Genomic DNA, 57,671 nt, shown 5'->3' with positions numbered 1-57,671 from the left:
TATCCGCTTCGTCCAGCAGCGTCTTGATGTCTTCAACAGACTTCGACTGCTTCAAAAACTTACAGAACATATCGTCGCGTAGCTGACGCGAAATGTTTTCCAGAGCTCGGAGGTGATCGCCAGGACGATCCGGAGGAGAAACCAGCAGGAAAAACAAATGTACCGATTCGCCATCAAGGCTGTTGAAATCAACGCCTTCGGTGCTGACGCCAACCGTCCCAACCAACTTCTCAACGCTGGGATGCTTCGTATGAGGGACAGCGATACCACGGCCGATGCCGGTGCTGCCGAGTTCTTCACGCTTCAAGATGGCCTTGATGATACTCTCGGCGCTGTCTTCCATGATGTCGCCAGACGCCACGAGACTTGCCGCTAGTTCACGAATAACGGCCTCTTTGTCCTTCGACTCCAATTCCGGCTTGATTGCCTTCACGCTGATAAAATCGGCAAACTTCATTAGCTAGGTTCCTTTTCATGGTGGACCGGGCCGGTAACAAGTCGCTGCAAAGACTCGGTGCCAGATGTCCAGCGTAGTTTCGCCAGTATGGTCGCTGTTCTATCCCTCGAAGTTCGTTTCTGCATCGGTGGCGGGCTGTCCCTTACCACGGTGCGCCTTCAGCTTTTCTTTGTGCTTGCGGAGTTGCTGTTCCATCTTGTGGATGGTGCTATCCAAAGCTGCCAAGAGACTTTCCGCTTTGTCCGTTGCCACAAAGTCTTCCGTCTTCTCGGCCGTGACACGCAATTCAACCTCAGGCTTTTCGGTATGCTCCAGGTCGATCGTCACTTCCACCGCAGTGATTCGCTCGAACAATCGATTCAGCTTAGAAACTTTCTCAGTGATCGTTTCTTGTGAGGCAGGACTCAATTGACCGTGGCGTGTTGAAATGTTGACTTGCACGTATGAAATCTCCTGACGGGACGATCCGGCTCAGTGGGGCTAAAAGCTCGACACATCGATTAGCTAACCAGACGCGACTACGGAGAGGTAGTCCCCGTTTCATCATGGATGCTATAGCGGAAACCTCCCAGTTTACAAGCAAGCGATCAGGCTGACAAATGGAGCCACCACCCGTTTCCGACCAATTTTTAGACGTTTTTCATAAGACGAGTAGTGCTAAATGGCATTCTCCGACCATCCGTTCGTCACGATCGGTCCCCCCGAGAAGGCGATAGAACGACTCAATTAAAGACAGTTCGCCGCTAATATTAGGACAACGGTGGCTTGTCGCTTCCTGGGATATGGCTGAGCGAGGGAGCAAACCGCCAGCGGCAGTAGCAAGAAAATGGCCATTTGCCCGGTGACTTTTCCCCTGATGCGACCGTATTTACCGCTTTAAGAGCTGAAAACGGGTCCAGGTCTGCACGATCGGCTCGGGATGCCGGAGCAAAGTTTCCAATTGCTGGCGAGTTTCGTCGGTTAGCTGATCATCTGAGAAACCACAGATTAGTCGATAAACCAGGGGGCCATGCTCGAGGTTCTGCTGCGAAAAGAGACGCTTCACATCTCCCGCCAAGATGGAATCCTGTGCCAGCAATGCCTGAACATCCAACAAGTGCCGCTCAAGCGTATGCTGATCTGCAATCTGGGCCCAGGCGCCGTTCCAGGCCTCGGCATTCCCCAATTGGGCGAGGGTCATCGCCGCATCGAGACGCTTTCCTGGGATTTCGGAAGACAGCATGTCTTTCAGATCGCGAATTGGTTCAGTTGAGCTGGAAATGGCCTCGGCGAGTGTCGAAACCGAAGCGGCATGCTGCATTTCATTGAGAACGCTCTTTTCGCCACCTCGAACTCCATGATTCATATGGGCAATGATCATTTGCCCGTGCTTCAGCGGAATGGGACCACGACAACCGGGTATGGTCAATTCGGCTTCTCCCGAGATTCCTTCGAAGTGAACTTCCTGATTGCTTGTGTTGTCGGCGAAGTCGAGTCCGCGAGAAACAACCGCTCTGGTGGATAACGCCAGTTGAACAGGATCGAGTGAACTGGTGATCTTTACCTGTTGACCAGCAACAGACAACACAAACTCCTGGCCGGATTCCAGATTGACGACGAGGGTGCCATAACGCAGTCTAGCCCCACCATCCTTACTCACAGATAACTCAGAGAGTTGGTGTGCTTCGAGTTGCAGCCCCTCACGAATCAGCCGAACGTGCCCGCCAGGGCTCACGACAATTCGGCCAATGCTGAATGGCTTGAATTCCGCTGACTGCCAAACTCCGCCCTGAGACTCCTGATGAAACACCCCCTTGGCCTCTTCGACATTCCATGCCACGGCATCTGCCGCGTTCGGATCAACGGGAATTGGCATATGAAACGCCGTGGTGGCGACTTCCGGGAGCAGGGCAGGGACGGCTTCTTTTGACGAAGTTGTCTCGATGGGCGACATCGACTCGGCCGCGGAAACAAGTGCGATCTGATCCTTCGGAATCTCAGGAATATCCTTGGGCTCTGAAGCAACTTGCGATTTATCTTGCCAGTGCTGGGCAATCATGGACTCAACCTTGTCACGATTCATGGTGACATAGGTTACCAAGACTAAAACACTGGCAGCCAATGCGAATAAGCGAAACGCGCCGCCAAGCCAGCCTGACTTAGCCGGTGCCGGCTCTGCGGAAACACTCTTTTCAACCAGGGGCGAACTTGGTGGCACGGATTGATAAGCCAATGCTGGAAGCTCGATGGCGAGCTCGTCGCTTGCCGCTGAGATTGCCCCGATTGGCCCTGGCATGATCGCAAATAGACGCTGACGAAGGGCTGGCTCTGTCGGGGTTGGCGTTGAAAGCCACTGGGAAATGATCTCGTGGCATGATGCCACTTCCGCCAGAAGGCGATCGGAAGCGAAGCACTCGTTCTCGAGCTTGACCACTTCTTCGCCTGGCAACGTGTAGTCGAGGTACCGCGATACTTTTTCCAGACAAACCGTTCCACGAGCTTCAATCCCGAGCGGGACAATTTCGCGCCGCGCGGTTCGATCTTTCAAGTGGCGCAATAACTGGGCCACGAACGGGCTTTGTTCGATCTTCTGAGAGATGAGTTCCGCTTGCTGCTCATTCAACAATCCATGTTCGTGAGCTAGCAGCGTTCGCAATGTCAGGCGCATCCGTTCCCCTGGACTTGGCTGGGCGTGCTCGTGGTGTCGCTAACTTTCGCGTTAGATAACATCCCGGCGAATAGTAACTGGCCGACAACCATTTACCCAATAGCGTTTTACGTAGTGACGGCGCCAGCAAGCTCAACGAAATCAGATCTTTTTTTTCATCCGGTTTCTTTTGACAAACATCGTTTCGAAGCGTATCTCTTAACATCAACATCTTCTTCCCCATTTCTATGGGCAGTTCAGCGGCTCAAACGCATGGCTGAACATGGCTAGCGGTCTAGTGCTAGCGATTAGTCGGGTTCTATAGCGAACCGGTTTCTGAAAAGTAACTTTGCTTCTAAAAACTTGCTATCAAGACCGCTAGCAGCTGTCGATGAATGCTAACGGCCACACGGTTGTGGCCACGTGCGGCACGGTAGCCGCGCGACGCAGGAAGCCAGAGTGTGGAACGGAAGCCAGCAACTCCGCATTGTTTGGCAGCTTTGAGGTTCGTCACCTCGACGGGTCCGAAGCAAAGTCGTGGAGCATTTTGTCATGAAGACGTTTCTATTAGTTCCTGGTGCCTTGGCAGGATTGCTAAGTGCCAGCGCGTTGTTCGCCCAATCCCCTGGCGACATCTATCAATCATCGGCATATCGCCCTGGTGCGACCTACTATGCCGAGCCGAGTGCGCCCGCCAAGTTGTGGTCGCAACCAACCTCGAATGTGAGCTACAAACCCGAAGCTAGTCTCGAACCTGTTCAGGGAGACAAGGCTTACATGGATGCCCTCGAAGGCAAGCCAGAAGACCTGGGACCACCATCGATGCCCGGCATGAGCCTGTCGACTGGTGATTGTGACTCAGGCAACTGCTACAGTGGCGATGTCTACGCGGATTGCTGCATGCCTTGCAGCCGCTGGTTCGCTTACGGTGGCGCACTGATCATGAACCGTGACCTCGAGAAAGAGGTTTGGTTGAGCTATGACGATGCAGACATCGGCCGCCAGGTAATGGGTACGCACGATGCCGGAATGGACTGGTCAGGCGGCTATGAAGTTCGCATTGGTAAGTACACCGGTTGCGGTACCTGGGCTTGGGAAGGTGTGTTCTGGGCAATTCGTGATACGACCGAATTCCAAGTGGACAACACTCAAGTCACCGGCAACTTGAACACCGTTCTGGAAGACGCATTCCAAGGTCTTTCATACGACAGCGGTGGCGGTCTCTCGAACATCGAAGATTACTTCAACAATGCCGTGAATCACCGGCTGCGTCGTTCGTCGGACTTCTACAATGTTGAACTGAACCTCTTCCAAGATCCAACCATGTTCTCTTGCAACACCGGTTGCAGCAGCTTCTCGGTTGGTGTCCTGGGTGGTGTTCGCTACTTCCGATTTTCCGAAGCAATGTCCTTCTCGGCTGACACGGTTGACAACAGCTATACCGGCCAGGCTGACGAAGTTTACTACGATATCAACGTCTCGAATGACCTGATCGGTCCACAGATCGGTTTCATTGGCAACTGGACTCACGGCTGCTGGAACGTTCACCTTGGATCCAAGCTTGGTATCTACGGTAACATTGTTTCGCAGGATTCCGAACTGTACGGTGCCAATGGCTACGCGGTTGTCGACAACGCCGCCAGCCCGAACGACGGTCAAGCATTTGACCTGAGCAGCTCGCGAGGTCGTGTCACCTTCCTGGGTGAAATCGATCTGGGTGTCGACTATCGAATGTTCAACTGCCTGACGTTCACCGGTGGTTACCGAGCCCTTGCCGTTAGCGGTGTTGGCCTGGCAGCCGATCAGATTCCACAAAACTTTGAAGACTTCGCCGTCATCAACGATGTGCAAGCTTCGAGCGACGTGATCCTTCACGGTGCTTACCTCGGCGGCGAGTTCGTCTGGTAAGACACAACGTTCACGACCTGTTTTGCCAAACAGAAAAAAGCCGTTCCCTCGGGAACGGCTTTTTTTAGTTCTTGGTCTGGCTTGTCAGCTTCCTCGGTCGGGGGCGACGAGATCTGCTGCTAAGACTTTGTGCGATGCTTAGGTCGCGGCCTTTTGCAGGCTTTGATTGTACAGTTCAACCAGCGTGACCGACGGGTTGGCCAGCTTCAGAACCGGAGCGAACTCTTCATAGTCGGCATCGACCTTTTCCATGGTCTCGGCGATGGTCGGACCACCCTTCATGACTTTCTCGTAGGCCGACTGGAAACGTTCCAGTTCTTTCCACGATTCGTCGGCGGTTGCCGGCAACAATGCCGAAAGAGCGACGGCCACGCGGCCTGGGTCTTTCTCTGGCGAGGCCAGGTAATCTTCGAGATCGAGGTGCGATTCAATCAACTCGGCGAATGCTTCTGGCAAGCTCCAACCGCGTGCGATCACACCACCTGCTTCGGCATGCGTCCAACCGAAGGTTTCTCGTTCCAGATCAGAAATACGTGCCTGGCCTTCGCTTCGGCCTTCAATCAGTGTGCGGTACTTGTCGCCGAGTTCTTTCGCCAGCAGCGGCACGGCCATGTCTTGGAGCAGGGCGGCGGCGAACAGATCTTCCGCATCTTTCAAACCCAAATGCTTGCCAACAGCTCGGGCAAACAAACCGCGGCGGAGAGAATCTTGCCACAAGCTCTTAAGATCAAATGGCCCACTCTTCGGGTTGGGCATCAGGCTAAAGACGGCACTCCAAAGTGCAAAATTCTTAATCGTGCGGATTCCAACGAGCGTAATAGCAAGTTTGACGTTGGAAATTTCTCGTGAGAAACCGAAATAGGACGAGTTTACGAATCGCAATACCTGTCCGGTGAGCCCAGGATCTGCCTCGATCGGTACCGCAAATTCGGCAGGGCCGTTTTCGGGATCTTGAGCGAGTTCCAACAAACGAATGGCACTTTGCGGCAAAGCTGGCAATTGGGCTCCGGCCAGCAGGTCTTTCAGAGAAGTATTTTGAGTCATCTTGATTCTCATCCCGTCAATTCTGGAAGCGAAAAGTTCCCCCGGTCGCTCTGTTTTGAACGCAGACCGCACGTGAAATAAATAGGTCACACCACACCTTGGGGCAACTTTCGAATCCCGAAGATTAAGCTTTCACGGAAATCCGCCCGTAGCGCGGACGCATCGCGTTTCCATAAAGCAACATCTGGGCATGAATCCATGAGGCAAGAACGCCACAAAATGATCGCCCTAGGATGCCCTACAACTGCCGCAAACACCTTCTAGAAAAGGAATTAGGGCAAACCAGAAGCGATTCAGGCGGTGGTGGCACATTCCCTGCAAAACATGAAAAGGACGACTTCTCGCTTTTCATGATTTTGCAGAAACGAACTTCCCGTGATTCGCATACTTCTCTGGACTTTTCTGGTGCTCGGAGCAATCTGGATTGCAACGTCCATGGTATTGCCAACTCCTGGCCCCGCTTCCCAGAGGGAAGTCACGGTCGTCTGGCGGCGAACTGACCAGGGATGGCTACGAGCCGAGAGTTGGCTCGTAGAAAAAGACTATCTCTATCAGGAGCCGAAACCCCCGCTGTATCCGATGACTCTCCTGCCAATCATCGTCACGCTGAGCGTCGGAGCACTGATACTTGGGCAGCCAAAAGGCTGAAGCAGGAATTCAGAACAACGATTATTCTTCTTCCGTTTCGTCACCTGCATCGGTGTTCATCTCGATCTCGGCGCGAAGCTCGTCAATCTTCATCGCCAGCCGCGTTAGATCAGGAATGTTGTCGACGTTCATCTTCTTGAAGACGTTGTGTCGACGCGCCTCGACCGTTCGGAGGCTTACGTCCAGACGATTGGCGATCACCTTGTTGGCTTTGCCGATCATCATTAGCTTCATCACATCGCGTTCGCCGGCGTTCAGCTTTTCATAGTTCTCTTTCGCTTCGGCCGATTCCTTCGATTCCTGTCGCCAACGGGCATCCAAGGCAATTGCTTCATTGACTGCGTCGATGATTTCCTGCTGCTGGCAAGGCTTTTCCAGGAACGTAATCGCACCGTTACGCATTGCTTTTACAGCAATTTGCATATTGGCATGCGCCGAAATGAGGATAACCGGAATACGTTCCCCCATCTCGACCAATTGTTCTTGCAGCTCTAATCCACTGAGCCCCAACATTCGCATATCGGTTACGACGCAACCGGGACGGCTGGCATCGAACGATTGCAGATATTGTTCAGCGGATGCATACGTTTCGACTTGAAGGCCGAGGGAACGAATGAGCATCCCAATCGATTCACGTGCCGCTGGGTCATCGTCAATGACAAACACGGTCGGATTCGTCGGCATAGCCAGTTACCTGTTGTAGGGAAGTTGGAAGCGTGAAGAAAAAGATCGTACCGCGCGCAGAGCCGGATTCAACCCAAATCTTGCCCCCATGCGACTCGACAATTGTGCGGCTAATGGATAGGCCCATTCCCATTCCCTTTTCCTTGGTCGATTGGAAAGCCTCGAACACGTCAAAGCCAGGAGGGAGTCCTACACCGTAGTCGCGTACCGAAACCTGAACCATCGGCTCTTGTTTCGTTTCCACAAGGCTTGCCTTAATTTCAATAATGCGTTCGGCATTGTTGTCGTCAATCGCATCGATCGCATTGGTAATTAAGTTGATCAAGACTTGTTCTATTTGAATTCTATCGACAAATACACTCGGCGTCGAAGGATCTATCTCGAGAGAAATCTCGATCGCCTTTTCTTCCAACAGCGGCGTCAAGAGTGCGATTGAATCGCTCAGCAGATCTTTGATTTCGGCCGATTCTGCTTTGGGTGCGGTACGGCTGACGAAATTTCGCAGCCGGCGAATGATCTCGGCGGCACGTCGTGCCTGTTGGCCAATTCGTGAAACACACTGCTGAAGGCTCGGTTTATCAACCCCTTCATGCGACTTGAGGAGATTCTCGCACGTCCCTGCATAGTTAGAAATTGCGTAAAGAGGTTGATTCACCTCATGCGCGAGCCCCGCGACAAGCTCACCCATCGCGGTCAGTCGTAAGAAGTGAGCGAGCTCCGCGTTATGTCGTCGGATTTCTTCCTCGGCATTGACTTTCTCGGTGATGTCATGAACGACCCCAACCACGTGTGAATTCTGACTCTCTGACACCTGAACAGGTGAAATCGAGATCTCGACCCAGCGAAAATCGTCCTTTTCGGCATGGATCCGGATGGTATCTCGTGCCGGCTGTCGCGAATGAATTCCAGCGACAATCAGACGCAAACGGGCATCGTATCGCGAATCACATCGAATCACACTCAGCCCAACTTGCTCTACTCGCTGACGATCGCAACCAACGATCTCAAGAAATGCCTGGTTGCAGTCGACGACCTTAATCTCGCCCTGCGAGAGTTGAACAATAAAGATCCCGTCCCCGGCCGAAGCAATCGCGCGGTCACGAATGCGCATTTCCGTTTCGGCCGCTTTACGCAGGGTAATGTCTTGAAATACGTATTGCGTCGCATTTTGACCATAATAATCGACCGACGTCGTCATCAACTCGACATCGAGAAGCGTCCCGTCAACGCGCCGCAAGACGTATTCGTTCAACTGCGTTGGCGAACGCGCATCAGCCTCTTGGCCATTCGTTCCCACCAACGCTGCGTTGTCTGGAATGTTAAGTGTTTCGATTGACTTCCCGACCACTTCGGAAGTCGAACTAGCTCGCAGACACTTTTGAGCCATTCCATTGGCGAGAACGATTTTCCCTTCGCATGCGACCACGATGGATGTCGGAGAGTGATCGATCAGCGCGCGATAACGCTGCTCGCTATTGCGCAGCGCTTCCTCCGCTTCCATCTTTTCGCGCTGCAGTCGCCACTCCCGAACCGACCGCTTGGCCAGACGGGGTAGCTCTGCAAAGCCAGATTCCGACTTGACGACATAATCGATGGCACCACGTTTCAATACATCGACGGCCGTTTGCTCATCACCCTGGCTCGTGATGATCATGACCGGATAGCGGCCGACTTTCCCTTGCGGCTCGATCAGGTCGGCACCCAAACCATCGGGTAACGAGAGGTCGACAATTACCAGGTCGGGCACGGTTTGCTCGATGCTCTCGCGTGCGTCTTTCAGTGAGAAATGCGTCGAGAGCTCAAAGTCATCTATCTCAGAACGAAAGCCACGCATGATGAGACGCGCATGTGCGGGATCGTCTTCAACAATCATCAAACGCAACTTACCGACCATGGCTTCTTCGCAGAAAATTTGAGGATGTGCCCAGCCTGACGAATTCGTGGAAGGCGATGGACGCTGAACGTGCTTTCAACTAGAAGCCCTATGATTCAATTCTGTCCAATAGGCTCCAACAGAACGCATCAAATTGACGAACTGCAAGTATTCAATTGGTTTTACCAAATAGCTGTTAGCAAACCTATCCGTCGCTTCTCGGACATCGGAATCCGCGTCCGAAGTGGTGAGAATGACGACTGGGATCTGTTTCAGCGCTGGATCTTGCTTAATTCGGCCCAGTACTGTTAGACCGTCAAATTTTGGGATTCTTAAATCAAGTAATACCAAGTGCGGCAGTTGGGTCTTGTGTTCGAACTTGCCGGTATGAAATAGATAAGCAAGAGCAGCTTCACCATCGGAAACGTGATCGACATCGAGCGACTGACTGAACTCGCTGAGTGTCCTCATCATCAGTTTCGCATGGGCCGGATTGTCTTCGACCAAGAGAACGCGACTGATATTGCTGACCATCCTATGCCCCCGTTGATTAAATCGCGATCAGCATCCTAGGCAAGCTTCGATCACAATTGATCGGTATTCTCTTTCAGCGTCTTTACGTACTGCTCACCATCTTGAGGTCTACTGTTGCGGCGTTCAATTAGTATGGTCCCGAAGGTCAGCAAAATCAACGAGATAAAGATCCATGCCAAGTCGCATAACGCCGTGAGTGCCGCAGGCACTGCGAGGAACGGTGTGCAAACTGCGCCAATCACACTTCCGAGAATGAAACCGACGAATGCCCCAGGCCAAAAATACTCTCGAACCCAACCAATCAAGACACCAACCACGGCACCGGTCAGGACCATCGCCGCGCTCCAGGTAATCCATTGCTCGGTGGCAACCGCCGAACCATAGACGTCGTGCGTTTGAAATGATTGCACGATCGGCATGGCGATACGAGCCAGAATCGCCGAGAACGCGACCAGCAGCATCAGAAAGATCAGTGGAAAGGATTGACCCTTTAACATGCGTGCGTCCGTCTAGTACTCACTGACTCGTAACTGGCCGTCAGCCCGATGTCCCATCTGGTGATAGGGGACTGGCCCGATCGTTTCCGAGATAAAACGCACGCTTCCATCGCCCATCGCCGTGTTTACGCCACCGGGATGGTAGCTTCCGATCCCGCCCACGAAAAGCGTTGGATCATTGGGAATCACTCCGAACACATTCGCTTGAAATAGCGGTACGTTCTTCCCCTCGAAATCCATGAAATCGGCTTCCGTCATATTCTTTGCTTGCGCATCCTGCTCGCCTTCTTTTTCTTTTGCTTCAGCATCACTACCAGGATCAGGGGGCAAAGCTGTGACATTGTCAAATGCTTCTCCAGGCTGCATCTCGAGCGTATTCAACCACTCTGGGTCAGCATAGACGTTCGGCAAGGCGATCCCTGGACCACTTTTAGGAGGCGTCCCTGTATTACGAAGTGTCGCTCTCGTACCGCTTAACCAACCAAGATTACTGGTCGGTGCAATATCCGCTTCAGCGAGAAACAGCGTGAAGGCCACGCCGTCACTGAAGTCGGCCGCCGCAAGAGGTTTGTTCAAGATGAAGGCGCCGGTGTTCGATTCGCTTATTGGCAGTTCACAATGATTGTGAATCCCGACATAGTGAGAAGCACCAACTCGATTATTCACCCGATTCACGGGGCTCGAAGGGCACTCCAGCATCTCCAGGCTCAAACTTCTCGGACCATTTTGTGCCTTGTCATAAACGCCCTTGCTGAAGTCGATATGATCGTAGGTCGTGGTGTCTCCCAGATAGGGCAGGGTGGCCGAAATCCAATTGTGATGGTATCCCTTCGGAATATTCTTGATGGGACTCGTATCGTTGATGGAACCGGCTGGGAAATGCTGATTGGCAGACTCGTAGTTGTGTAGAGCCAGAACCAACTGACCAAGGTGATTCATACATTGCATCCGCCGCGCTGCTTCGCGTGCCTGTTGCACGGCGGGAAGCAGCAAGGCAATCAAGACGCCAATGATGGCAATAACCACCAACAATTCGACCAACGTAAATCCGCGGAAAGTTCTCGCGTTCATTAGTTTTGCTCCGACGCTGGGAGTGAAATGGTCCATGTTCTTCGATCGCGAATGGTCGCTGCGGGCTCGTCACCAAGCTCGACGACGATTTCCACATTGCGAAGATTCGGATCGGTATTTGATTCGATTTCAATGACGACCTTGGCCGACTGTCGCAGTCCGCTGTCCGCTTTGTTCAGTTGCCATGTTTCACCGTCATATTGCGGCTGAGATTCTAACCGGGACTTTGCCAAGTCGACCGCCGACTCAAACAATAGATCCACTTGAGGCTGACTCGCGTTCCTGGCCGAATGTCGTGACTGCGACGTGACTCGCACAAGCGAGGCGGTGGCGATTAGCACGGCTCCTACCATGGCCACTAAAACAAACACGCTGACAAAACCGCGAGGCCTGCATGATCGCTGCTGTTTCATGGTCGCCTCCCGATGGTTTGCTCGATTACATACTCTTCGGAAGATGGCATACCTTGGTTCGCTTCTATCAATACACGAACCTGATCAGCATCACTCAGAGAGAACGTGACGCGGGACTTTGGCAGTCGGTACCCTTCCCGCTGGACTTGATCCGCGACCGGGGCTTTTTGTGTTCGTTCGACAAGTCCCTTCTTGATCGTGTATGAGACCGAAGAGTCTCTTAGCGAAATGACGAGCGTTTGGTCATCCGGCAGTTCCACTTCGTCAGCATCTCGCACATCTTGACGAAGCTGCGTTTCCAATCGCGTCACCCCTTTTTCCAGATCAAGCCAGTCCTGGGCCTGGCGGGCATTCATTTGGCTCTGATGCAAAAGCTTGATTGCTAAAGTCACGACAATTCCGCCAATGACGATGATCACTAGCGTTTCGATCAGACTGGTTCCCTTCCGACGTCGCGATCTCATGGCTGCTCCTCCACGGCTTCCTCAGGCGTCTGCTCGAATCGCCAGGCAACCAGCGAATACTCAGGCAGATGTGGAGAGTGGGGATTCCACGTAAGGACAATCTGTTTTCCGGCTGCCGGTTTTGAAACCGCTTTGAGCTCAACCTCGATTGTGTCTTGAGGCAAACCTTGTTGCTGCTCTAGCTGATGAGCCCAGCCAGTAATCGACTCTTCTGAAATCTCTGCCTCATCGGCGGCAACCACGCGTTGGGCAAGATTAGCCAACGTTTGCTCCGCGACTAGCTTTTGCTTGGAAAGTCCAATCCGAGCCGACTGGACCACCTGAATCGACAGCACCACCGACAACATCGCCGCTAGAACTGAAAGCGCAACGACGCATTCAACTACGGAAAGTCCAGATTGGCTGACATTTCGATGCATGATTAGTTGACCGGCGAGTAAATGGACAAGTTAGTCACCAGATTAATGATGGGAAGAAAAATCCCAATCGCGGCAAACAATACCGGCAGTGCGGCCAGCAAGACGAGAATCGGTAACGCTATTTTCATAGCTGGTGCCATGCGTTGCAAATGACGCCGACGCTTGCCAATCGATATCTCTTTGAGCGCCCATGCCAAGTTGCCGGCATCTTGTGCTGAACTGGCCAAAGCCGCTTCACCGCGATTCAAAATCCCTTCCTTACGAAGCAATTCAATCCAGTCTGCACCGGCCTGTTGCTGTCGGCAAACATGTCGAGCTACCTTGCGAATGCGTCCGGCGGGAAACCTCGCTTGCACGACTTCCAAGGCACTTTGCACTGGCAAATCAGCAGCAACGACCACCGACAACACATTCAAAAACCGGCACTCGTTCAGGGGACCGTGAACCCAGCGCAGGCCCCATGGAAGCTCGCTGAACACGCCACATTGCACCATCACCATTAGCACAAACAGCAAAAAGGCAATGGGGATAATGACATACAAACACCAAATAATGATATCCGACGACCATTCACTCCAAGCCCACAGCGCCGGAAACCCGCTGGCGCCTAAATCGAAATCATCGATGATCATCGCCAACACAGGCTTAATCTTGATTTCGGTAAACGTCAGCAAGGCCAATTGAAAGAAGCCAACCATCACGACCGTAATCAGTCCACCGAGGAACAGGTCGAGATTGCCGTAGTTGGTCGTATCGTCGCGAACAAATCCTTTGGCATGTTTATTGATCGCGTCGACACTTCCCATGGTCCGTCCTAACTCGAGCATCATGACCGTTTCTGCCGGAAGAAATACGCGAGCAATACGGGCTGCATCCACTAGGGACATGCCTGCCCCAATCGCCTTGGCGAACCGATCGGCCTTACGTTCCTGGAGCCCGGTCGCTTCTTGCCGATACGCAACAGCGCTGGCAACCGGTGGAATCCCTTTTTCCATTCCGGCAATCACAATCGAAACCAGGCTACGATTCTCCATGACACGGTAACGCTGCATACCAATGCCGAAGAGAACAAAACAAACAACCGGAATCAGAACGACAGCGACAAAACCTGAAACACCGATCCACCAACCGACACCGCCAATACAAATCATCATCCAAGCCGTCAGCCGCAGCGAACGACGCAGAACGGATGACTCTTCGTGGGTTGTGCTGTCCCACTGGTTCGACAGAACGAGCAGCACGACGCCCAAGAGGACGGCCATCCAGAGATTCTGTAAGTGGTAAAGAAGATCCATGATCTCAGGTCAATGCTTGAATCAAGTCAATCAAAGGAGATACCAATACGACGAGTCGAACCGCCGCCCAAAACAAAGCCGCCAACACAAGAATAGTGATCACCGGCGGCCCAATCTTGCGAATTAATTCTCGCCGGAGGGCAAGTCTTTCTTTCAAAAGTCGCTCGGCGCTCTCCAATGCCTCTGAAAGTGAATTGTTGGACTCTCCCCAACGTATCAAGGGAAGAATCGAAGAAGGAATATCGGACGAAACCTGCCAGACTTCTCCCAGCCGCTTACCTTGCTCCATTTGCTCGGCCCAGACGGGCACCAGTTCCGCGTAGCGACGACTGGCAACCGCGTCTTCCAACAGACGCAATGCGGTCGGGGTCGGAATGTTCTGCGCGACCAACAGTCGAAGCTTGATGATTAAGTCAAGCGATTCGTACCACCAAAAAATCTTGCCAACTACCGGCACACTACGTCTTAACAACGCGGTCTGGGCAGGCGTCAGGAATGCAGGGATCAGGAAGATCCCGACGCCACCTAACAGAAAGAAACTGGTCCACGAAATCGTCGGAGCCCGGAAGATCTCTGGATCAAATGACAAATCGAGTTCAAAGTCTTCGTAGATGGAGAGGAACTGCGTTTGAATCATCGGCATGATGAACACGTTGAGAAGGTCAACGACCAGCAGCGTAACGGCGGCTAACAGAATGGGATACGAAAGCGCGGCCCAAAGATCACGCCAATACTCTTTCCGCCAGTTCTCTTCTTCTAGTAACTCGTAAAGCGTCTCGCCAAGTCGATGCGACTGAATGCCGGCCACCAAGACGCTCTGATGGTACTTGGGGAGTCGCACGAAACTGAGGTCATGGTCGACCAATGGGTTTCCACCGGCGCGAATCTCTTTCGCTAACTGCCGGAAAGCTTGCTTAAGCTTCCGCTGAGAGACCTCCTCGGCAAAGGCTTCTAGCCCTTCGTCCAACGGCATACCAGTTTTCGACAACTCGCCGATGCAGCGAAGAAGTTCAGCCGATTCGTCCGCGTTGAGTGAGATGGTGCCTGGCTTAATTTCCGACTCTACGTTCGAATCTTCCACCGTCTCCGCGCTGGTTTCCAGCGGGTGATCTAACCCGGAATCATGATTGGAAGAACCGAAGGGTGGCTGCATGAACGAAACGCGGAAACAACGGGGCTAAGCGGGAAGGACTAACACGTGACGCAAAATCCCAATCCAGGGAATAAAAAGCATCAACGCATAAAGAACAACGACAAAGCCGCCAATCATCAATGTGGCATAAATGGGAAGCTGGTTTTGAATCCACAGGCTCTGCCTGCGAGCCTTGGCATAGTAACGCTCGCCGGTGAGAGCCAGGCTATCTGCTAGAGCATCTGGCTCGAGCTGCGATGTCAAAAGCCACTTACTCAGTGGATTCAATTCGGGTGGTGCTGTTTTCAGGTCACCCATTTCAATACGCTCTGCCCACTGGCGACCACTCGCCGTCATACGACGATTGCAAGTCGCTTCGGTCGCCAATCGAACTGCTTCAGGAAGCGGACAATGATGACGAATCAACAATGCCATCAAGTCGAATACCATCGCCCACTGACAATTTCGAGCGGCTTTCTTCGCCCCAGGAAGCAGCCAAGTCACCAAGCCATCTCCCAAGAAGAGAAATGACGGCCAGACCTGAAGCAGTGCGATGCAGAACAACATCAATCCCCCCAAGGGAATCAACGCCGCGAAAAGTGGTTTCAGAGCGGCGAAGAAATCAATCGAGCGGACAATGAAAGATGTCTCGGGGAGGAATGAATCGATACACACCTCGCGCATCATCCGTAGCTGCTCCATCCCAACGGTCATCCCAAAGATGCCTGCCAGGATCAACAGAATCGCCGGATAGACGGAAGCCGTGAGGTAAGAGATTCGCATCTTTTGGACACGTCTGGCGGTTGCGGCGATATCCTCCAACGCCGAAGTCAATCGTCCGCTGCGAATCCCAGCTGTCACGACCGCACGATACATGGGCGGAAAACCGGTCCCCAATTCATCAATCGCGTCCTCTAGCGACTGGCCTTTGGAGAGACGCTCCGAGAGATCCTCGCCCAATCGGCGAAGACGCCCTGTCAGATCCTTGCTCATACGTCCCAGATGAGGATCTAATGGCAATTCGACACGCGATAAAGATATTATCTCGGCGTTGAGAGCGAGAATATCTTCCAAACGGTATGATGGACGTGTCGAAGCCACACACAGTCTTTCCAGGGACGTATAAAGAAAAGCCAACGCAGCCTCATTCTAACCACGAATCCCCCTCGACGGAAGAAAACTGACACCTTGTCCACTCTCAATTTTCCTGTGATCTTGCTGATATCGGGCGTATTGCTTGGCTGTAATCGATCCCCACAAGCCACAACTCCGCCCGAATCGCAGGCGATCAAATCGGTGTCCCTTGATTCCCCATCGGACACCGAATCGCCTGACTCGGTCCCCCTGTCGTTGCCGCCAGCGGTCTACCAAGACTCTGATGGCTCCGTCATTCTGTCACCAATTGCGGCCAAACTGACTGGAGAAGGTCTTGATCTCAATGAATGGGATCAAATCGTTGGCTTCAAGAATCGCGACCAACGAGTCCTTTGGCAGATCCACCTTTCCGCACCGGGAACCTACTCGGTTGAAGTCGATGCGATTTGCACAGGTCCCACGCAAGAAGCCCGCATGCGGGCATATGTCGGAGACAATCGCTTTTCAGAGGAGAATATTGAGCTGAGCGATAACGATCAAACACTGGCAACAACGAGCCTGGGAGAAATTACGCTCGACGCACCCGAAGTCTATCGGGTCGAGATAGAGATGGTCGGTCTTCCACTGATTGGGAAGTTCGCTGTCAACGAGATTCGCCTCGTTCCGCTGGGAGAAAACCCTTCGTCCCTGCCAAAGTTCAAGACCGATGATGGGCTAACCGAAGGTAACTAGCGGTTCAGAGCGATCGCTATTTCTGTTTTCGCTGCTGCTGCAGGATCGATACGATAAAAAACATGATTCGCCTCTCGTAAAAAGTTCTGTTCCTACGTTTATTCTAGGCAGAACGCATCCACGTTCTCTGTGGTTTGCCGAATGTCGACGAAAGCGGGTCTCTACTTAATCCATCGGCTAACGTAGATGTGGTTGATTGGGTAAAACAGAAAGAATTCCGCACTCTGATCTCTTTCCCAATGCAGCCATGAATCGGAACGCCTCTGAAAAGACCCACGATTCGCCGCACTTGGCGATATCCCGAGCGGGATTGCATCTGGCATTTGGATATCGCAAAATTTCTCAACGTTCATTGCACTTTTCTCATTGTGTTGAACCTCGTACCGGTTAACCTCTAAGGTTTCCTCACTCATCATGCCCCCGCAACTATTCACAGGCAGCCCCAATGCTTGAAACGGCAATTGTTCTCGGTTCGTTCGTCTTTTTTACGGCACTGGTGGGTTTCGTCACTTGGTTGCTTACTCGGAAGGACGACCACGGATCTTCGGCAGGCTATTTTCTCGCTGGCCGAACGCTGACAGGGGGTTACATCGCCGGTTCTCTCATGCTGACCAACCTATCGACCGAACAATTGGTCGGTTTGAACGGGGCCGCATTCAAAGACGGTATCTGCGTGATGGCGTGGGAAGTCCTCGCCGGTGCATCCTTGGTGGTGATGGCGCTTTACTTTCTGCCGCGTTACCTCAAGAGCGGAATCGCGACCGTTCCAGAATTCCTCGAAGAACGCTTTGGCGACTCAACGCGGGCGATTACCTCGCTCATTTTTATTGTCGCCTATGCCGGTATCTTGCTCCCGATCATCCTGTACACCGGGGCGACCGGACTGACGGGAATTCTGGACGTGAAGGGTATCCTTGGTCTCGAAAGCCCCGATGTCGCGGCCAACGCGCCGGCCGATGCGATGGGGACAGCAGACTACGCAATCCTCTGGGGTGCGGTGTGGATGATCGGCATCATCGGTTCGCTTTATGCCATTTTCGGTGGGCTCCGAACGGTTGCCGTCTCTGATACGCTCAACGGCTTCGGCTTGCTAGTCGGCGGCTTCCTGATCCTGTTCTTCGGACTTAACGCAATCAATAGCGAAAGCATCTTTAGCGCGGTCGAAGAGATGTACGTGGCCAATCCGGAGAAATTCAACTCACTCGGCGGCGCTGACTCATCGGTCCCCGTTTCCACGCTCTTCACCGGCGTTTTGCTGTTAAACCTGTTTTACTGGTGTACGAACCAGCAAATCATTCAACGAACTTTTGGTGCCAGCAGCTTAAAAGAAGGCCAGAAGGGCGTTCTCCTGGCAGGTGTCTTGAAGATCCTTGCTCCGCTGATTCTCGTCATCCCTGGTTTGATTGCTTATCACCTCTACGGAAGCACGATTGCGAACGACAAAGCTTATGGCACGTTGGTAAGCAACGTCCTGCCCACCTGGCTGGCCGGCTTCTTTGCGGCGGTGATGGTTGGAGCCATTCTTAGCTCGTTTAACTCGGCTCTCAATAGTACAGCAACCCTGTTCAGCCTGGGTGTGTACAAACAGATGCTGCACCCGACTGCGACTGATGAACGCGTTATTCAAGCGGGCAAAGTGTTCGGAACGATCCTGGCAATCGTGTCGATGACGATCGCCCCGCTGCTTGTCGGACAGGATAGCATTTTTGGTTACCTCCAAAAGATGAACGGGCTGTACTTCATCCCGATCTTCTCGGTGGTACTCGTCGGTATGCTCTCGAAGCGAGCTCCTAAGATCGCCGCGGATGCTGCTTTGATCTTCGGTTTTATTGCAATTGCCGTGTTCTACTTTGTCGTTCAGCCGATGACCAAGGGCGCGGACCTCGACCTGAATCAACCGTTCTACGACTTCCACTTCCTGGGGCTTATGTTTGCCTTGCTGGTTGGCTTCCAACTGTTGATGGCACAAATCGCTCCTCGGGAGACACCCTACGAACAAAAAGATGCCGGTGCCGTCGACATGACCAGCTGGCCATTGGCGAAACCCCTGGGTATTGGTCTGATCGTGATCGTGTTTGGCATCTATGCCTTCTTCGCAAGCGTCAACACGATCTTCCCGGTTACCCCGGCGGAGTCAGCTGAGGTAAGCGCCGCTCAGGTTGACTAACCGCCGCTAAGCATCCACCCAAGAGGGCTTAGGTCAGACGATCTGGCAGGACGTCTCGGCTTAGGCCCTCTTATTTTTTTGCGCCAAGGTGCCCAATGCATAAAAGCACCTGCAGGGGCGAAGCAGGAATGGCGTCTAAGGTAGCCCACGCTCCGACTGGGCAATCATGACTTCGAGACACTCTTTCAGGTGAGATCGGGCACGGTGCAAGCGACTTCGCACCGTCCCCACCGGCAGGTCGAGCACCTCGGCAATACGGTCGTAGTCCATTCCTTCCAATTCTCGCAGCACCAGGACGTCGCGATGTTCTTCCGAGAGTTTCTCGAGTGCTGTGTGAACCTGACGAATGTTTTCCTGCTGCTCCATCCGATGCCCAGGGCCTTCGCTGCGATCGACCGGCTCGTTACCGACATCTTCGCGTACCTGATCGATCGAGTGGACCTTCTTTCGACGACGACGATGGCTGATCGCAATGTTAAAGGAAATGCGATAAAGCCAAGTGTAGAACGCGCTGTTTCCCTGAAACGTTCCCAGCTTGAGATAGGCCTGCACAAACGACTCTTGAACGACATCTTCAGCATCTTCCTTCGAGCCGAGAATGTGCACCATCGTATTGAACAATCGCTGCTGGTAACAGCGCACAATCTCCTCGTAGGCGGACGTATCGCCTTGGAGAATGCGCTGGATCAGGAGCGAGTCGTCAGACACGAACGATGTAGCCGGGGTGGTATGAGTCGAGGAGCAATGGAACTTAGAAGATCCCCCGAGGAGCAACTCTTTACCGCGCGTCTACGCTCGTCGGAGAATGGGAAAGAACAGTTCTATCGTAGCTGAAACGGCCCCTCTTTTCGAGGATACGGCAGCCCGTAATCTTACTCGGAGTCGCGATGGACGGTTTCAGGGGAGAAAGCCGGCAGACAAACGGCGATATATTCCGCCCCATCCGGATGGGGGCTACTGTAGCGAACCCATTCTCCTTTTTTCGTAATTATTGCCTGACCCGACGTGACCACTTGGACACCTTCTTTCGACTCGACGGTCAGCTCTCCTTTAAGCACCACCGTGTATTCATCGAACTCCGGCGTTTGCCCAGGCTCAACCCAGCCGCTTGGGCTGACCATGCGAGCAATACTCGCCGCATCGGTCTTAGAATTCACGCGGCCGACGAACTCCTGAATGACCTTGGGTTTGTTCCCGGCGGCTTCAATGACGGCAGGGGCGGGAATATGAATGGGCATGTTTGGGGCACCCTTTTAATGCGTACTTTTGATGTCGATCTCCGGCGCCCCAAAAACGGGAAGGGGCTCAAGATCCTACATTAAGCGACGCTTCTCGCGGCCAGGCAAGTGGCTGCTTTCGGAGGCGGGCAAAAATGAATAGGCCGATCGCCAATACAAAGATGACCACGCTCACATTCTGGGAAATCGTCAGCCCTGTTCCGCCAATGGCGTACTCATCGGTCCGGATCACTTCCAACAGAAAACGGGCAATCGAATAGAGTCCCAGGGTCAGCGCCATCACTTCTCCATCTGCCTTACGAAATGGATAGTAAGCCAATACCAACAGGCACAGAATGAGCCCGTTCAGGCTGCTATAGATCTGCGTGGGATGGATGGGCAACGAGGCCTTGGGCATCTCATCAACATGCAGCGCCACGTCCCCTTTGCCAGCCAAGGTGATTTCGAGCGTTCCCTTGCGCGGCCCTTCCTTCATCCACGAAGCCAGGAACCGATTCTTCAACAGATCCAACGGCTTGTACTCTTTGCTCTTGAGCGGGTAGCCGTCGATGCTTTCAACCACGTCTCCCACTTCAAACTTGCCGGTCTTGCTGGCCGCTGAGTTCGGCAGCACATTCGCGACAATGACCTGGCCTTCTTCGTTCTCGACAAACAGCAACCCGTAGAACGCCCCATTCTCCATGTGCCGAACATAGGGCGGTGTGTACTGGGGTGGGATGCCCTGGGGAAACTGAACCGCCAGGGGAAGCGTGCAAAGACCACCGTAGCAGCAGCCGTTCATAAAGCAGCCGAGTCGACCGAAAAACATCCCGATCATCAAACTCGGTGCAATCAAGTCCGCCAGAGCCAATGCATTGATTTGACGCAAGTAACTGAATCCGGCAAAGGCGACTGCGGCGCCGATGAGCGAACCGTAAACGACGATTCCCCCTTCGGTCACTTTGAATATCTCTTGAGCCGTTGCTTGCCAATCACCGGGATGATAGAAGTTCTCCCAGTATTGAATGACGAAGAACACACGTGCCCCAACGACACCACAGATGATCATGACCATCGCCAGGGAGAAGATAACTTCCGGGTTCAGCCCCATTCGCTGCGCGCGATACGCAGCTAAGCCTACCGCGGAGACAATTGCAAACACGAGGAGCACCCCGTAGCCGCGCACAGGAAATCCGATTTGGTCTCCTTCCGTGACGCGCAGCATCGGCAACACAAAGATGATTGCGGCCGCAACCACCGCAAACAGTGGCAGATGCCCCATCAGATCCTGTGTGAAGGTCGGCTTCCTGGAAAGCAGGAAGATCCACACGGCGACGATGAGTCCCCATAAGATCAACAACCATCCCCAGCCTACCACCGGCAGGCCGAACAGGTCGTCCGGAACAGGAATGAGGAACAGGGTACGCTGCACGATGGATACTTGGGGGTTGGAGAATCTAACTTGAGACGGGGAAAGATACCAACACGTTGTCGATTAACCGAGTCGTTCCCACTTTAGCAGCCACCAGGATAACGACATCCCCCTCGATTGTCTCCACTGATTCCAGGGTATGGGGGCTGGCAATTGAAACGTAATCGATTTCACGAAAGCCGGCCTCGCGAAGGGCATGCTCTATTCTATCCCTTAGCAACTGGGCGTCGGTCTCACCGCCTACGATTTGCTGAACGGCATCGTGTAAACTTCGCGAAATACTCAGCGCAATTTCACGCTCTTCGGACGACAGGTACCGGTTGCGTGAACTCATCGCCAGCCCGTCACTTTCGCGAATGATGGGGCAGCGGACAATTTCGATCGGCACAATCAAATCGCGTACCATCTCTTCAATGACGCGAACCTGCTGATAGTCCTTCTGGCCAAAGAACGCCGCGTCGGCAGGTGCCACCTGAAAGAGCTTGAGCACGATGGTCGCGACCCCGTCGAAATGAATTGGGCGGAACGTCCCTTCGAGCGGTAGAGCAATCTCTGGAGCTTTCACCTCAGTGGTACTGCCCGGCGGGTACATCGCATCGACTTCCGGGACTAATACCCAAACGGGATCAAACTCCGAGAGCAGCTTCAGGTCGGCTTCCAGTGTTCGCGGATACTTCGCAAAGTCTTCGCCAGGTGCAAACTGAGTGGGATTCACAAAGATCGTGACGACGGTCAGATCGCACGATTTCTGAGACTCGGCAACGAGGCTCAAGTGTCCTTGATGCAAGGCGCCCATTGTCGGGACCAGGCCGACACGCTTACCGTCGGCCTGGGCCTTGCGGATTTCCGTGCGGAGCAGTGCCGGATCGTGAAAAACGTGAGGGGCTTGGGGCATACGTATTGCTTTCCACTACGAGAGATTTTGACCAGCGGCATGCTCTTACAGGAAATTGGATGTAACATAAGCGGGGATGCTTCCACTCTCGTGAAAGGGAAGATGATGCTGGGAGACATACCTTCCTACCTGCTTCTCGGCCGTCAAATCGAGTTCTTGCTGCTCATTATCATCTATGGGGTCGTGCTCGGACTAGGCATCCCAATTATCAAGTATTGGGATCAATGGCTACCTGGTGGAAAACTAGCCGCACTCATCTTCGCGTCGATCCTTCTGATACCGGGCTTTGCAGTACTCGTCGTGTTGGCAATGGGGGTCTTTTGCCTGGTCTGGGAGATGGTGGACAACCTCCGATTTTTCTTCGTTCCCCGCTGTCACAAATGCGGTGAAAAGCTTGTCAGCCGCAAAGCCAAGCAGTGCCTACACTGCGGTGCCGATTGGCACAACGAAACGGCCTGAATCGTTATGTGAAGCCCACAAAAAAAGGCTGCGCAAGATGCACAGCCTTTCTTGTGTTTCGGACCTCACCTTGGCATTAAACCAAGCTGGCTTCACGCATCTTCGAGGCCTGACCGGCTTGGCCGAAGGCAACCATACGGTCGATGCAGACCTGCTTCATAGCTTCGCGAGCCGGGGTCAGGTACTTACGAGGATCGAATTCGGCTGGGTTCTCGGAGAGAACCTTACGGATGGCACCCGTGATGGCCATGCGGTTGTCGGTATCGACGTTGATCTTACGAACACCGTGCTTGATACCCTTTTGGATTTCTTCAACCGGCACGCCGTAGGTTTGCTTCATGGCACCGCCGTACTTGTTGATGATGTCTTGCAGTTCCTGTGGAACGCTGGAGCTACCGTGCATCACCAGGTGGCAGTTAGGCAGACGCTTGTGGATCTCTTCGATACGATCCATGGCCAGCACGTCGCCGGTTGGGGCCTTGGTGAACTTGTAAGCACCGTGGCTGGTACCGATGGCAACGGCCAAGGCGTCGACGCCCGTTTCAGCAACAAAGCGTTCGGCTTCTTCTGGGTCGGTTAGCAGCTGGTCGTGGCTCAGTTCGCCTTCAGCACCGTGGCCGTCTTCGGCTTCACCGGTACCCGTTTCGAGCGAACCCAGGCAACCCAGTTCGCCTTCGACGCTAACGTTCTTGGCGTGCGCCATTTCGACGACCTTCTTGGTGACCGCAACATTGTAGTCGTAGTCGGCCGGGGTCTTGCCGTCTTCCTTCAGCGAACCATCCATCATCACCGAGGTGAAACCGTTTTCGATGGCGCTCATACAGGTTTCAGGGCTGTTGCCGTGGTCCTGGTGCATAACAATTGGAATCTCTGGATAGAGTTCCGAAGCGGCCAGCATCAGGTGACGGAGGTAGTTGTCTTGCGAGTAGCTACGTGCACCACGCGAAGCCTGAACGATCACTGGGGAATCCGTTTCCTTGGCGGCTTCCATGATCGACTGGATCTGTTCCATGTTGTTGACATTGAAGGCAGCCACGCCGTAAGAATTTTCGGCTGCGTGATCCAGCAGCACCCGTAGGGGAATCAAAGCCATAAGATCTCTCCCGAGTTAAAGCATTAACACGGCTGCGTGAGGATTCCAAAAGCCCCTAGGGCAGCCCGACTATTCGATTCAAAGTCGTTATTATCAGAGAGTTTGCGGCGTGGGGTCAATCCCCTGTAGAAGGCTATTCCGCAGTGTCAAAATGGGAGGGAAGCAGACCTTCCGTAGAGTCATCATTAAGGGGCAAATTTTCCTTGACCGTCGTTTGCGGTTGAAAAAGATCATCGAATTGTGAGCCCGCCAAGCGGATTAAAAGCAGTTGTCGGCGAGGTGAACCACCGTTTTCACGCTCGAAAAACGATTTGCCCACCCCCTTCACATCCTTTGTTCCACTCAAGATCAGCGTCTGTCCGGCCTCGAGCATGGCAATGAATTCCACTTGCTCGAACACCTTCGTTTCCTTCCGCGTCTCGAAGCGGAACATGCCTTGTCCGGCTTCCACGCGCTGTCGTGGCTGTCCGTGATGAATCTCAGGCGTCACGACAATCTGCACGCGGCCATCGTTCTGAGGGAACGTTTTCAGAATGAACTTACACTCGGCGTTGTAGTAGGTCTCGCCACGAAGCGAGCCGCTAACTGTCTCCAGAAGGGATATCTCTTCCTGAGCAGGCACCATGACGTACTCGCTTCGCTTACCGCGTGGGAACCGACGATAGTTGATGGCAACCTTTTCGTCCCCAGTCACGCGGACCATATCCCCGCCAGTTGCCCCTTTCTTTCCTTCGTTCTCACTCAGGATCTTCCGCAACGGAGCCGGCAAGTGGAAGTCAACGATCCCGACGCGGAAACCATTGGCTACTAGCTCGCGACGTTTATCCAATGGGATGGCTTGCTCGTCTATCTCTTGCCAGATGTCACCGAGCTCTTGCTGATCGACACTGCTGAGCGACAACCGGGCGATCTCAAGTGAAACCGTATCAGCCGCCATTGGGGCGGTCGGCAATTCGCTCGGCGGTACGTCTTCTTCAGCATGCCAGAGCGCGCGACAGCCGCTTGCGAACAACGTCGCAAATATCAGAACGGCGGCGATCCTTCGAGCATCCATGCCAGAAGCGTATTCATCATAGGTGTGAAACAGCGAGCCCTGAGCGCATATCGCTGGGCAGGCAGATACTAGAGAAACCGTCAACTCACCGCAAGCGATGTTAGTGACGTGCTAGCAATGGGTAGCGGAGTGAACGCGGAGTAGCCCAACCCCGATGTGACTCGGGCTACTCACGCTGTTTTACTCTGCTTCCGGCAGCGGGACCTGGGCTGGGTTCTTCAGATACGAAATCAAATCGATAAACTGCTCATCGGTAAGCAGTCCACCTGGCTGGTTCGGCTCGGCGCCCAACTGCAGATCCGGCATCGGCGAGAGAGCCGTTTTCTTTTGGGCTTCGATCCCATCCTTCTCGACGGTGACGCGATCGGTCGGCGTTTGCAGCGTCAGCGTGCGATCGGTTTGCTCGGCGACGATCCCACTGAGTACCCGCCCATCCTCCATTTGCAGAACCGTCATGCGGTAGTCGGCACTAACGATCGCGCTCGGGTCGATGATGTTCTGCAGCAGGTAATCAAGATTGCTGCGGTTGCTACCGGTCAGGTCTGGTCCGATATTGCTTCCCTCACCATACAATCGATGGCACTTGGCACACAAACCTTCGAACACAACGCGACCTTGGCTCATGTTGGCGTGCGAAAGGGTCTCTTCGGTGAGCCGACCTTTCCAGTAAGCCATCGCTTTCTGCTTCTCTTCACTCGACTCGCGAACTTCGCCCCACACCTCGTTGATGCGTTTCGACAGGGCTTCATCCCCTAGGTTCCGCATCTGACGGACATGAAACGCCGTAACGTCCGACTTGCGAATACGATTCTTTTCCATGGCATCCAACAGCACGTTGGCTGATGTCGAGCGAGACAGAAGTATCGCCAGCACCTCGGGTCGCTGCGGCTCGCGAAAACGGCGGTAATTATCGACCAGCAGCTTGGCGGCCTCCGGATCGTCGAACAACGCCAGCCCTCGAGCAGCAACGACATTCAAATTAGAAGTGGTGACCAGCTTCTCGCAGATCTCACGCAAATCGTCCGGCTTGGCTTCGATCAGCGAGGCCAATGCCGACCGGCGAACCTGCATGTCGGTATCGCCGCTCATTGCCAACTTGCGCAGCTCGTCGAGAGCTCTTCCGTCACCGAACAAGGCTCCTAGCTCGCGCAGCTTTTGCTGTATCGGCTGACTGTCGGCTTTGCTCAGGCTGGCTACCAAAGCATCCCAGTCTTTCGGCTTAGAAGCTTTCGACCAACCACGAAGCGCCTCACTCATTCCTGTGAGTACGGAATCGGCTTTGGCCGCATCAAAGCCTTTCGTCACACTAACCAATTGATTCGCCGGAACCGGATTTTTCTCAATATCTTCTGACAGACGGCGTGCGATCAACTTCGTTGTGGTAGGCCACTTCGACGCTGACGCAACGATCACCAGGTCGTCCGGCTTTTGATCGCCAACCGGCATGAGTCCATACCAGGTCATCAGCGGTAGATTGTGATCGTCGGCGTACTCTTCATGCTGAACCAGCATTACCGACACTGCGCTTCGCATACTGATGGGAAGACGATTCAACGTCGATGCGAGGGTCAGCAGAACGAGTCCCGATGGGTCCTCTCTGGCCATTTCTGTAAGTTTAGGAAGAAGTTCCTCTGCTTCGGCTCGAACCTTCTTAGACTCATCGTGAGGCACGGGCCCCAGGATTCCATCAAGCGGCCACTGCTCGGTTAGCAGGCGAATTGCCCAGGCTCGAATGTGTTCGTTCTTATCATCCAGCAGCTTTACGAGCAGCTCTTCGTCCGTGCCACCAATCACGTGCAACGTCCATAGACATCGCAAACGGTTCCGATCGTGCTTTTCCTGCGACGTGAGTGCTTGCTCAGGCGTTTCTTCCAGCACCATCTGTTTCAATAGCCCAGCCAAAGGCCCCATGTCTTCGCCTGCCAGGTACTTCTGTTGCAATACAAGACGGGCCATTCGCGGAGCCCAATTGTTATCGAGCTGCTGCACCATCGGATTCAAGAAGTAAGACTCGCCAGATGGTGGCCGGGGCACCCTATTGGCACCCTCGTAAGAAACGCGATAAATGCGCCCGCTCGTGCGATGCACGCCGGTGTGATCGTGGCATTCCCCGGTATCGCTCCAGTCAATCATGTAGACGCTTCCATCCGGGGCCGTGCTTAATTCCATGCCACGGAAGAAAGGATCGCCGCTGATCAGGATGTCCTTGCCATGCTTGCCAACGTAGCCACTGCCTTCGCGTTCCAGGATTTCCTGATTAACCCGCACGCCGTGCATGTTGACGGTAAACAGATTACCGCGAAACGACTCGGGCCAATTCGTTCCCTGGTAAATCATCATTCCCACATGGGCATGGCCACCACCGAACTCGTTAGCAGCGCCGGCCCGCGAGTCTTGCCAGCGACCGGTTGTATCGAAGTGCCAATGATCGGCATGGTGATCGATTAGCTCGTAGACGTGTGGATTCTTATCCAGCGTAAAGGCCTGCTTGAAGTGAGCTCCTGGGATCGTATGCCACAGGTGACCGTTCACGGTATTGATGAAGAACATTTCGCCATGCTCATCCCAATCGTGCCCCCAAGGATTGGTCGTACCGCAAGTCAAGACTTCTACATGTTTCGTTTGGGGATGGTATCGCCAGATACCACCGTCCATCGGTTGCCGACGATCGTCCGGCGTACCAGGCACACCGATCAACCCGGGACATGAGTGACCGCAGCGACCATAAAGCCAGCCATCGGGACCGAAGCGAAGACCATTGGCGAAGTTGTGATAGTTGTCCTTCGCCACCGTGAAACCATCGAGCACCACTTCCGCTGGACCGTCCGGCTTGCCATCGTTATCGGCGTCGGGAATGAACAACACTTGCGGTGGGCACATAAGCCACACCCCGCCAAGGCCTACCTCGACGCTGGTTAACAGCTGCACGTTATCGACAAATACGTTTCGCTTATCCAACTTGCCATCGCGGTCGGTGTCCTCGAAAAACAGAACCCGGTCTCGCAGGCTACGGTCGAACTTCATGCTGGGCTGATCGTAGGTATAGTTTTCAGCCACCCACAGACGCCCCTGGGTATCCCAGGTCATGGCAATCGGATTTTGCACGTCGGGCTCAGCGAAAACGACCTCAACTTGAAAGCCCTCAGGGGCTTCGAAGCTGTCGGCGGCCTCGTTGGGCGGCATCGGTTGTGCTTCCTTATCCCGCTCCGAGTTATGAATCTCGGGAAAATCAGCCAGAACCGGAGCGGCAAATAGAAGCAGAATGAGCAAACTTCGCATAGAACAAGCTGGGGGGTAGGGGGGACGCAATGGAGAAAAATGAGAATTGATCTAAGGGACTGGTCAAGAGAAATTCTACTTTACTCGAAGGAACTCAGGGCCTGCAAACTTAGGGGTAAATTCCCGCGTCAGGGATCCCCTGAAAGCCATAAAGCTTCTCGTCAGCAGGACATATATTTGTTACCATCCGAGTTTCCCTGGAAACATCTCCGCCTGACTGGGCGGCTGACGAATACGCAATTGCGAACCATCACGAATACTCACCAACGGAAGTCGGCATGACTATCGACGCTTACGCCTATCCCCCGTGCGGCACCAACAAGAAGATCAAGTTCTATTGCCCGGACATGGTCGCCGATATCGAAAAGATCGAACGCATGCTGCAAGGAGAGCAGCGGGTAGCGTGTCTCGACTTCGTTCGCAAGATGCTGGAAAAGCATCCTGACCACTCGGTGCCGTTGTTCTACAACGCCATCTTGAATCTTCAGCTCTCCGATGAACACAAAGCGGAAGAAGCGGTCAATCTTTTCCTGGAAAAGCATCCTGATAACCCTGCAGCCCATGCCTTGAAGGCCACACTGGAAGCTTCGCTGGGAAAAGGGGACGAAGCGATCGACGAGCTTCAAACGGCCCTCGAAAAAACTGAAGAGCGTCTGCACCCATCGCTGTACGATGCGTTCGGAGCAGTCGGCCAGATGCTTTTGATGACCGGTAAGGTCCTGGGCGCTCGCAGCCACTTCACGCTCCAGTCGAACCTGGCCCCCGACGACGACAACATGCCGATGCAGATGCTGATGCGTCTGAATAATTCCCCAGAGATTCCGATCTTCCTGAAGCAAGATCTATCGCTGGCCGAATGTCCGGCTGACTTCCCACGCAAGGAAGAGTTCAACAAAGCCTTGCAAGATGCCGCCCAAGGATTGTGGCGAAAGGGGCTGCATCAATTCGAGGAGCTCCGCGCCGGTGCCCCTCGTAACCCGGCCATCCTGGAAAACATCGCGGCATTGCAGTTCAGTCTCGGCCAGGACGATGTCGCAGCTAAAACTCTGCACACCTACGCCGTTGCCGAACAGCGTAGCGACTTTGAAGCCGCTACCGAAGCGGAAGCTCTTGCCAAGGCACTCTCGGATCAGGATGAAGAGCAGATCGACGTTGTCAACGCGTCGATGCCCATTCACGAGATGGAACCGCTTCTGGAAAAGCTGCGGGTCGACGAACGCTGCGAACATCTGCCAATCGATCTATCGCAGCTTGGCACCGAAGAATCCCCACCACCACGAGCCGCTTACCTGCTGTTGGACAAGCCGCGTGCGGCATCCGGCGTTGATCTCACGCTGGAAAACGTTTCAAGCGTCCTGGGTGAACTGCTGGTGTTCGGCAAGGAAACGGATCGCCCGGCCCGAACCGAGTTCACCTCCGCCAAGGGACCGCTCTTTGACGAAGCCATCAGCACGCTCAAAGAAATTTGCGGGGACGCAGTCGATCCAACGGTCAGCGAAGACGTTCAAGGCCGCATCTTTGCTCTACAAGACCTGATGAACTGGCAGTGGCGTCTGCCGGATGACACTCCCAACGAAGTCCGCAATCGGTTGATGACTGAAAAGCGTCAGGAAGTCATTCTGGAGAAGTGGGTCAACTTCCCGCTACTCACGCTCAGCGGCAAAACTCCGCTGGAGGCCTCGAAGGATACCGAACTCCGTTTGCCTCTGGCTGCCGAAGTGTTGACTTTGGAGATGGTTGGACAGCAGGAAAAGTGGAAGTTTGACTTCTGCCAACTGCGAGAAAAGCTGAGCCTACCTGGTGCTGGCACGCTGCCTGCCGAGAATCTCGATGTGCTCAACTTGCCGATCACGCGTCTGCATCGCTTGCCGGTTTCCGAGCTTTCGGATGAGGATTTGATTCAAGGGTACGGCCGCAGCGTGATTCGCGGACTGAACAAGGCCGTTGAAATTCTGGCCAACGAATTGCTGGTTCGGGAGTCGCTCAAAGATCAGATCGACCGTTCGCAGCTTTACGGCGAACTGGCACGGACAGCCACCGACAGCGACGAAGCTCTTTCGTTCCTGAAGAAAGCTCAGGAAGAAGCGGCTCAGCAGGGTCGATCCCCTGGCCTGTGGATGGTGGCCGAGCTTTCGATGCGATTTGAACGTCGCGAAATGCAGGAAGCTCAAGTCCTGATGCAAACCTTGATGTCCAAGTACGCCCAGGAACCGCAAACCGCCCAGGCCCTGTTTGGCGTCCTGCAACGCTTCGGATTGATTACGCCGGACGGTCGCATGGCAGGCATGCCAGCGGGTCCTCCACCGCCACCAAGTGGACCGGAAGCAGGGGGCGGCCTTTGGACTCCCGGTGCCCCAGCCGGTCCTCCGCCTCAAGCCGCACCTCCGCAAGGCGCCCCGCCAGCCGCCGGTGGCGAAGAGAAGAAGTCCGGTCTCTGGTTGCCAGGGATGGACTAAACCATGGCAATCGCCGACGACGACCAACGATTCATGCGTCGAGCGTTAGATCTCGCCGAGCAGGGGCGCGGCTTCGTAGAGCCCAACCCCATGGTCGGCTGCGTGATCGTTCAGGACAGTCAAATCATCGGCGAAGGCTTTCATGAAAAGTTTGGCGGCCCGCACGCTGAGGTCAACGCGATTGCCAGCGCAGGCGGTGCTTCGCTTGAAGGGTGCACCGTCTACGTAACCCTGGAGCCATGCTGCCATCACGGCAAGACACCACCATGCACCGACGCTTTGCTTAGGATCAAACCTGCCCGCGTCGTGGTCGCCATGCAAGATCCTTTCCCGAAAGTGCAGGGGGGTGGCATCCAGGGCCTTGCCAGTCGTGGAATTCAAGTTTGCGTTGGTGCCTGCGGCGAAGAGGCGGCTCGCCTGAATGCTCCCTTCATCAAAGTCCATGAAAAAGGCAAGCCGTGGGTGATCGCTAAGTGGGCCATGACGCTCGATGGCAAGCTGGCCACGGCCAGTGGCAGCAGCAAGTGGATCAGCGGAGAAGCGGCTCGAGCCGAAGTGCACCGTATCCGTGGCCTATGCGATGGCGTGATGGTCGGTAGTGGTACGGTGAAGCTTGATGATCCTTTGCTGACAACTCGCCCGCCTGGGCCGCGGACGGCAGCCCGAATTGTTTTCGATAGTCAGGCCACGCTCTCTCCCACCAGCCAATTGATCGAGTCGATTGGCGAATCTCCCGTGATGGTTGCCGTTGCCGAATCGGCTCGTTCGGAACGCCTCGAACGTCTGGATCATGCAGGCTGCGATCTGATCGTTTGCCCAGGGAGCGACCACGCCGAGCGAATGGAGTATTTCCTTGGCCAATTGGCTTCCCGTGGCATGACCAACGTGCTGGTCGAAGGGGGCAGTCAACTGCTTGGCCTACTATGGGATACCCAGCAAATTGACGAAGTCTACGCGTTCATCGCCCCGAAGATCGCAGGTGGCAGCGAAGCGATCAGTCCGATTGGTGGTCGAGGCGTATTGAACATGGAAGAGGCCACCAGCTTGGTGCGGACAGATCTTCGCTCGTACCAGGAAACGATCTGCCTGCACGGGTTTACTGACTTTTCGCTCTAATCCTGGGGATTCAATTTTCCTGGCTTGATAATCGGCTGCTGCAAACGAGAGCCGTCACTGACCAGTTTCCCAGCTCGAATATCGGCCTCGGTGAACTTGGCAAAGAGGATGTGCCCCTTGCTGCCTCGCAGCCAATCGTAAGAAATATAGATCGACCCATCAGGTGCCTGAAAACCATCCGGGTAAGAAACGCCTGCTCGTTCATCAAGCATTAAGCCTCCTTCCCAGGTTTGTCCCTCGTCGTCGGAGAGCCACGCTGTTAGATGACTGCGACCGGTATTCGTGTCGATGGTCTTGCCGTGCTTTACCAACAGCCAGCTACCTGAGGCAAGTTCCCGCAGATGAAATCGAGCCGGAGGGTGCTTTATCTGAGGTGGAAATTCAGGTTCAGACCAAGTAGCACCCATGTCGCTAGAAGTCGTAAGCATCGCACCACGGCGCGTTCTGGCTAGCATCCAGAGCGAACCATCTTTCCGCTCAATCGCGCGATGCTCGAGCCAGTCAGGCTCGGGAAACTTGACGTTACCGCGTCGCGTCCACGTCTCTCCCTGATCGGTCGAGACCAAGATGTTGGCACCGCGAATGGGATCGAGTTCGTGAAAGACGCCAGCCGCGAAGGGGCCGATTCCCTGGCTTTGCAGCAATTGGGCGAATAAGAGCCATTCTCCCTTGGAGTTCACCATGGGCTTGTTCAACATGGAACCATGCCAAATTTGCCGTGGCTTAGTCCAGACTAGCTGCTGGGCCTCGGGATCATCGCAGCGAGTACACCACAGTCCGCCACGTCCGTCGAAGTGATTCATCGTTTGATCGAAGAAGAGCCACAACCTTCCCAGCGGGTCTGTCCATAAATTGCCGACAATCACGCTCCGTGGAATCGGCAGATGACCTTTGCGGCTATCGACGACGAGAACTGGTTCACTCCATGTGCGACCATCGTCGTCGCTCTTGGCGACCAACATGTAAGCCTTCGGACCGTCTTCGCCACCAATCCATGCCGCGAACAAACGACCTTTGCGTGTCCGCTCGATACCGATGGTCATTCCGTAGCTCAAGTTACGGACATGGTACTCTGCCGATGGGTTGGTATTCAGCTGAGGTGGCAATAGCGCGAGATCCGCCACCTTTCGCAGGGTTGCGAGTTCATACTGGCGAGCTTCCTCGGGCGAAGCTTTACCAAGCTCGGCAATCTCATCCGCAGGCAAACGACAAGGAAAGAATATCACACAGAGCAAGACCAACAGCGCATATTCACGCGGCATAATTCACCGATGCATACCATGAGGTGGGATCGAAGCAGAAAGCGATGTGACGCGGGAAGTTAATCAGAATAGTTCATGAATCACTTCGCCACCTTTGACCAGCGCCAATGGCTGATCCTGGTCGGTAACATATTCATCATGCGGATTCATGCCCAATACATGGCAGAAGGTCTGGAAAAGATCCTGGACTTCAACCGGTCGATCGGTGACGTGAACACCTTCCTTATCGGTCTCGCCGATGACTTGTCCCATCTGCACGCCGCCGCCAGACAGGCAGGTAATCCAACCGTCGGAGTAATGCTCGCGACCGCCGTCTGGCTTGAATTTTGGAGTTCGCCCGAACTCGCCCATCCAAACGACCAAGGTATCTTCCAACATGCCGCGTTGTTCAAGATCTCGCAGAAGCATTGCATAGCCCTGGTCAACGCCGTTGGCTAATTTGGGGTTCTCATCCCAACCCTTCTTGTGCGTGTCCCAACCTTGATCGCTGACGTTACCCGTGCTGAAGACTTCGATAAAGCTAACGCCTGTTTCCACGAGACGACGGGCTAACAAGCAAGCCTGGCCGAACTCGTTGCGACCGTAGGCATCTCGCATACTCTCTGATTCATTATCGAGACGAAACGCTTCGAGCTTTGGACTGAGCACAAAACGCTGTGTTTGGTCATAAATCTCTTGCTTCTCAACCACGCGTTGGGCACCGCCGCTCATCGCGAACTGTTCATCGAGACGAGCCGACAAATCTAAACGGCGACGCAAGCGTTCTTCCGGCACCGTCGTCAAAACGTCTTCAGGAAGCGTGCCTGCCTGCTCGATTTTGAACGACTCGTAGCGAGGTCCTAGCACGCCGCTATTGATGTCACGCGTAGTGATTCGCGGCTTGCCAATTCGCACGAATGCTGGCAGGTCATAGGTTGGGTCGAAGCGTTCGCGAGCGACGACACTACCCCACGTCGGATACTGAATCGAAGGATTGATCGGGTAGCCACTCCGCACCAACTTGATGGCGCGAAAGTGATCGCGTTCGCTGCTCTTCATGCTGCGAATCAGCGCGATCTTGTGCATCATCTTGGCCGTCTCCGGCATATACTCGGCGATGTGCACGCCAGGCAGGGACGTCGGAATCGACGTGGCAGGCCCCTGGTACTTTGATCCTATCTTGGGATTGAACGTCTCGAACTGGCTCGGCCCGCCGTCCATCCATAGCAGGATCATCGACTTACCAGTCTTACGCAATTCGTCTGCTCGGGCGATCATCATATCGCGCCACGAAAGCGTCAACGTCCCGGCTGCGGCACCGGTCATGAGTTGCTTGAGGAACCCTCGACGATGCGAAACATGATCTCGTCCGGTTGCCAGATTCCAGAAAGGGCGAATCATTGCGTGTTCCTCTGTATCGTTATCTATCGAGACTCAACGAGTGGACGGCGCCTAGCTGCCGTTCGCTGATCTTACTTGCGTGTGGTGAACTCGGCCGTGTTCAAGAGGGCCCATAGAAGGTCCTCGAAAGCTTCGTTTCGCGAAGCCCCTTCTTGAACAAACTCGTAAGCAATGTCCAACTCTTTGTCGGCTGGGGCACGACCCAGCACGTTGACATAGAGCCGCTGAATGGCCTGACGATCGTCGGGAGTTTCATTGAGCAGCTTGGCCAGCTTCGTCTTTTGATCTTCGCCTGCTTTCACTTGGTCTTGAAGCTGACGATTATTCATCAGGAACATGGCCTGCTGCATCGTTTGCGGACGGAACTGCTTGCCCAGGGATGGATCGTAGCCGAATACGTCGTTCACGATGTCCTTCGTACTTTTAGGCGGAGGCGGGAAACGCATTTCAGCGGTTGGCTTCATCTGCTCTCCTTTCACATTGGGAAGCTCGATGGCCGTTTCCAAGTTCTTGAAGACCACATCGCCGCGCATCTTACGAAGTTCAGCCGAGGCAAGCTGGCCGACGACCTTATCGGAAGAGTCGAGTTGACGCTGATACGCTTTGGTATTGAGGATTAACCGGAACAATGGCTTGGCGTCATATTCGTTCGCGATAAAGTGACCCGCGACGGCATCATGGACCGATGGCAAACTTGGGAAGCCTGCTTCTTCTGAGATCTCGTCGACCGGATCACAGAATGGCTGATCCATCAGTCGTTCCCAGGTGCGATTTACATAGGCTTTGGCGAACAGGGAGTTATCGGGGCTCACAACCCAGTTCGCTAACGTGACTCGGCGGTCGACATCGCTCACGCCTTTCTCCAACTGGTCACCAGCGAAGACGGCAGGCATCATCGTCTTGTTGGTATCTGGCATCTTGTGCTCGCCAGCTTCCTTACTACCAACCTCGATTTCGCCACTATCGTTCCAGGGCAGCTTGGCGTTGGTGCGAACAAAGAACGCCGCCATTTGATGGAAACGTTCCTGGGGAATGTCGACGAACGGGTGGTCGTGGCATTCGGCACATTGAATTTGCGTACCGAGGAAAATACGCGTCGTTTCGCCAGCGAGACGGGATGTACTTGCCTGGTGGAACCCGACGAAGAATGCCGGTGGGTTATTCCCTACCTTCCCGGTTGCGGTCAGGATGCGGTAGGTGATCTCGTCCCAGCCAACGCCCTCGTTCATTTGCTGGGCCATCCAATCCTGGAAGATTTGATAATCCAGGAACGTAAGTTCGGGCTGAGGGATTCGATAACTGAAGACGTCGCTCCAGTACGCTCCCCAGTTAGTACCGAACTCGGGGCTTTCCAGCAAGCGATCAATCAGCAAAGACCGCTTCGCAGGGTTCGTATCGGCGAGAAAGTCTTTGCGTTCCTGCTCAGTTGGAATACGTCCAATCACATCAATGGTGATACGGCGCAAGAATGTCTCGTCGTCGACCGTGTCAGTCGTTTCGGTTAAGTGCGCCTCGCGATCAATCAACTGGTCGAGTTCTTCCGACGTCAACAAACGGGCATCGATATCTTTGGCTCGAACAAATGCTGGAGCGACTTGCTGTTTCGGCTCTTCCTTTTTCGCTGGCTTGGCTTCTGGTTTCTTCGCCGTCAGCTTCTTCCCCACGGCATCGAGTTTGGCTATCTCGTTGGAGGGAACAAAGAGTATCGCGTCGACAATTACGATGCCCTGAGCATCTTTGTCCGAGATCGCGACGACTGCTTCTTTGTCCGTGTCGAAATTGAATTCACCCAGCGGGTGAAACAGTGCTGGCCCCTTCGGGGCTTGCCGTTGATTGACCTTTAACTTGGCATCACCATCGGCATGTTGGATCTCGACCGGAGCGGAAGCAGCACGGTTGCTATTGGCGTTGTACGCCAGGTAGACGCCGTACTTTCCTGAGGTGGGTAGCTTTTGGCGGAAGGTAATCGTCTTGCTGACGGTGGCTTCCTCTCGGCCAGGGACTCCACTGTGCACATAGCCTTCACCAATGTACGGCTTGCTGTGCACCGAAGGCTGCCAAGGGCCCATCAACTGAGCGGCCGTATTATCAAGCAAAATGCCAGGCAGCGGCTTCGTGTCGAGTGAGTCCGCAGCGCATAGAAACGCCGGTGCAAGCAGAAGCAGGGTGATACTCGCGATGCGCATCCGGAAACCGTGTGGTGGCAGCCGCATAGGTTCACTTTCCCATCAACAGAGGTGTGAAGGCATGCGTCCCCGAAGGTAGGGAGACAGGAAGGAACCATTGAGTGTAAGAAAAAAACAAAAGTAAGGTCAATCTAAAAGTGATAGAGATTCTTTAGCATTCACTGTAAGGGGGCATCAGGACCCTTTATCTGGTTGATCATTTGTACTCATGGCGAATTACAACGACTTTAACGGCAAAAGCCCAGAGCCATGGCCCATGACTCCGGGCTTCCGTCGGGGATTGCTCCCCATCGTTCTTCACCATTCGTTTGGCGTAAAAAAGCCAAGCCTTGAGGGAAAGCATTCTAGGAATGTCTCCCCCAAGGCGTTGGCCCAACAACCACTTCGCAAATCCATCTCAGGTGTGGTTAATTCTTACGTCCATGCGATTCGTTCCTCCGCTGAACGTCGGACTTCCTGATTACTCAACATCGACTTCAGCATCGATGCCGTTTCCGGGAGCATCATCATTCACCTCGATGTCTACGCCCGGTGCTTTGATGTCAGCCTCGATGGCCGGACGACTGTCGTCGACCGGGCGGCGATCATCGATCTGGTTCGCCTGGCCATCGAAGTTTCGGTTTGCTTGCTGTGGCCAGTTGCTCTGATCGAATCCTTTTGCCTTTTCCAACGTCTCTGGATTGGCATTAAGAACCAACTGATTGGAGTCTTCCTGAGCGTTGTGCTTCAGACGAAAGTTCGTCCAAGCTACGGCATACAACTTATCGCTGACGCCCGCGAGTCCACCCACTGAAAGAGCCGCGTAGCGGATATCGCCGTTAGACATGTCGACCGTCAGATCGTTGATGGACCCGAGCTTTTCGCTGGCATCATTGACGACAACCATTCCCACCAGATCATCCGCGCGATGGACGGCCATCGAGTTTGCCTGGTCAGCACCATCACGTCGCTTTTCTCGATCAAGATTTACATCGATATCAAAGGGACCGACTTTCACATTTACTCCACCCTCTCGATCTGCGTAATGCTTATCGATGGCTTGGATGAATTCCTGCGAGGCCATATTAGGCCAATTATCGGCATCGAATCCCGGTGCTTTGCGAAGCATCTCTTCATTCAGGTTCAGAAGCAGTACCGCATCTTTGTCTTGGGTCGCAGGACGATGCTCGAAGGCTTCAAACGGAACGGCAAATAGTTTCGAGCCCAGCCCGAGGAAGCCGCCGTAGGCGACCGCAACGTATTTCACGCGGCCTCGATCCGTATCAATTACCAGATCACGAACACTGCCTAGATCTTTACCAGCTTCGTTTTGGATGGTCATTCCTTGAAGCTGGCTCACACGCTGAGCCATGACCATTCTCGAAGCGTTGTCGGCGACGTTGCTATCGGTGTTTGCGTCCACGGAAATGACGGGCTTCTTCACTTCAACTTTGGTCGCTGGCGCATCGACTTCAATCTTCGGTTCCGCGAATGGATCGGCAACTGGATTGTCATCTGCATATGTATATGAGGTGACACTTCCAGCGGCCATCAGGGCAGCAGCAACGACTGCGGGAATAGTGCGTTTCATGAAACCTCTCCTTAAACTGTCCTGGCAGATGATTAACGGGCGCCACTTGCCTCTGCCATATTTCAAGCGACGTGCAAAGGGAAACATCCGACGGGGGCCTGAGCAATTCAAGCGTTACCACGTTATTGCCGGAGCTTTCCAACGAAACTCTAGTTCTGCACGTCCCGTTCCAACTTGGCGCAAACTTTGGTTTTGTGGCGTAACTTGTTGGCAATTCGGCAGATCGCGGCATCGACGGGTTCGTGTTGGATGGTTGCGAAACAAGGGAAGTGGTTCGAACGACAAAAGCCTGGTCGCTGAACAACCAGGCTCTTGAAGTTTCGTGTGATCTTCTGTTCGCATCGATTACCAACGACGGCGAATGACGCAAATGAGCTCTTCTTTATGCATCAGCTTACTACGTCCTCGAATTCCGAGTTGGCTCGCCAGTTCGCGCAGCTCTTTAACGGTGTGGTCTTCGAGACGTTTCTCCGATGTTGCGGTCGAAGATTGATCAGCATCCATCGTGTTAGCTTCCGAGTAGTGAGTCGCAGTGGTTGTCATTTCAAGTTTCCAGCGAGAGTTCGTTTACGGGCGTCAATTTCAAAAATCGCGTTATAAGATCACCCAGATCCGAAGCGCGATGCCGGTCACCATGAGTAGACCAATTGCCATCCAAAAAACGCGGTCTAGCGCCATCGTTTCGCGATGACGGTCGACGGCCTCCTCGGGATGTCGTTCCGAGTGGATCGCATCGACTGGATCATTCACAGGAATCATGAATGAGCCGTCCGGCAAGGGCGGTTGAATCTGGTTCGCTCTCAAGCAAGCGGACTCGGACGTGCGATGCATCTCGAGATTGCTCATGATGACGGGCTCTAGCGCTTTTCTTTGTTCCATTTCCCGACTGAATTGCGGACGCTGCCCACGGAGTCGGTAGTCCGTTTAAGACGGATTTAAGAAACAAATGGAATGCAAGCACTGTGCCAAATCACGGCAAGATCGAGACAAGCTTGCTATGGGGCAAAGAGCACCCTCAAGGTACATAAACGAGACGTACCTGCCTGAGAAAGACGTGCTGAACGGTTCGCAGACGCTCAACTTGAGCGTTCGACATACAGGATTTATTAAGAATCTTCTTTACGAAGACGCCCTACGCTCGACTGAAAATACTTCCGTCGCCGAGTCGACTGGTGTTCTTGATCGGCCTTCTGATCGGCTTCTTCCGATGCTTTGATCAGATCCGCCAAGTTCGCCGCACAGATCCGACAACCGATTTGTTCCAGATGAAACGTGACGTAGTTGGCTTCTTCTTCCGAAGCAACGACCCCCAGAAGATACTGCTGAAGCTGTGGACGCGTGGGACATGTGATGCGATGGCGCCGCCATATCTCGCCCAAGCTATGCACACCGGCATCGCGACGCGAAAGAATCTCTAGCAATCTCTCTTTAAGTTCAGGCTGGTCGCGAATCTGTTCCTCAACCAAGGAAGCTTCCTCGACCGCCAACTCCTCATTCAAGTAGGCTTCCAAATCGGCGTTGGTCAAGGCTCTCATCGTTCTGCTTTCATTCAAAATCAATCGTCGGATTTGTTCCAAATCCAATACGGACCTGGCTGCCGGCGATTTGGACCGGCAGCCATCTTTCACACTTATGGCTAACAATCGGAGGCTAACCTTCGGCGTGATAGACTTCTTCAAACGGCTGAACAACGACAAAACCGTTGCCGACGAATTCCATCTGGAACGATTCACCGCTGGAACGGCCAATCAACGTGCGGAAGGAAATGTCTGTCTTGAAGTTCGGCTGCAGGGTTCCGCTCCAGGCGACCGTTGCATTCGGGTCGGTGTAAACGGGTTGATCTGGCGTCACAACCAGCGTCAGAGGTTCGTAGTGCGTCGTAATAGCAACCATGCCGGTACCACTGAGAGTCATCTGAAACAAACCACCGGCCATCATCGATGAGATTCGCTTCATCATCTTGATGTCCCAGCTGACGCTGTCCTCGAAGGCCAGAATGTCGTTGGCGTTGACCACGATCTCTTGATTCTCCAAGCGAAGAATCTGGATCTTCTTTCCGTAGTCGGCCAGGTAAACCTTGCCGGTCCCTGTAACCTTGGTCAGACGCGCCCCTTCGCCGGTTACCGCTTTCTTGAAGAACCCGCCCAATCCCTTGTCAAACATTCCTTCGCGTTCGAACTTCATGTTGCCAAGATACGAGATCATCGATCCCATCTTGGTCCAGACAAAGTTGCTCTTGAGGTTCACTTCCAGAATCCGCGGGCTTTCCATTTCAAAGAAGCCTTCGCCGCGATCCCGTTGTTGGGTTTGCTCGACAAATTCACGAAGCGTGTATCGGTTTTCTACTGCAGACATTGTTGCTATTTCCCCCACATTCAGGTTTTGAAGAGAAGATTGAAGATTGGAGTCACCGTTTGCCTCGCGACTCTGTCACAGGTGTATCGTTAGGGTGAGTAAAGCTCCGGAAAGACTTCCTCACTCAGCTGTTGATTCTTGACGCTTCCCCGAAGTTTGTTCGTGAAATCGTGTTTGTAATTCGCGACATGCTGCTCGCTGATATTCAGCTTGGCAGCGACGTCTTTATTCGCCCAACCACGCACGAAAAGCAGTTCCATGCATTGGATCTTCACCCAATCGCCACGTTCCTTCCAACGCGCGATCTGCTCTTGAATGGCTTCCACCAGGGCATCTTCTTCCATCCGTCGCCGTTCACCACTTCGCACCAGGCTCGATGCCGGTCGGGCAGGGCCTTCAAGTTCCCAGGTATCGGAGCTTGATTTCCCACCACCAGCTGAACTGAGCGGGAGCGTTGGCCGACGACCTTCACGACGAAGATGATCGGTGAGTTTATACGCACAGATCGCGAAAAGATAGCTTTCCAGGCTTCGGCGACCGTCATAATTGGGCAGACTATTCAGGAAGCCGATGAATGTCTCTTGAACCACGTCCTCGCTATGCGCTCGACGGCGTAGGCGACTCTCGACAAATGCGAGCAAACGCCCCTCGTAGCGGTCGATCAAATCCTGCCAGGCATCTTCCTCACCGTCACGAATGCGGCCAATGAGCAGGGCATCGGTTTCTGATACGCGTGTGGGTGACAAGGGAGTAAAGTTCCTTTCGAAGCCGTGAAAAGGGGTTCGGTCGGCGCGCTACGCGGCGGACCAAATTAGGGAACAAGCCGTGATCGACTGGGTTGTTTCACACCGGCAAAGTCAGTGCCAACCTTTGGTTACGTCAAATTCCGCTTTCCCAAGTTATAGCATGGGAAATGATCGGACGAAAATCACACCTGCGGCAATCAAACCGCACAATGCGGCCACACTGCCGGCAGAGACCAGCCCGGGAGAGACTCGCGAACCTTTACGGGTAAGCGACATTCCAGCATAAAAGATGGACATAAGACCTAAGAGGAACAGGAACGCTGTCCCGATATAGACCACTCGGCTGATGCGCTGCTGGGCATACCAGAATTGGCGAATCTGCTCTTGAATAGCCGGATCAAACTTGAGTAGCGAATGCCATTGCTGCATGACTCCAAAGGATGGCGTCAATTCTTCCTGATACGATTCCGCGGCAACGGTTTCCTTGATCGTGACAAGGTCGTCGCCGATCAGTGCCGGCGCATCTTCGCTGCCCGTTAGTTCGATAGCAAACTGATCAATTGCCTTACTGATCTCCACATCCAATGCATGACGGCAGTCCATTCCCCGGTCATAGGGACCGGAACTCACCGACACGTAATAAGTTTGGTCATGACCCCAATGAGGTTCCTGCTCGACCCAGCTAGGTCGGCCTGGCGGAATGATCTTCGAGGGGTCCAAGTCGAGCTTGCCCGACTTCAGTTGATTGCGAAATTCTTGATAAACCGAACCGGCAAACTGCCCAATCGTTTTGCCTGTCGAGGCGGTTACTTCTTCCGGCGTCATCGTGTAACCGGCTTGCAAATCCGTGGAAGGTCGCAAGGGTTCCTCGATTTCGACAGCTGCTGTCGTGGTGGTCTCGTGGGCACGGGGCCGAATCGCAGTCTCTTTGCGAACCGACATGACATTCGCACGTGTTTTTTGCACGGTCTCGCCATATTCAATTTCGCCGTACGAGCGAACCTCCGTAGGAGAGTCGATTGCCGTTTCAACTCTCGAGACGCCTAGATAGAAGGTTAAGACGCCACCACATAGCAGCAACAGCCCCAACAGGACCGCCGCACCCACTCCGGCAGCGATCGTTCCGCCGTGCTTTCCAGCAGCAGCGATGGCAAGGACCACGACACCTACCAGGCAGGCAAGCAGAAAACCGAGTCCTATAATTGCAACAATACTTAACATGTCAGGTGCTGTTTGTACCATCGGATTCACTTGATCGAGGGGCTAAGCGTTATTCGCCATACCCCATCGATTATTGGCGTCCCCGAGAAAAAATTGCGGCGAACACAACTACGAGACCAAGTACTCCCACCACCAAGACGCCGGCAACAGCCAGCAGCAACATCCAACTCATCGATACGTCCATCATCTTTCATCTCAAGTTCGATTTAAAAAAACGGAGCCTATGGGGCTCCGCTGACGGTCGTCTCCTTCAGTTCCTGTTCGTATCGTCGGCGTTCAGTGTCACGGCGTTCCTGGTTGAGCCAAGGAGCCGAAAGCTGAACCGTTGCGGCCACCGAGCCGACCAACATGATGGCCCACGGCTGCAGGAAGGGCCAGAAGGCCGTGAGAATACCCGCCCAAATGACGAATATGCCCGTGTTCCAAATACTTAGCCAGTTGCTTCGCAGCGGATCGGCCAACTTCCACCAACGAGGCACCAGGAAGACCAGGCCGAAGAAGATCATCAACGATCCGACCGACGACTGCTCACCCATCGCAAACCACGGAATCTGCATATCCATTGCACCCGGGCTGCCTGTGAAGACAAACATAGATCCGAACCAGGCAGCGACGCCCAAGCCGACACCAATCATCATCATGATGATTCTTCGGCGAGCTTGATCACCATTGCGATCTTCCCACGTTTTGGAAGCGACCAGTACCGCCCACGAGGCCAAAATGGTTAGCCCCGTAAAGAACACATACGCTGGTCCAATGGTAAGGAAAGCTGTCTTGGTAAATGCCGCCTCGCCGACCGCGATGGCCAACAGCACGAACGAAACCAAGATGGCGGAGACTCCGCTGGCGATCAGTGATCCCAGCAGTTCGCGAACCTTTTCTCGTGTCGGCCTGGCGGCGATCGCGGCTCGTTCACGATCTTTACGCTTGGGATGCCAAACGGCGTCTTCGGCAGCACGGTGCTTACGCCGCATCGCCTCAGGATGATAACGCCCGCTAGAGCCTTTCGTGTCGGGTGCACCGGTCCCACCAGGGTTCTGGTCCTGCGTCGTATTCACCAGCAGGCGAATAAACAGGTAGGCCATGTAGACGGCACCACCGACAAACGCCAGCGGCACGATGAAGTGCAAGTTAGTCAGAATGCCAAAAGCAATCGCCGCAAGTACGATCACTTTCACCGGCATGCTGGTGTTATTGTGGTTCCACCAACCGCGGAAACGATCGGCCATGCCCGTGACGGCCTGGGCAATCGGTTCGTCGTCGAGAGTCCCCTTGGGGGTTGTTGCCTGGACGTAACCAATCTTCGCTTTCACTTCCGACTGCGGTGCGCTGGCCGACGCTTGGCTGTTGTTGGCGACAGGGCGTGCGGTATCGACCGTCGAAACGTATCCAACGTTTTCTTTCAGACCCAACTGCTGGAGCATTTCCTCCGCACTGCTGGTTCGTTTGTCCGGATCCTTCTCAAGGGCGTTGGAGACGACGCTCCGAAACGGCTCTCCCAGGTTACCCAAATCGGGACTTGCTGTGAGGTGTTTCATGATGATCTCTTGGCTGCTTTCCCCCTCGAAGGGAACGCGGCCGGTGAGCATCTCGAACAGGATAATCCCGAGGGCATAAACGTCGATCTCGCGACCGTAGCGTCCTTTGCCGATCTCAGGCGCCATGTAGTGGAACGTGCCAACGCTTTCCGTCTGACCGCTGCGACGACTCACCGAGATGAACTTGGACAGACCATAGTCGCCAATCTTGACGGTACCCTGGTCGTTGAAAATATTCCCCGGTTTCAGGTCACGGTGAACGATGCCATGGTCATGTAGATAGTTGACGGCGGAGGCGATCGCCTTGAACCATGACAAGGCCTCTTCCCGCGGCATACCATTAGGGTGGCGCTCGACGATATCTTGCAGACTGTCGCCATGGACAAACTCCATGACGATCCAACCCTCGCCGTCTTTGTCATATCGGATGTCGTAGAGCGAGACGAGGTGCGGGTGCTTGAGATTCAAGCAGTGCTTTGCACCACGCATTTCGATTTCGAGATTTCGCTGAATGTGCTTCAGCGCGACTTCTTTGCCCGACTCGGTCGTGGCGTAATAGACTTCACCGAAACCGCCAGCGCCCACGCCCCGCTTGATGGTGTAACCATCCAACGGAGAGGAACCGCTTTTGTAAGTAAACCGCATGGGGCTTTCTTTCGGTTTGGCTAATTTCGCAGGGCCGACTTCATCGTCCCCCGGTTGGTTATCCGGAGTAATGGCGGCTGCCGACTGGTTCATGGTCTAGTCCCTGGCCAACGGATAATTGATAAGTTTACAACCTCTTGTTCCCGCTCTCACGCAGACGGTGGAAAGGGAACAAGATTTTGTTTTCATGCCCGGCCTAGCGGCTCCAGGCAAAACGAAACCTCTTCTCCTTGGACCGTTTCTCCTATTCTGATCGATGTCGCCGGCTGGGTCGAATCGCCTTGAAATAGGGGTGTCTTCGATTTCAACAGCAGCTTAATTCCCTGCCGATAAACGACCACATCGTGCTGCCACTGGGGGCACACAACATGATTGTTCGACTTTGGGCCCATCAGCAGCGAATCTGCCAACAGCACCACTCCATCGCAGGCCGGCTCGGTACGATGCCGACTAACAATCTTCAGCACGGCTGATGTGCTTAGAGGATGCGGCTGGGTGAACTGTAGCTTCACGCCTCGTCCCAAAGTCATCACATCGCGGTGTTTCAACAGCGAAGGACGATCGATCGATTGGTCGTTGAGCTTAACTTCGGACAATGGCTCCACAATGTATTCGTCTCCGCTACGCTTGATGGCAGCGTGACGACGACTGATATCTCCCATGATAGGGATATCAACCTGGGCGGAAGCCATCGCCTGGCCAATATTAATGCGATCGGCCAGCAGCAGCATAAAGCCGCCGACCCCATCGATCCACATTTGCAGGCGGTCGCTCACATTCCCTCTTCGATTCGCGAAATCTGGCTCAACTATGGACATTCGCTCTTGCTCGTGTTGGCTAATACTAAGTTTATCACACAAGCCCCCGCCCCTAACCTGTTCGTTCTGGCAGCCTCAATCTTGTCTCTATCCCCCGCAGACGGGGAGAAAAACATCGGCCGCCCCCGCGCGTGCCGAGATGGCTTGCAACTTTAGTAAGCTGAAGCCATCTCAACCTCGCTGGAGAATTCCAAGGGTCAATCCGTGCCCTAGTTCAGCTGAGAAAGCTCAATTCGCTTGGTCAGCTTCTCGGCAGCCTTCGTGTCAACTTCGGCTAGTTCTTCTTCGTCCAATTCAATTTCCAGACCGAAGTACGAAGCGACTTCGTTGCTGATGTCGGCATCGACCTGCTCGTCCAACTGGATTTCACCAGCCAACTCGCCATCGACATCGACCATTCGCTCGGCCACATCGATACGGGTCCGAATCTCGTCAATCAGACGCTTAGTCTTGGAGAGGTGACTATCGTCAAACGCGAACTTGCTCGACGTTTGGGCCACTTCCACCATCTTCTGGCGTGCTTCCAGGTTCTCGACATCGACTTCCAATTGTCGGCGAGCGGTCAGCATGCCGTCCAGCTTGGCACGAGCAGCTTCCAAACCTTGTTCCCGAGCGCGAAGAATGCTTTCCAACTTCACACGGGTAGCATCCTGCGTCTTGAAACGCTCGAATCGGCCGGCAAGGTCGGTCTGCACGGCATTACGCGAGTACTCGTGGCCGGCATACGTGAAGTAGGTGCTGCCGGAATCGAGATCGTTCTTCAGACGAATAATATCCGACCGGTTGGAAGCCAGCTTCTCTTCCAGGTCGCCAACGCGCGACTGAAGCTTTTCAACTTCCACTTCTTCCTTCGCAATCAAATGCATGTTGCGACGAATCTCAGGAGTCAGGTCCTGAATCATCTTGCGAGCCCGATCGAGTTCAAACTCGACAGGAACGCTGTTTTTGACATTGTCCGTCACACGACTGGCCGTCGTGGAGATGTAGCTGTAAGCGTCGGTTCCAAAAACGAGCCCAGCCAACAGTGCGGCACCGACTCCGGTGCATGCGAGTTTCTTAATCATCACTCAACCCTCTCTGAAATAAACGGAATGACCCTCGTACTTTTCCTGCCCGGCACGGCTTTCCGGATCGTGAATGACGGCCGCAACCGAGCGGTTAACTTGCAGGCATAGATAGGACTTCGCCGTGAATTTGCCGATCTTTGGATTTTTTTCCCGTTTTTTGACATGCTGTCAGAGGTAACTGTGACGAGAGCAGAAATAGGCCAAAACGTCCTTTCTCGATCAACTCTAGCGAGGGGCAGGGCAGCCGGGCTTGGTCAGAATGACTTCCCTTAACACGAGTTGTAAGCTGCAGTTCCCAACTGCAATATGCAATCGCTCAGCGGACAGTTAGGATGGCAGGCCGTGTGAAACTTGTTGATGAAAATGGCAGCTGATGCCTTAAGACCACACAACACACACTTCGGCTGCCCGCAAAGTGAGTTGGCCCTGAAAAGCCCCAACTAGTTGATAAATTTCACGTTAGGAAAGAATCGCGACGCCCCATTAAGAAATTGTGCGAACTTGGCACCACGGTTGCGGTGTCATGTTGTGACCAGAAGCCGTCCACCTAAACGAGCACCTCTTCCTTCGAATTGCGGCTCGATCGGATAGGAGAAATTTCAATGGATCACTCGACGCCATTCAAGCTGGTTCACGAGCCACCGAAGACCCCGACAGGGAATTTTGTGGTCTACCAGGCACTCCCCGAAGATTCGCTGGCACAGTTGTCTGATTGGATGGATCACGCGTTAGAGATCCTTGAAGAAGAAAACGCTCTCTTCGTCTCACCTAATTCGAGCCGAAAGCATTTGGTCAGCAGCCGTTAGGGCACAACGACCATAATAAGAAATATCCAATTATCGGCCGTCTCCAATGACGGCCGATTCTATTTCTGGGGCCTCTTTCAAACGCTCGGGCAACGGCCTTTCTCTGAGGCCCATCATCACTACGCCCAGCACGGTCAGCACCACACCAAATATCAGATTGATGCTGTACGCTTCATGGAACAAGATGACCCCGGCCAGGGCCGAAAGTGGATTCTGAAGCGAGTTCGCCGCATTCCCAATAATGACCGGAGCGTATCGAAATGATAACGTCAGCGCAACGAACGCCGCGGCATTCAAAAGTCCGGCAATCAATAAGACTCCATACTGGGGCCAGGTTGTCAGCCCGATTTCTTCCAGTCCCGAAGTGTATAGACTCAAGGGGCCGAGTATCCCCATCCCCACCGCGCAGATGAGCGAGGTAGTCATGAACATGCTCACTTCGCCCGAGACACCCCGTCGGATGGCCACACTCAAGAAGGCGTAGGAAGTACCCGCCAACATCGGAGCCACGATTCCGGCGCCGATCAACAACCACCCTGATGAGTCTTCGACGACCGATTGAACGGCTCCTCGACCTGCCAAGCTCAGGGTAATCAGGGCCAACACCAAGGATGCCGTTCCCCAGCGCTGCCATCGGGTTAGGGATTCCTCCAGCAACCATTTGCTAATCATCACACCAACCACAATCATCGTCCCCAGGCACAGCGGGACGCTCATGGCGACCCCGACAATGCCGAAGCTCCACTGGAGCATAGCGTTGCCCAATAACTGGCTGATAATCGCAGCCACGATAAGAATGAAGATCGAGGAAGCCTTGGGCATGGGTGATCGCTCGGTGCGAACCTGCCAAATGGCAATCGGAGCGAACAACACGACTGTGGGAATCGCCTTAAGAAACGAAACCCAAACCGGATCCAGGTTGGTGAGCCAGCGCAAACAGATGTTGGCCAGCGAGTAGCCTACCGCGGCAAGAACACCACAAATTAATCCTAACCATGGATTCGGAGAGGTTCGCTGCTTCATATACTAAAAGAGTAATCGGTCATGTGCCGCACACGTGTGGTCGACAGCCTCGCGTTTGCGGTCTATTCTTTCGGGGGTATGGGATAGGGAATGGCCAATGAAAGACACAATAACCCATCAACTGATTCGCCAACTTCACCGGTCGCCGTGGCGTTTAGCAGCGGTCGTCACCGGCGGGGGAAGTGAAGCGCTTAGCCAACTGCTGAGCATCCCCGGTGCGTCGGACACCGTGCTCGAAGCGGTGGTTCCCTACTCAAGCGCTTCTTTGGAAGACTTTCTGCGCTATAAGCCAAGTCATTATTGTAGCCGAGCGACCGCCCAAGCCATGGCGATGCGAGCCTTTTTCCGTGCTCGCGACTTACAATCACGAATTTCTCCCGAAGATCTTGATGACATGCACCTTGTGGGGATTGGGTGCAGCGCCAGTTTGCGGAGCCTTCGCCCGAAAAAGGGGCAACATCGCGTTCACATCGCCGTGCAGACCGCCACCAGCAGTAGCATCGCCTCGCTGGTTCTGACAAAAGATTCGCGAGATCGTGGACGCGAAGAGAACGTGGTTGCCGCCTTGCTGCTCAACCGGCTGGCCGAAGCCACAGGTTTCTCCGATCGAATCCCGCTAGATTTGCTTCCTGGAGAGCGCGTTGACGAAACAACGGCCAACGCCTGGAGTTCGTGGACAGATCTTCTGCTAGGCAAACGAACCGCCGTCTGTGTTCCCAAGGCTGAACAGGATGCTTCGCTGGAGACTTTCAGCGGGGTCCTGTTTCCTGGTGCATTCAATCCGCTTCACGAAGGGCACCAGACGATGGCGGAAGTGGCCGAAGAGATTACTGGCCACTCGGTTGATTTTGAAATATCGATTGAAAACGTCGACAAACCGCCGCTCGACTTCTTCCACATCAAGTCGCGGGCCGAACAGTTTGAGGCTCCGCAACGCTGCTGGCTGACGAAAGCTCCGACATTTCTGGACAAGTCCAAGATCTTCCCAGAGGCCACCTTTGTGGTCGGTGCCGACACAATCGTGCGAATCGCCGAGCCGCGTTACTACCAGAATTCCCCTCAGCTTCGCGATGCTGCTATCAGTGAGTTCGCACAGCAGAATTGCAAGTTTCTCGTATTTCCCAGAGTGGTTGGCGAAAGCTTTCTGACTTTCGATCAGCTGAACCTGCCAGCGAGCCTGTCGAAACTCTGCCAGTCGGTTTCCGCTTCGCAGTTTCGCATGGATATCTCGTCGACCGAGATTCGGACTGGCACGTTCTAGCGAAACATTTCTCAAGCGACCGTAGCTTCCCAGTAGCGACATCAGTCGCTGTATTCGCCGATCGGTGCGTCACAACAATCCAGGCGATTGTTTTTCGTGCGCATTTATCCCGCCTATTGAAGCCTGGTCACCTTAGATGCGTTTTAAGGGAAACAATGGAGCGGATTGCGACTGTAAGCTCCCTTTCATATGATTAAGGTCGCTCCCCAAGCGGTCTTCCGTTCGACCACCGTAACAGAAAAGTCAATGCTATGACGTCGGTACCACACATTGATCCAGGTAAAGAGACTCTGCCACTCTTTTGCGGCGTGGACGTTGGCGGCACCAATATCAAGATTGGCCTCGTGGACGATCACGGTAATACGGTCGAGTACAAGAAGATCCCGACTAACGAGACTGAAGGCCCGCAGCGTTACATGGAACGCAGCACCGAAGTCATCAAAGAGATGATGAACGTTGTAGGCCGGCCGATGGATAACATCGCAGCCATCGGCCTGGCCACGCCCGGCACGATGGACATTGAAGGGGGCATGCTTCTCGAGCCCCACAACCTGCCAAACTCGTACAACTTTCCGATCCGCGATTGCCTCTCGCAACTAACGGGACGTCCCGTTGTCTATGCCAACGACGCCAATGCGGCCGCATTCGGTGAATACTGGCTCGGTTCCGGGAAGGAGTTTCGTAGTATCGTCATGCTGACCCTGGGCACAGGCGTTGGTGGTGGGATCATCGTTGACGACCTGCTCATCGACGGAGAACACAGCCACGGGGGTGAACTGGGGCATATCATCATCGATTTCAGCGAAAACGCCCGGACGATTCCGACTGGCCAGCGAGGACATCTCGAGGCCTACGCCAGCGGAACGGCGATTATCAAGCGAACCCAGGAAGCGCTGGCCCTGGACCTGCAGAAGGAAAGTTCGCTCCATGCTCGGGTCGACGGCGGCGAGAAGCTCTCGCCCCTGATGGTCGCCCAAGAAGCGGAAAAAGCTGACAGTCTTTCCTTACACATCGTGATGGAAACGGCACGCTACCTGGGAATCGGGATCGTTTCGCTGATGCACACGATCGATCCTGGGGCCGTAATTCTGGGCGGGGCCATCAATTTTGGGGGGCACGATACCGAATTGGGGTGCAAATTCCTCGATCGGGTCCGCCAGGAGGTCAAAGCCCGGGCATTTCCGGTTCCGGCCCAGCATACTGTGGTCGATTTCGCTCGACTGGGTGGTGATGCTGGCTATTTGGGGGCTGCTGGTAAGGCCCGTGTGGTCGCCCACCGCGATTCCCTGACAACCTAGTCCTGATGTATAATGGGGCGTTTACCCGAATCGTTCGGACATTCGCCGGGTTCCTCCAAGAGCCAACTCCATCCCAGGGCATCTTCATCACGATGGCAATCATCGACCAGAAGTACATTCGGAATTTCTGCATCATCGCACACATCGACCACGGCAAGAGCACGTTGGCCGATCGTCTGTTGGAGAAAACGGCCACCGTCAGCTCGCGAGAAATGAAAGAGCAGCTGCTCGACGACATGGAAGTCGAGCGAGAACGCGGCATTACCATCAAAGCCCGCGCCGTGGTGATGAAGTACAAGCACGAGGGGCAAGAGTACGAGATCAATCTGATCGACACCCCTGGCCACGTCGACTTTCAGTACGAGGTGGGTCGCTCGTTGACCTGTTGCGAAGGGGCCGTCCTGCTGGTCGATGCCTTCCAAGGTGTCGAGGCTCAGACGGTTGCCAATGCTTTTATGGCCATGGAACACGATCTGGAAGTCGTTCCTTGTCTCAGCAAGATCGACCTCAATCATGCCCGCCCATTGGAAGTCGCCGAAGAAATCGAGCACACCTTGGCCCTCGAAGCCACCGACATTTGCGGCATTAGCGGCAAGACCGGCGAAGGGGTCGACGCACTTCTGGCTCGAATCATCGAGCGTATTCCAGCTCCAAAGGGAGATCGCAAGGCAACGCTGCAAGCGATGGTCTTCGACTCGCACTATGACAAGTTCCGCGGTGCCATCACCTACGTTCGCGTGATGAACGGCTCGATCAAGAAGGGCGATAAGATTCGTTTCATCAAAGGGGAAACGAATCACGACGTGCTGGAAGTTGGCCAATTCACACCACGCCCGGTCGCTCGCGATGAACTTGCTGCCGGTCAGGTGGGCTACGTCATCTGCAACATCAAGTCGCTCGAACTGGTAAACATCGGCGATACGATCACCGTCCAAGGAGACAAAGGTGCCAAGGCGCTGCCGGGTTACCAGGAACCGAAGCGGATGGTCTTCTGCGGACTATACCCGTCCGACGGCCAGGACTTTGAACAACTGCGAGACGCCCTGAAGAGCCTCCGCATCAACGACCCAAGCTTCACGTTCGAGCCGGAAACGAGTGACGCGTTGGGATTTGGTTTCCGCTGTGGCTTTCTTGGCTTGCTGCATATGGAAATCGTGCAGCAGCGACTGGAACAAGAAGCCGACATCGACCTGGTGCAGACCGCGCCAAACGTGACCTACCAGATCGTCAATCGCAACGGCGAAACGATCGACATCCACAAACCGCAAGACGTGCCGGATGCCGGCGATATCGAAACGTTCCTGCAGCCGATTGTCCGCGTGAGCCTGATTCAGCCGTCCGACTATATCGGCGCGGTGATGCAGTTGTGTAACGAGCGTCGCGGTATCCACGTTCGCACTGAGTATCTCTCGCCAACGCGATCGATGCTCGTGTACGACATTCCACTGGCCGAAGTGATCTACGATTTGCACGACAAGCTGAAGAGTGCGACACGTGGCTACGGCACGATGGACTACGAAATCCGCGGTTACGAGGAAGCGGACCTCGTACGTATGGACATCCTCGTCAACGGTAAACGCGTCGATGCCCTGAGTATCATCTGCGACCGTGCCGATTCCGATCGTCGAGGACGAGCGGTCGTCAAAAAGCTGAAAGCCGAGATCGATCGCCACATGTTCGAGGTCGCCGTTCAAGCCGCGATCGGCAATCGCGTGATCGCTCGAGAAACGGTGAAAGCCCTTCGCAAGAATGTGACCGCCAAGTGTTACGGTGGTGACATTTCTCGTAAACGAAAGCTGTGGCAGAAACAGAAGGAAGGCAAGAAGCGAATGAAGTCGATCGGTTCGGTCGATATTCCGCAAAAAGCGTTCATGGCAGTCTTGGAAACCGGCGAAGATCGCTCATAATTTCTCTCCCCACCCCTCAGACGCAATTACCATAGAAGTATCGCTCGGCATGCCCCACCCGCCGAGCGATCGCGTCCATTTCGTTTTTTTCCGAAGCTGGAGTCGCCAATGCGGTTTGGCCCACTCTTGATTCTGCTGATCTTCACGGTCTGCGTGGCCGGCTTTGCAGTGGCGACAGCTACGCCGGATCCGGTATATCGGATTGCCAGTGGATCGATGGCGCCAGCGTTGCTTGGTCCGCACTATCCACTGACCTGCGAACAATGCCAGTTCTCAACAGCCCTCGATGCGGTAGATCTTCCCGAACGCGTGACCTGTCCTAACTGTGGCTTTCAAGAAAATCTCGTGGACGCTTCGAAGGTGCGCCCTGGGTATGGCCTGATCTGGGAACCAATCGAGCCTGACCAACTCAAGCGTTGGGATATCGTCTTGCTGGAAAATGCCGAGGCCCAGACCTGGCAAGTGAAACGAGTCGCTTTTCTGCCAGGAGAAACTCCTCGTATTGATCAGGGGGAGTTGTATCGCGGCGAGCAGCTCATCCGCAAGTCACCCCAAGAACGAGAAGCACTAAAGCAGCTTGTCTTCGATCAATCCTACGCTCCGCCTGAGAACCCTCGCTTTCGCAGCGACCAACCAACCGGCAGTGGCTGGAATGTGCGTCGTGGTTCGCTCGGCTTTGCGCCTATCGGAGACACCCAAGCCAACAACAACGACTGGGTTGTCTACGATCATCATCGCTGTCTGCCACCACCTAGCCCTGTCGATCATGCCGCTTCGCCACTGGATAGCTATGGCTATAACCACAGTGTTTCCAGAGAACTGTTTCCGATATTCGATCTGTGGATGGAATTCACGTGTGAACATTGGCAGGCTCAAGGGCTGACGATTCGTCTTCAAGGCAACGACGACCGGTCCACCATTGAAGTTGATCTCGCACAGGGCATCGTTCGGGGAATTAGTCCCGAACAAACGACCGAACTGCCTCTCTCAATCGACAGCCTGGATGGGATGACTGTCAGGGCAGGGGAGTGCGACGGAGCGATGTTTCTCGAACTTCACCACGATCGCCGACATTGGTACTTCCCGCTAGGAAACGCCGACACGCAGTTTGGTAGTCAGCCCTTTGCGATCAAGATCGGTGATGGTCAGGCCATTCTTCGTCACGTGAAGATCTATCGCGACATCGTCTGGCTGGGGCGCCAGCGGCGGCCGACCCCGTGGTCATTCGACCGGGAATTGGGCCCAGACGAAATCTTTGTTCTAGGAGATAACGTCCCGATCTCCGACGACTCCCGATTTGAACTTGGACCGGTCGACGTCCGTAAGAACCTTCGTGGCAAGGTGTTACGAGTGCTAGCTGATTAGCCCTGCGTCCCCAACTCGGGGCCACGACCAGCGCTGCGTCGAATCTCCGGATTGGGTATAGTGGACAGTCCAGGCATCCCTGATGGTTATCCGCCTACGGCGTGATGTCCTACTACTTCCAAGGAATGCCTGCTAGTTTTCAACGAGATGCAGCGGATATATGGCCAAGAAAAAACGCAATCAATCGAACACAGGCTCGTTGAAGGGGAACGATTCGAAGTCTTCCCAGCAATCTGGCGATACCGATCACTTTGCCGTCACACGCGAGTTCATCGAATCACTCGTGGTCGCCGTGATCCTGGCTCTGCTGTTTCGCGCCTTTGAAGCCGAAGCGTTTGTCATCCCGACCGGCTCGATGGCGACCACGCTACTTGGCCGCCACAAAGATGTGGTCGATGAATACTCCGGATACGAATACACCGTGGGTGCAAGCGGCGAAATGGACCGCACGACCAATCGTCAATATCAAAACGTCGTCGAGGCGATTGATCCCCTTTACCATCGCCTGACCGAAATCGGCGATAACCCTTCGTACAGCGGCGATCGAATTCTGGTCAGCAAGTTCGCCTACGACTTTTCGGAGCCTGCCCGCTGGGATGTGATTGTCTTTAAATATCCGATTGAACCGCAGACGAACTACATCAAGCGTCTGATCGGTCTTCCCGGAGAGACAGTACGCATCTTTCATGGCGACATATACATCAAAAAACCAGGCGAGACACAATTCAGCATTGCACGGAAACCACCGTCCAAGCAGTTAACATTGAATCGCTTGATCTACGACACCAACTATCCTTGCCCCATCCTGGAGAAGGCCGGATTTCCCGACCGACTCGAGGCCTATCCGTCCGAAACGCGTACCGATTGGTCCAAGGAAGAGAATGGGGCTTGGACGTGTCAACCAAGTGGAAAGCCAACGTGGCTACGTTACCGACATGTGCTGGCTGACAACGGAAAGACGTTCAGCTATTGGGCTCTCGCAGAACATAATGATCCCATCGACACCCAAAAAGCACGTGAAGAGTGCAGCCAGCTAATTACCGACTTCACGGCCTACAACACGGATACCGTTACTCGCTATCGCAATCACCGATCCTCATCCGGACTGCACTGGGTAGGAGACTTGATGCTCGAGTGTGATGCCACGGTCAAGTCTGAACAGGGCGTTCTCTCGCTCGACCTGGTCGAAGGTGGAACCCATTTCCGCTGCGACATCGACGTGGCTACCGGCAAAGCAACCATCTCCACCGACAATCCGTCCGTCAAGTTTGATCACGAAGGAACGATCGAGGCACAGACATCCGTTCGAGGTTCTGGTACCTATTCACTTCGTTTCGCCAACACAGACGACGAACTTCGCTTGTGGGTCAACGGAAGCCTTGTGAAGTTCAACGCACCGGTAACCTACACACCCCAACAGCCCGTATCTCCGAAATGGAGCCCTGAAGACCCTGGCGACTTGCTGCCGGTTGGTATCGGCACCGATTCGGTTCAGATGACGTTAGACCGTGTGCGTGTGCTGCGAGATGTCTATTACATCGCCGACGGAAAACAATACCGTCACGGTCGAGACACCAGCACGCTGCTCGACTACGAAGTGGCCGGTCACCCAGGCTGGAATTCTCCGACGGATGACCGAATCATGGAGACGCTGACCAACCCCGAGACCTGGAACACAACTGAATTGTTCAACATGCGTCGCGAAGCGGTCTTCACGCTCGAGAAAGGGCAATACTTCCCACTGGGTGACAACAGTGCTGAAAGCCAGGATGGCCGACTCTTCCCGGTGGGTCACCAGTTCGTGCCAGAGCACATGCTCATCGGCAAAGCGCTCTTCGTCTATTGGCCTCATTCCAAGAATAAGCCAGTTCCGTTTTTCCCCAACTTCAGCAGGATGAAGTTCATTCAATAACGGTAGGACCTAACGATTCATGGACGAATCAACGATTCTCTCCGCTCAGAACCTTGTCAAAACCTATGGCCGACGACGCGTCGTCGATGGCGTAAGCTACGACGTGAAGCGTGGCGAAATCGTCGGCCTGTTGGGTTCCAACGGTGCCGGTAAGACCACCAGCTTCCGTATGACCTGCGGCATGGTTACCCCCAACGAAGGCCGAGTGGAACTCAGCGGCAAGGATGTTACGCTGTGGCCAATGTTCAAACGCTGTCGTGACGGCGGCATGGGCTACTTGGCCCAAGATAGCAGTGTCTTCCAGAAACTAACCGTCGAGCAGAACCTACTGGGCGTGATGGAACTGCTGCGAATTGACTCGTACCACCGGAAGATGCGTTGCGAGGAATTGCTGGAACGATTCGATATCACCCACATTCGCAAGTCAAAAGCCAAGAGCCTCTCTGGCGGTGAACGCCGTCGACTGGAAATCGCTCGCTGCCTGGTTTCCGATCCCGAGATCATCATGCTCGACGAACCATTTACCGGGATCGACCCGGTGACCGTCGACAGCATTCAGCTGGTGATTCGCGAACTTCGCGATAGTGGTATCTCCATCCTGATTACCGACCACCAGGCAGAAAAGACGTTGGAAATCGTCGACCGATGCTATGTCGTTCACCGCGGCAACATCCTCTGTCACGGCACGCCTGACGAAGTGGTACGGCACCCCGAAGCGGTTAAGTACTACTTTGGCAACTTGTCGCGAAATAACTTTGGCGACCGTGGGGACATGGATGCGGCAGCCTAGTCGCTAACCAAAATCAGGAACGGCCAATGTCACACCAAGTGTTTCATGCCTGGGATGGATCGGAAGGCGAGATCGGAAAGCTGATCGACGCTCAGGCTCCCTGTCCGATATCTGGGGAACACGCGGCGATCGTGCTCTGCGATCGGGATCGATACGGTTATCCATTGCGAACGGTCATCTCGCAAGCCACAGGCTTGGTCTACGCAGATCCTCGCGCGGACGACGAATCGATTGATGACTTTTATCGCAACACCTATCGTCGCTTCTACAAGTCGGCATCTAAGCCCAAGTGGAAGCATACGGCGCGCAACGCGTTCATCGCAGGCCAGCGGGTCGAAATGATCAAGACGATGGCGTTCAAGGGAGAACCGGTTCTCGACATCGGAACCGGCTCTGGGGAACTGTTGTACGTCGGCCGTCGCAGTGGCTTTGAAATGCAAGGGATCGAGGTCGATCAGGCC

The 57,671-nt window shown here is 54.2% G+C and carries 51 protein-coding genes (2 of these 51 running past the window's edge); 15 read left to right on the top strand and 36 right to left on the bottom strand.

The genetic code is table 11. From position 1 onward, the window contains the following. The 3 genes from PSR63_RS13535 to PSR63_RS13525 all read right to left on the bottom strand — a co-directional run. Nucleotides 1-457 carry the 5' portion of a PTS sugar transporter subunit IIA gene (locus tag PSR63_RS13535; protein WP_274333989.1) on the bottom strand. The gene continues 20 nt to the left of window position 1, outside the view, so only the first 457 of its 477 coding nucleotides appear in the window; it begins with the start codon at nucleotides 455-457; the stop codon falls past the left edge of the window. 99 nt (nucleotides 458-556) lie between these two features. Continuing rightward, entirely contained in the window at nucleotides 557-898 is a 342-nt protein-coding gene (hpf, locus tag PSR63_RS13530; RefSeq protein ID WP_274333988.1) for a ribosome hibernation-promoting factor, HPF/YfiA family, read from the bottom strand. A gap of 427 nt (nucleotides 899-1,325) precedes the next feature. Beyond that, nucleotides 1,326-3,104 (bottom strand): hypothetical protein, encoded by a 1,779-nt coding sequence (locus tag PSR63_RS13525; RefSeq protein ID WP_274333987.1) that lies wholly within the window; start codon nucleotides 3,102-3,104, stop codon nucleotides 1,326-1,328. Between the two features lie 531 nt (nucleotides 3,105-3,635). On the opposite strand from PSR63_RS13525, the gene PSR63_RS13520 reads away from it, so the two are divergent. Continuing rightward, on the top strand, nucleotides 3,636-4,991 hold the full coding sequence (locus PSR63_RS13520) for a BBP7 family outer membrane beta-barrel protein (RefSeq protein ID WP_274333986.1): 1,356 nt from the start codon (nucleotides 3,636-3,638) through the stop codon (nucleotides 4,989-4,991). Nucleotides 4,992-5,129: 138 nt separating this feature from the next. Here the strand turns inward: PSR63_RS13520 and PSR63_RS13515 are convergent, their stop codons facing one another. Continuing rightward, nucleotides 5,130-6,035, bottom strand: coding sequence for an HDOD domain-containing protein (locus PSR63_RS13515; protein ID WP_274333985.1), 906 nt, complete (start codon nucleotides 6,033-6,035; stop codon nucleotides 5,130-5,132). A gap of 375 nt (nucleotides 6,036-6,410) precedes the next feature. Here PSR63_RS13515 and PSR63_RS13510 point away from each other — a divergent pair, with 375 nt between their 5' ends. Continuing rightward, nucleotides 6,411-6,683, top strand: a complete 273-nt coding sequence (locus PSR63_RS13510; protein WP_274333984.1) for a hypothetical protein — start codon at nucleotides 6,411-6,413, stop codon at nucleotides 6,681-6,683. A 21-nt stretch (nucleotides 6,684-6,704) separates the two neighbouring features. Here the strand turns inward: PSR63_RS13510 and PSR63_RS13505 are convergent, their stop codons facing one another. From PSR63_RS13505 to PSR63_RS13455, 11 genes are all read right to left on the bottom strand, one after another. Next, nucleotides 6,705-7,367 (bottom strand): response regulator transcription factor, encoded by a 663-nt coding sequence (locus PSR63_RS13505; RefSeq protein ID WP_274333983.1) that lies wholly within the window; start codon nucleotides 7,365-7,367, stop codon nucleotides 6,705-6,707. Then, nucleotides 7,336-9,261, bottom strand: coding sequence for a PAS domain S-box protein (locus PSR63_RS13500; RefSeq protein ID WP_274333982.1), 1,926 nt, complete (start codon nucleotides 9,259-9,261; stop codon nucleotides 7,336-7,338). Before PSR63_RS13500 ends, PSR63_RS13505 begins: the two co-directional genes overlap by 32 nt. A 75-nt stretch (nucleotides 9,262-9,336) precedes the next feature. Further along, nucleotides 9,337-9,774 (bottom strand): response regulator, encoded by a 438-nt coding sequence (locus tag PSR63_RS13495; RefSeq protein ID WP_274333981.1) that lies wholly within the window; start codon nucleotides 9,772-9,774, stop codon nucleotides 9,337-9,339. A 50-nt stretch (nucleotides 9,775-9,824) separates the two neighbouring features. Further along, on the bottom strand, nucleotides 9,825-10,271 hold the full coding sequence (locus PSR63_RS13490; protein ID WP_274333980.1) for a hypothetical protein: 447 nt from the start codon (nucleotides 10,269-10,271) through the stop codon (nucleotides 9,825-9,827). 12 nt (nucleotides 10,272-10,283) lie between these two features. Then, nucleotides 10,284-11,342 carry a DUF1559 domain-containing protein gene (locus tag PSR63_RS13485; RefSeq protein WP_274333979.1) on the bottom strand — a complete coding sequence of 353 codons (1,059 nt, stop codon included), beginning with the start codon at nucleotides 11,340-11,342 and terminating at the stop codon, nucleotides 10,284-10,286. Further along, nucleotides 11,342-11,755, bottom strand: coding sequence for a hypothetical protein (locus PSR63_RS13480; RefSeq protein WP_274333978.1), 414 nt, complete (start codon nucleotides 11,753-11,755; stop codon nucleotides 11,342-11,344). The genes PSR63_RS13485 and PSR63_RS13480 overlap by 1 nt, the downstream gene beginning before the upstream one ends. Beyond that, nucleotides 11,752-12,219: a hypothetical protein gene (locus PSR63_RS13475; protein WP_274333977.1), complete on the bottom strand. Its 468-nt coding sequence runs from the start codon at nucleotides 12,217-12,219 to the stop codon at nucleotides 11,752-11,754. The genes PSR63_RS13480 and PSR63_RS13475 overlap by 4 nt, the downstream gene beginning before the upstream one ends. Further along, nucleotides 12,216-12,638, bottom strand: a complete 423-nt coding sequence (locus tag PSR63_RS13470) for a hypothetical protein (protein WP_274333976.1) — start codon at nucleotides 12,636-12,638, stop codon at nucleotides 12,216-12,218. The genes PSR63_RS13475 and PSR63_RS13470 overlap by 4 nt, the downstream gene beginning before the upstream one ends. 2 nt (nucleotides 12,639-12,640) lie before the next feature. After that, a complete protein-coding gene (locus PSR63_RS13465; protein WP_274333975.1) occupies nucleotides 12,641-13,933 on the bottom strand; it encodes a type II secretion system F family protein in 1,293 nt (430 codons plus the stop codon). Between the two features lie 4 nt (nucleotides 13,934-13,937). Next, on the bottom strand, nucleotides 13,938-15,086 hold the full coding sequence (locus tag PSR63_RS13460; RefSeq protein WP_274333974.1) for a type II secretion system F family protein: 1,149 nt from the start codon (nucleotides 15,084-15,086) through the stop codon (nucleotides 13,938-13,940). A 24-nt stretch (nucleotides 15,087-15,110) separates the two neighbouring features. After that, complete coding sequence (locus PSR63_RS13455; protein ID WP_274333973.1) at nucleotides 15,111-16,166, bottom strand: type II secretion system F family protein; 1,056 nt, start codon at nucleotides 16,164-16,166, stop codon at nucleotides 15,111-15,113. 195 nt (nucleotides 16,167-16,361) lie between these two features. Here PSR63_RS13455 and PSR63_RS13450 point away from each other — a divergent pair, with 195 nt between their 5' ends. Both PSR63_RS13450 and PSR63_RS13445 read left to right on the top strand, forming a co-directional pair. After that, nucleotides 16,362-16,892 carry a hypothetical protein gene (locus tag PSR63_RS13450; protein ID WP_274333972.1) on the top strand — a complete coding sequence of 177 codons (531 nt, stop codon included), beginning with the start codon at nucleotides 16,362-16,364 and terminating at the stop codon, nucleotides 16,890-16,892. 445 nt (nucleotides 16,893-17,337) lie between these two features. Beyond that, the gene (locus PSR63_RS13445; RefSeq protein WP_274333971.1) at nucleotides 17,338-19,059 is read left to right on the top strand and encodes a solute:sodium symporter family transporter; all 1,722 of its coding nucleotides are present in this window, start codon (nucleotides 17,338-17,340) and stop codon (nucleotides 19,057-19,059) included. Between the two features lie 135 nt (nucleotides 19,060-19,194). Here PSR63_RS13445 and PSR63_RS13440 read toward each other — a convergent pair whose 3' ends face one another. The 4 genes from PSR63_RS13440 to panC form a co-directional block, all read right to left on the bottom strand. Further along, complete coding sequence (locus tag PSR63_RS13440) at nucleotides 19,195-19,767, bottom strand: RNA polymerase sigma factor (RefSeq protein WP_274333970.1); 573 nt, start codon at nucleotides 19,765-19,767, stop codon at nucleotides 19,195-19,197. Between the two features lie 164 nt (nucleotides 19,768-19,931). Beyond that, a complete protein-coding gene (locus PSR63_RS13435) occupies nucleotides 19,932-20,297 on the bottom strand; it encodes a cupin domain-containing protein (protein ID WP_274333969.1) in 366 nt (121 codons plus the stop codon). 67 nt (nucleotides 20,298-20,364) lie between these two features. Next, nucleotides 20,365-21,708, bottom strand: a complete 1,344-nt coding sequence (locus tag PSR63_RS13430) for a prolipoprotein diacylglyceryl transferase family protein (RefSeq protein ID WP_274333968.1) — start codon at nucleotides 21,706-21,708, stop codon at nucleotides 20,365-20,367. 25 nt (nucleotides 21,709-21,733) lie between these two features. After that, a complete protein-coding gene (panC, locus tag PSR63_RS13425; RefSeq protein ID WP_274333967.1) occupies nucleotides 21,734-22,603 on the bottom strand; it encodes a pantoate--beta-alanine ligase in 870 nt (289 codons plus the stop codon). A 102-nt stretch (nucleotides 22,604-22,705) separates the two neighbouring features. Between panC and PSR63_RS13420 the strand changes: the two genes are divergently transcribed. Beyond that, on the top strand, nucleotides 22,706-23,062 hold the full coding sequence (locus PSR63_RS13420) for a hypothetical protein (protein ID WP_274333966.1): 357 nt from the start codon (nucleotides 22,706-22,708) through the stop codon (nucleotides 23,060-23,062). Nucleotides 23,063-23,138: 76 nt separating this feature from the next. Here PSR63_RS13420 and fba read toward each other — a convergent pair whose 3' ends face one another. The 3 genes from fba to PSR63_RS13405 all read right to left on the bottom strand — a co-directional run bounded on the left by fba (nucleotide 23,139) and on the right by PSR63_RS13405 (nucleotide 28,488). Next, the gene (fba, locus tag PSR63_RS13415; RefSeq protein WP_274333965.1) at nucleotides 23,139-24,155 is read right to left on the bottom strand and encodes a class II fructose-bisphosphate aldolase; all 1,017 of its coding nucleotides are present in this window, start codon (nucleotides 24,153-24,155) and stop codon (nucleotides 23,139-23,141) included. A 133-nt stretch (nucleotides 24,156-24,288) separates the two neighbouring features. After that, on the bottom strand, nucleotides 24,289-25,209 hold the full coding sequence (locus PSR63_RS13410) for a hypothetical protein (RefSeq protein WP_274333964.1): 921 nt from the start codon (nucleotides 25,207-25,209) through the stop codon (nucleotides 24,289-24,291). A gap of 180 nt (nucleotides 25,210-25,389) precedes the next feature. Further along, nucleotides 25,390-28,488: a PVC-type heme-binding CxxCH protein gene (locus PSR63_RS13405; RefSeq protein WP_274333963.1), complete on the bottom strand. Its 3,099-nt coding sequence runs from the start codon at nucleotides 28,486-28,488 to the stop codon at nucleotides 25,390-25,392. 278 nt (nucleotides 28,489-28,766) lie between these two features. Between PSR63_RS13405 and PSR63_RS13400 the strand changes: the two genes are divergently transcribed. Continuing rightward, nucleotides 28,767-30,944 (top strand): hypothetical protein, encoded by a 2,178-nt coding sequence (locus tag PSR63_RS13400; RefSeq protein WP_274333962.1) that lies wholly within the window; start codon nucleotides 28,767-28,769, stop codon nucleotides 30,942-30,944. A 3-nt stretch (nucleotides 30,945-30,947) separates the two neighbouring features. Beyond that, on the top strand, nucleotides 30,948-32,060 hold the full coding sequence (gene ribD / locus PSR63_RS13395) for a bifunctional diaminohydroxyphosphoribosylaminopyrimidine deaminase/5-amino-6-(5-phosphoribosylamino)uracil reductase RibD (RefSeq protein ID WP_274333961.1): 1,113 nt from the start codon (nucleotides 30,948-30,950) through the stop codon (nucleotides 32,058-32,060). On the opposite strand, the gene PSR63_RS13390 is transcribed toward ribD, so the two are convergent. The 13 genes from PSR63_RS13390 to PSR63_RS13330 all read right to left on the bottom strand — a co-directional run bounded on the left by PSR63_RS13390 (nucleotide 32,057) and on the right by PSR63_RS13330 (nucleotide 46,845). Beyond that, nucleotides 32,057-33,322, bottom strand: a complete 1,266-nt coding sequence (locus tag PSR63_RS13390) for a sialidase family protein (RefSeq protein WP_274333960.1) — start codon at nucleotides 33,320-33,322, stop codon at nucleotides 32,057-32,059. The two genes, ribD and PSR63_RS13390, sit on opposite strands and share 4 nt — an antisense overlap. Before the next feature lie 63 nt (nucleotides 33,323-33,385). After that, a complete protein-coding gene (locus PSR63_RS13385) occupies nucleotides 33,386-34,702 on the bottom strand; it encodes a DUF1501 domain-containing protein (protein ID WP_274333959.1) in 1,317 nt (438 codons plus the stop codon). 71 nt (nucleotides 34,703-34,773) lie between these two features. Next, nucleotides 34,774-36,915 (bottom strand): DUF1549 domain-containing protein, encoded by a 2,142-nt coding sequence (locus PSR63_RS13380; protein ID WP_274333958.1) that lies wholly within the window; start codon nucleotides 36,913-36,915, stop codon nucleotides 34,774-34,776. A 433-nt stretch (nucleotides 36,916-37,348) separates the two neighbouring features. Further along, nucleotides 37,349-38,458 (bottom strand): PRC-barrel domain-containing protein, encoded by a 1,110-nt coding sequence (locus tag PSR63_RS13375; RefSeq protein WP_274333957.1) that lies wholly within the window; start codon nucleotides 38,456-38,458, stop codon nucleotides 37,349-37,351. A gap of 345 nt (nucleotides 38,459-38,803) precedes the next feature. Then, entirely contained in the window at nucleotides 38,804-39,001 is a 198-nt protein-coding gene (locus tag PSR63_RS13370; RefSeq protein ID WP_274333956.1) for a Rho termination factor N-terminal domain-containing protein, read from the bottom strand. Nucleotides 39,002-39,052: 51 nt separating this feature from the next. Beyond that, entirely contained in the window at nucleotides 39,053-39,304 is a 252-nt protein-coding gene (locus tag PSR63_RS13365; protein WP_274333955.1) for a hypothetical protein, read from the bottom strand. 260 nt (nucleotides 39,305-39,564) lie between these two features. Then, the gene (locus PSR63_RS13360) at nucleotides 39,565-39,993 is read right to left on the bottom strand and encodes a hypothetical protein (protein WP_274333954.1); all 429 of its coding nucleotides are present in this window, start codon (nucleotides 39,991-39,993) and stop codon (nucleotides 39,565-39,567) included. Between the two features lie 115 nt (nucleotides 39,994-40,108). Further along, nucleotides 40,109-40,813 carry an AIM24 family protein gene (locus tag PSR63_RS13355; RefSeq protein WP_274333953.1) on the bottom strand — a complete coding sequence of 235 codons (705 nt, stop codon included), beginning with the start codon at nucleotides 40,811-40,813 and terminating at the stop codon, nucleotides 40,109-40,111. A gap of 89 nt (nucleotides 40,814-40,902) precedes the next feature. After that, the gene (locus PSR63_RS13350; RefSeq protein WP_274333952.1) at nucleotides 40,903-41,559 is read right to left on the bottom strand and encodes an RNA polymerase sigma factor; all 657 of its coding nucleotides are present in this window, start codon (nucleotides 41,557-41,559) and stop codon (nucleotides 40,903-40,905) included. A gap of 153 nt (nucleotides 41,560-41,712) precedes the next feature. Continuing rightward, nucleotides 41,713-42,780, bottom strand: coding sequence for a hypothetical protein (locus PSR63_RS13345; RefSeq protein ID WP_274333951.1), 1,068 nt, complete (start codon nucleotides 42,778-42,780; stop codon nucleotides 41,713-41,715). A 221-nt stretch (nucleotides 42,781-43,001) separates the two neighbouring features. After that, nucleotides 43,002-45,056, bottom strand: coding sequence for a serine/threonine-protein kinase (locus PSR63_RS13340; protein WP_274333950.1), 2,055 nt, complete (start codon nucleotides 45,054-45,056; stop codon nucleotides 43,002-43,004). A 92-nt stretch (nucleotides 45,057-45,148) separates the two neighbouring features. Next, a complete protein-coding gene (locus tag PSR63_RS13335; protein ID WP_274333949.1) occupies nucleotides 45,149-45,739 on the bottom strand; it encodes an FHA domain-containing protein in 591 nt (196 codons plus the stop codon). Nucleotides 45,740-45,990: 251 nt separating this feature from the next. Then, nucleotides 45,991-46,845 (bottom strand): PspA/IM30 family protein, encoded by an 855-nt coding sequence (locus tag PSR63_RS13330; protein ID WP_274333948.1) that lies wholly within the window; start codon nucleotides 46,843-46,845, stop codon nucleotides 45,991-45,993. A 605-nt stretch (nucleotides 46,846-47,450) separates the two neighbouring features. On the opposite strand from PSR63_RS13330, the gene PSR63_RS13325 reads away from it, so the two are divergent. After that, nucleotides 47,451-47,654 (top strand): hypothetical protein, encoded by a 204-nt coding sequence (locus PSR63_RS13325; RefSeq protein WP_274333947.1) that lies wholly within the window; start codon nucleotides 47,451-47,453, stop codon nucleotides 47,652-47,654. 30 nt (nucleotides 47,655-47,684) lie between these two features. Here the strand turns inward: PSR63_RS13325 and PSR63_RS13320 are convergent, their stop codons facing one another. After that, nucleotides 47,685-48,677, bottom strand: coding sequence for a DMT family transporter (locus PSR63_RS13320; protein WP_274333946.1), 993 nt, complete (start codon nucleotides 48,675-48,677; stop codon nucleotides 47,685-47,687). A 97-nt stretch (nucleotides 48,678-48,774) separates the two neighbouring features. On the opposite strand from PSR63_RS13320, the gene PSR63_RS13315 reads away from it, so the two are divergent. The 7 genes from PSR63_RS13315 to PSR63_RS13285 form a co-directional block, all read left to right on the top strand. Then, nucleotides 48,775-49,938 (top strand): CinA family protein, encoded by a 1,164-nt coding sequence (locus tag PSR63_RS13315; protein WP_274333945.1) that lies wholly within the window; start codon nucleotides 48,775-48,777, stop codon nucleotides 49,936-49,938. 251 nt (nucleotides 49,939-50,189) lie between these two features. Continuing rightward, nucleotides 50,190-51,236 (top strand): ROK family protein, encoded by a 1,047-nt coding sequence (locus PSR63_RS13310; protein WP_274333944.1) that lies wholly within the window; start codon nucleotides 50,190-50,192, stop codon nucleotides 51,234-51,236. Between the two features lie 92 nt (nucleotides 51,237-51,328). Continuing rightward, complete coding sequence (gene lepA / locus PSR63_RS13305; protein ID WP_274333943.1) at nucleotides 51,329-53,143, top strand: translation elongation factor 4; 1,815 nt, start codon at nucleotides 51,329-51,331, stop codon at nucleotides 53,141-53,143. A gap of 108 nt (nucleotides 53,144-53,251) precedes the next feature. After that, complete coding sequence (locus tag PSR63_RS13300) at nucleotides 53,252-54,508, top strand: S26 family signal peptidase (protein ID WP_274333942.1); 1,257 nt, start codon at nucleotides 53,252-53,254, stop codon at nucleotides 54,506-54,508. A gap of 160 nt (nucleotides 54,509-54,668) precedes the next feature. Further along, nucleotides 54,669-56,420 carry a signal peptidase I gene (gene lepB, locus PSR63_RS13295; protein WP_274333941.1) on the top strand — a complete coding sequence of 584 codons (1,752 nt, stop codon included), beginning with the start codon at nucleotides 54,669-54,671 and terminating at the stop codon, nucleotides 56,418-56,420. Nucleotides 56,421-56,439: 19 nt separating this feature from the next. Beyond that, a complete protein-coding gene (gene lptB / locus PSR63_RS13290; protein WP_274333940.1) occupies nucleotides 56,440-57,210 on the top strand; it encodes an LPS export ABC transporter ATP-binding protein in 771 nt (256 codons plus the stop codon). 26 nt (nucleotides 57,211-57,236) lie between these two features. Further along, nucleotides 57,237-57,671, top strand: the beginning of a protein-coding gene (locus PSR63_RS13285) for a class I SAM-dependent methyltransferase (protein WP_274333939.1). It continues 591 nt past the right edge of the window; 435 of the gene's 1,026 nt are visible here — the first part of the coding sequence; it begins with the start codon at nucleotides 57,237-57,239; its stop codon lies beyond the right edge, outside the window.

It is taken from the genome of Bremerella sp. P1 (assembly GCF_028748185.1).
In the GTDB taxonomy this organism is placed as follows: domain Bacteria; phylum Planctomycetota; class Planctomycetia; order Pirellulales; family Pirellulaceae; genus Bremerella.
The sequence above is the reverse complement of the archived record's forward strand: the minus strand, read 5'-3'. Positions and strand labels throughout refer to the sequence as shown.

Bases quoted from the DNA above. Each gene is read 5' to 3' on its own strand.
- PSR63_RS13310 (WP_274333944.1), top strand. From the start codon at position 50,190: ATGACGTCGGTACCACACATTGATCCAGGTAAAGAGACTCTGCCACTC.
- PSR63_RS13465 (WP_274333975.1), bottom strand. From the start codon at position 13,933: ATGGATCTTCTTTACCACTTACAGAATCTCTGGATGGCCGTCCTCTTG.
- PSR63_RS13340 (WP_274333950.1), bottom strand. From the start codon at position 45,056: ATGAACCAGTCGGCAGCCGCCATTACTCCGGATAACCAACCGGGGGAC.
- PSR63_RS13355 (WP_274333953.1), bottom strand. From the start codon at position 40,813: ATGTCTGCAGTAGAAAACCGATACACGCTTCGTGAATTTGTCGAGCAA.
- PSR63_RS13500 (WP_274333982.1), bottom strand. From the start codon at position 9,261: ATGGTCGGTAAGTTGCGTTTGATGATTGTTGAAGACGATCCCGCACAT.
- PSR63_RS13345 (WP_274333951.1), bottom strand. From the start codon at position 42,780: ATGTTAAGTATTGTTGCAATTATAGGACTCGGTTTTCTGCTTGCCTGC.
- PSR63_RS13420 (WP_274333966.1), top strand. From the start codon at position 22,706: ATGATGCTGGGAGACATACCTTCCTACCTGCTTCTCGGCCGTCAAATC.
- PSR63_RS13435 (WP_274333969.1), bottom strand. From the start codon at position 20,297: ATGCCCATTCATATTCCCGCCCCTGCCGTCATTGAAGCCGCCGGGAAC.
- PSR63_RS13315 (WP_274333945.1), top strand. From the start codon at position 48,775: ATGAAAGACACAATAACCCATCAACTGATTCGCCAACTTCACCGGTCG.
- PSR63_RS13375 (WP_274333957.1), bottom strand. From the start codon at position 38,458: ATGAAACGCACTATTCCCGCAGTCGTTGCTGCTGCCCTGATGGCCGCT.
- PSR63_RS13380 (WP_274333958.1), bottom strand. From the start codon at position 36,915: ATGCGGCTGCCACCACACGGTTTCCGGATGCGCATCGCGAGTATCACC.
- PSR63_RS13325 (WP_274333947.1), top strand. From the start codon at position 47,451: ATGGATCACTCGACGCCATTCAAGCTGGTTCACGAGCCACCGAAGACC.
- PSR63_RS13470 (WP_274333976.1), bottom strand. From the start codon at position 12,638: ATGCATCGAAATGTCAGCCAATCTGGACTTTCCGTAGTTGAATGCGTC.
- PSR63_RS13330 (WP_274333948.1), bottom strand. From the start codon at position 46,845: ATGATTAAGAAACTCGCATGCACCGGAGTCGGTGCCGCACTGTTGGCT.
- lepA (WP_274333943.1), top strand. From the start codon at position 51,329: ATGGCAATCATCGACCAGAAGTACATTCGGAATTTCTGCATCATCGCA.
- PSR63_RS13520 (WP_274333986.1), top strand. From the start codon at position 3,636: ATGAAGACGTTTCTATTAGTTCCTGGTGCCTTGGCAGGATTGCTAAGT.
- PSR63_RS13360 (WP_274333954.1), bottom strand. From the start codon at position 39,993: ATGAGAGCCTTGACCAACGCCGATTTGGAAGCCTACTTGAATGAGGAG.
- PSR63_RS13365 (WP_274333955.1), bottom strand. From the start codon at position 39,304: ATGAGCAATCTCGAGATGCATCGCACGTCCGAGTCCGCTTGCTTGAGA.
- panC (WP_274333967.1), bottom strand. From the start codon at position 22,603: ATGCCCCAAGCCCCTCACGTTTTTCACGATCCGGCACTGCTCCGCACG.
- PSR63_RS13405 (WP_274333963.1), bottom strand. From the start codon at position 28,488: ATGCGAAGTTTGCTCATTCTGCTTCTATTTGCCGCTCCGGTTCTGGCT.
- PSR63_RS13515 (WP_274333985.1), bottom strand. From the start codon at position 6,035: ATGACTCAAAATACTTCTCTGAAAGACCTGCTGGCCGGAGCCCAATTG.
- PSR63_RS13320 (WP_274333946.1), bottom strand. From the start codon at position 48,677: ATGAAGCAGCGAACCTCTCCGAATCCATGGTTAGGATTAATTTGTGGT.
- fba (WP_274333965.1), bottom strand. From the start codon at position 24,155: ATGGCTTTGATTCCCCTACGGGTGCTGCTGGATCACGCAGCCGAAAAT.
- lepB (WP_274333941.1), top strand. From the start codon at position 54,669: ATGGCCAAGAAAAAACGCAATCAATCGAACACAGGCTCGTTGAAGGGG.
- lptB (WP_274333940.1), top strand. From the start codon at position 56,440: ATGGACGAATCAACGATTCTCTCCGCTCAGAACCTTGTCAAAACCTAT.
- PSR63_RS13460 (WP_274333974.1), bottom strand. From the start codon at position 15,086: ATGCAGCCACCCTTCGGTTCTTCCAATCATGATTCCGGGTTAGATCAC.
- ribD (WP_274333961.1), top strand. From the start codon at position 30,948: ATGGCAATCGCCGACGACGACCAACGATTCATGCGTCGAGCGTTAGAT.
- PSR63_RS13490 (WP_274333980.1), bottom strand. From the start codon at position 10,271: ATGTTAAAGGGTCAATCCTTTCCACTGATCTTTCTGATGCTGCTGGTC.
- PSR63_RS13410 (WP_274333964.1), bottom strand. From the start codon at position 25,209: ATGGATGCTCGAAGGATCGCCGCCGTTCTGATATTTGCGACGTTGTTC.
- PSR63_RS13300 (WP_274333942.1), top strand. From the start codon at position 53,252: ATGCGGTTTGGCCCACTCTTGATTCTGCTGATCTTCACGGTCTGCGTG.
- PSR63_RS13370 (WP_274333956.1), bottom strand. From the start codon at position 39,001: ATGACAACCACTGCGACTCACTACTCGGAAGCTAACACGATGGATGCT.
- PSR63_RS13480 (WP_274333978.1), bottom strand. From the start codon at position 11,755: ATGAAACAGCAGCGATCATGCAGGCCTCGCGGTTTTGTCAGCGTGTTT.
- PSR63_RS13505 (WP_274333983.1), bottom strand. From the start codon at position 7,367: ATGCCGACGAATCCGACCGTGTTTGTCATTGACGATGACCCAGCGGCA.
- PSR63_RS13390 (WP_274333960.1), bottom strand. From the start codon at position 33,322: ATGCCGCGTGAATATGCGCTGTTGGTCTTGCTCTGTGTGATATTCTTT.
- PSR63_RS13385 (WP_274333959.1), bottom strand. From the start codon at position 34,702: ATGATTCGCCCTTTCTGGAATCTGGCAACCGGACGAGATCATGTTTCG.
- PSR63_RS13525 (WP_274333987.1), bottom strand. From the start codon at position 3,104: ATGCGCCTGACATTGCGAACGCTGCTAGCTCACGAACATGGATTGTTG.
- PSR63_RS13495 (WP_274333981.1), bottom strand. From the start codon at position 9,774: ATGGTCAGCAATATCAGTCGCGTTCTCTTGGTCGAAGACAATCCGGCC.
- PSR63_RS13445 (WP_274333971.1), top strand. From the start codon at position 17,338: ATGCTTGAAACGGCAATTGTTCTCGGTTCGTTCGTCTTTTTTACGGCA.
- PSR63_RS13485 (WP_274333979.1), bottom strand. From the start codon at position 11,342: ATGAACGCGAGAACTTTCCGCGGATTTACGTTGGTCGAATTGTTGGTG.
- PSR63_RS13400 (WP_274333962.1), top strand. From the start codon at position 28,767: ATGACTATCGACGCTTACGCCTATCCCCCGTGCGGCACCAACAAGAAG.
- PSR63_RS13475 (WP_274333977.1), bottom strand. From the start codon at position 12,219: ATGAGATCGCGACGTCGGAAGGGAACCAGTCTGATCGAAACGCTAGTG.